The 57,671-nt window shown below is 68.7% G+C and carries 48 protein-coding genes (1 of these 48 running past the window's edge); 22 read left to right on the top strand and 26 right to left on the bottom strand.

Annotated elements, in window-relative coordinates; translation table 11 throughout:
• The 3 genes in view from A5789_RS12535 to A5789_RS12525 are tightly spaced (at most 15 nt apart) and all read right to left on the bottom strand, a layout consistent with a single transcriptional unit that may run on beyond the window.
• Positions 1–599, bottom strand: the 5' portion of a protein-coding gene (locus A5789_RS12535) for a cation:proton antiporter (protein ID WP_030517227.1). 580 nt of this gene lie to the left of the window's left edge; 599 of the gene's 1,179 nt are visible here — the first part of the coding sequence; its start codon is at positions 597–599; the stop codon falls past the left edge of the window.
• Positions 600–603: 4 nt separating this feature from the next.
• A complete protein-coding gene (locus tag A5789_RS12530) occupies positions 604–1,086 on the bottom strand; it encodes a cation:proton antiporter regulatory subunit (protein ID WP_030517228.1) in 483 nt (160 codons plus the stop codon).
• Between the two features lie 15 nt (positions 1,087–1,101).
• A complete protein-coding gene (locus A5789_RS12525; protein ID WP_064905007.1) occupies positions 1,102–1,476 on the bottom strand; it encodes a DUF952 domain-containing protein in 375 nt (124 codons plus the stop codon).
• 433 nt (positions 1,477–1,909) lie between these two features.
• Between A5789_RS12525 and A5789_RS12520 the strand changes: the two genes are divergently transcribed.
• Positions 1,910–2,104 (top strand): hypothetical protein, encoded by a 195-nt coding sequence (locus tag A5789_RS12520; protein WP_030517230.1) that lies wholly within the window; start codon positions 1,910–1,912, stop codon positions 2,102–2,104.
• Positions 2,105–2,185: 81 nt separating this feature from the next.
• On the opposite strand, the gene A5789_RS12515 is transcribed toward A5789_RS12520, so the two are convergent.
• Positions 2,186–2,956, bottom strand: a complete 771-nt coding sequence (locus A5789_RS12515) for a TetR/AcrR family transcriptional regulator (protein ID WP_063019143.1) — start codon at positions 2,954–2,956, stop codon at positions 2,186–2,188.
• 149 nt (positions 2,957–3,105) lie between these two features.
• Between A5789_RS12515 and A5789_RS12510 the strand changes: the two genes are divergently transcribed.
• The gene (locus tag A5789_RS12510) at positions 3,106–4,794 is read left to right on the top strand and encodes a DEAD/DEAH box helicase (protein WP_231953357.1); all 1,689 of its coding nucleotides are present in this window, start codon (positions 3,106–3,108) and stop codon (positions 4,792–4,794) included.
• A 565-nt stretch (positions 4,795–5,359) separates the two neighbouring features.
• Here A5789_RS12510 and A5789_RS12505 read toward each other — a convergent pair.
• Positions 5,360–6,097 carry an SDR family oxidoreductase gene (locus tag A5789_RS12505; RefSeq protein ID WP_063019147.1) on the bottom strand — a complete coding sequence of 246 codons (738 nt, stop codon included), beginning with the start codon at positions 6,095–6,097 and terminating at the stop codon, positions 5,360–5,362.
• Between the two features lie 101 nt (positions 6,098–6,198).
• On the opposite strand from A5789_RS12505, the gene A5789_RS12500 reads away from it, so the two are divergent.
• The gene (locus A5789_RS12500) at positions 6,199–6,813 is read left to right on the top strand and encodes a TetR/AcrR family transcriptional regulator (RefSeq protein WP_063019149.1); all 615 of its coding nucleotides are present in this window, start codon (positions 6,199–6,201) and stop codon (positions 6,811–6,813) included.
• Positions 6,814–6,878: 65 nt separating this feature from the next.
• On the opposite strand, the gene A5789_RS12495 is transcribed toward A5789_RS12500, so the two are convergent.
• Positions 6,879–8,600, bottom strand: a complete 1,722-nt coding sequence (locus A5789_RS12495) for a DEAD/DEAH box helicase (RefSeq protein ID WP_227462841.1) — start codon at positions 8,598–8,600, stop codon at positions 6,879–6,881.
• A 251-nt stretch (positions 8,601–8,851) separates the two neighbouring features.
• Between A5789_RS12495 and A5789_RS12490 the strand changes: the two genes are divergently transcribed.
• Entirely contained in the window at positions 8,852–9,991 is a 1,140-nt protein-coding gene (locus A5789_RS12490) for a YihY/virulence factor BrkB family protein (RefSeq protein ID WP_227462847.1), read from the top strand.
• A 75-nt stretch (positions 9,992–10,066) separates the two neighbouring features.
• Here A5789_RS12490 and A5789_RS12485 read toward each other — a convergent pair whose 3' ends face one another.
• Together A5789_RS12485 and A5789_RS12480 are read right to left on the bottom strand one after the other, a co-directional pair.
• Positions 10,067–11,101, bottom strand: coding sequence for a PHB depolymerase family esterase (locus A5789_RS12485; protein WP_064905012.1), 1,035 nt, complete (start codon positions 11,099–11,101; stop codon positions 10,067–10,069).
• Between the two features lie 122 nt (positions 11,102–11,223).
• Positions 11,224–11,457 (bottom strand): DUF3039 domain-containing protein, encoded by a 234-nt coding sequence (locus tag A5789_RS12480; protein WP_030517239.1) that lies wholly within the window; start codon positions 11,455–11,457, stop codon positions 11,224–11,226.
• A 337-nt stretch (positions 11,458–11,794) separates the two neighbouring features.
• Between A5789_RS12480 and A5789_RS37800 the strand changes: the two genes are divergently transcribed.
• The 3 genes from A5789_RS37800 to A5789_RS12465 all read left to right on the top strand — a co-directional run bounded on the left by A5789_RS37800 (position 11,795) and on the right by A5789_RS12465 (position 14,896).
• A complete protein-coding gene (locus tag A5789_RS37800; protein ID WP_051756799.1) occupies positions 11,795–12,151 on the top strand; it encodes a DUF3099 domain-containing protein in 357 nt (118 codons plus the stop codon).
• A gap of 66 nt (positions 12,152–12,217) precedes the next feature.
• Positions 12,218–13,804, top strand: a complete 1,587-nt coding sequence (locus A5789_RS12470; protein WP_082940669.1) for a methyltransferase — start codon at positions 12,218–12,220, stop codon at positions 13,802–13,804.
• A 123-nt stretch (positions 13,805–13,927) separates the two neighbouring features.
• Positions 13,928–14,896 carry a sigma-70 family RNA polymerase sigma factor gene (locus A5789_RS12465; protein ID WP_030517242.1) on the top strand — a complete coding sequence of 323 codons (969 nt, stop codon included), beginning with the start codon at positions 13,928–13,930 and terminating at the stop codon, positions 14,894–14,896.
• 196 nt (positions 14,897–15,092) lie between these two features.
• Here the strand turns inward: A5789_RS12465 and ppc are convergent, their stop codons facing one another.
• The 3 genes from ppc to A5789_RS12450 all read right to left on the bottom strand — a co-directional run bounded on the left by ppc (position 15,093) and on the right by A5789_RS12450 (position 21,884).
• On the bottom strand, positions 15,093–17,879 hold the full coding sequence (gene ppc / locus A5789_RS12460) for a phosphoenolpyruvate carboxylase (RefSeq protein ID WP_082940668.1): 2,787 nt from the start codon (positions 17,877–17,879) through the stop codon (positions 15,093–15,095).
• Positions 17,880–17,959: 80 nt separating this feature from the next.
• On the bottom strand, positions 17,960–20,659 hold the full coding sequence (locus tag A5789_RS12455; protein ID WP_064905016.1) for a bifunctional GNAT family N-acetyltransferase/acetate--CoA ligase family protein: 2,700 nt from the start codon (positions 20,657–20,659) through the stop codon (positions 17,960–17,962).
• On the bottom strand, positions 20,652–21,884 hold the full coding sequence (locus A5789_RS12450; protein WP_064905018.1) for an acetoin utilization protein AcuC: 1,233 nt from the start codon (positions 21,882–21,884) through the stop codon (positions 20,652–20,654). The genes A5789_RS12455 and A5789_RS12450 overlap by 8 nt, the downstream gene beginning before the upstream one ends.
• A gap of 251 nt (positions 21,885–22,135) precedes the next feature.
• Between A5789_RS12450 and A5789_RS12445 the strand changes: the two genes are divergently transcribed.
• On the top strand, positions 22,136–22,822 hold the full coding sequence (locus tag A5789_RS12445) for a metal-dependent transcriptional regulator (RefSeq protein WP_030517246.1): 687 nt from the start codon (positions 22,136–22,138) through the stop codon (positions 22,820–22,822).
• 3 nt (positions 22,823–22,825) lie between these two features.
• A complete protein-coding gene (gene galE / locus A5789_RS12440) occupies positions 22,826–23,806 on the top strand; it encodes a UDP-glucose 4-epimerase GalE (protein WP_064905020.1) in 981 nt (326 codons plus the stop codon).
• Between the two features lie 35 nt (positions 23,807–23,841).
• Here the strand turns inward: galE and A5789_RS35555 are convergent, their stop codons facing one another.
• Both A5789_RS35555 and A5789_RS12430 read right to left on the bottom strand, forming a co-directional pair.
• Entirely contained in the window at positions 23,842–25,005 is a 1,164-nt protein-coding gene (locus tag A5789_RS35555) for a DUF4192 domain-containing protein (RefSeq protein WP_231956642.1), read from the bottom strand.
• Between the two features lie 1,092 nt (positions 25,006–26,097).
• The gene (locus A5789_RS12430) at positions 26,098–26,811 is read right to left on the bottom strand and encodes a DUF5642 family protein (RefSeq protein ID WP_082940666.1); all 714 of its coding nucleotides are present in this window, start codon (positions 26,809–26,811) and stop codon (positions 26,098–26,100) included.
• Positions 26,812–27,131: 320 nt separating this feature from the next.
• Between A5789_RS12430 and A5789_RS12425 the strand changes: the two genes are divergently transcribed.
• The 4 genes from A5789_RS12425 (at position 27,132) to speD (ending at position 33,238) form a co-directional block, all read left to right on the top strand.
• On the top strand, positions 27,132–28,064 hold the full coding sequence (locus A5789_RS12425) for a proteasome assembly chaperone family protein (protein WP_062962321.1): 933 nt from the start codon (positions 27,132–27,134) through the stop codon (positions 28,062–28,064).
• Positions 28,065–28,154: 90 nt separating this feature from the next.
• Positions 28,155–30,662: an RNA helicase gene (locus tag A5789_RS12420; RefSeq protein ID WP_063016627.1), complete on the top strand. Its 2,508-nt coding sequence runs from the start codon at positions 28,155–28,157 to the stop codon at positions 30,660–30,662.
• A gap of 288 nt (positions 30,663–30,950) precedes the next feature.
• Positions 30,951–32,012: a type III PLP-dependent enzyme gene (locus A5789_RS12415; protein WP_064905022.1), complete on the top strand. Its 1,062-nt coding sequence runs from the start codon at positions 30,951–30,953 to the stop codon at positions 32,010–32,012.
• A gap of 8 nt (positions 32,013–32,020) precedes the next feature.
• Positions 32,021–33,238 carry an adenosylmethionine decarboxylase gene (gene speD, locus A5789_RS12410; RefSeq protein WP_064927243.1) on the top strand — a complete coding sequence of 406 codons (1,218 nt, stop codon included), beginning with the start codon at positions 32,021–32,023 and terminating at the stop codon, positions 33,236–33,238.
• 147 nt (positions 33,239–33,385) lie between these two features.
• On the opposite strand, the gene A5789_RS12405 is transcribed toward speD, so the two are convergent.
• From A5789_RS12405 to A5789_RS12395, 3 genes are all read right to left on the bottom strand, one after another.
• Positions 33,386–33,838, bottom strand: a complete 453-nt coding sequence (locus tag A5789_RS12405; protein WP_063016633.1) for a gamma-glutamylcyclotransferase family protein — start codon at positions 33,836–33,838, stop codon at positions 33,386–33,388.
• 244 nt (positions 33,839–34,082) lie between these two features.
• Positions 34,083–34,877, bottom strand: coding sequence for an MBL fold metallo-hydrolase (locus A5789_RS12400; RefSeq protein WP_064905025.1), 795 nt, complete (start codon positions 34,875–34,877; stop codon positions 34,083–34,085).
• Positions 34,878–34,937: 60 nt separating this feature from the next.
• Complete coding sequence (locus A5789_RS12395) at positions 34,938–35,846, bottom strand: hydrogen peroxide-inducible genes activator (RefSeq protein ID WP_063016634.1); 909 nt, start codon at positions 35,844–35,846, stop codon at positions 34,938–34,940.
• 133 nt (positions 35,847–35,979) lie between these two features.
• Here A5789_RS12395 and A5789_RS12390 point away from each other — a divergent pair, with 133 nt between their 5' ends.
• The 3 genes from A5789_RS12390 to A5789_RS12380 all read left to right on the top strand — a co-directional run bounded on the left by A5789_RS12390 (position 35,980) and on the right by A5789_RS12380 (position 37,916).
• Positions 35,980–36,567 (top strand): peroxiredoxin, encoded by a 588-nt coding sequence (locus tag A5789_RS12390; protein WP_030517257.1) that lies wholly within the window; start codon positions 35,980–35,982, stop codon positions 36,565–36,567.
• Positions 36,568–36,591: 24 nt separating this feature from the next.
• On the top strand, positions 36,592–37,131 hold the full coding sequence (locus A5789_RS12385; RefSeq protein WP_064905027.1) for a carboxymuconolactone decarboxylase family protein: 540 nt from the start codon (positions 36,592–36,594) through the stop codon (positions 37,129–37,131).
• An 89-nt stretch (positions 37,132–37,220) separates the two neighbouring features.
• The gene (locus A5789_RS12380) at positions 37,221–37,916 is read left to right on the top strand and encodes a PhzF family phenazine biosynthesis protein (RefSeq protein ID WP_030517259.1); all 696 of its coding nucleotides are present in this window, start codon (positions 37,221–37,223) and stop codon (positions 37,914–37,916) included.
• Here A5789_RS12380 and A5789_RS12375 read toward each other — a convergent pair whose 3' ends face one another.
• The 4 genes from A5789_RS12375 to A5789_RS36530 all read right to left on the bottom strand — a co-directional run bounded on the left by A5789_RS12375 (position 37,917) and on the right by A5789_RS36530 (position 40,983).
• A complete protein-coding gene (locus A5789_RS12375; protein WP_064922950.1) occupies positions 37,917–38,567 on the bottom strand; it encodes a DUF5134 domain-containing protein in 651 nt (216 codons plus the stop codon). It abuts the gene before it with no gap.
• Positions 38,568–38,691: 124 nt separating this feature from the next.
• Entirely contained in the window at positions 38,692–39,915 is a 1,224-nt protein-coding gene (locus A5789_RS12370) for an aspartate aminotransferase family protein (RefSeq protein ID WP_064905031.1), read from the bottom strand.
• 127 nt (positions 39,916–40,042) lie between these two features.
• Positions 40,043–40,675 carry a Pr6Pr family membrane protein gene (locus A5789_RS12365; protein WP_064905033.1) on the bottom strand — a complete coding sequence of 211 codons (633 nt, stop codon included), beginning with the start codon at positions 40,673–40,675 and terminating at the stop codon, positions 40,043–40,045.
• A gap of 119 nt (positions 40,676–40,794) precedes the next feature.
• Complete coding sequence (locus A5789_RS36530; protein WP_146098756.1) at positions 40,795–40,983, bottom strand: hypothetical protein; 189 nt, start codon at positions 40,981–40,983, stop codon at positions 40,795–40,797.
• Between the two features lie 138 nt (positions 40,984–41,121).
• Between A5789_RS36530 and hrpA the strand changes: the two genes are divergently transcribed.
• Complete coding sequence (gene hrpA, locus A5789_RS12360) at positions 41,122–45,231, top strand: ATP-dependent RNA helicase HrpA (RefSeq protein ID WP_064905035.1); 4,110 nt, start codon at positions 41,122–41,124, stop codon at positions 45,229–45,231.
• A 32-nt stretch (positions 45,232–45,263) separates the two neighbouring features.
• On the opposite strand, the gene nrdR is transcribed toward hrpA, so the two are convergent.
• The 3 genes from nrdR to A5789_RS12345 form a co-directional block, all read right to left on the bottom strand.
• Positions 45,264–45,740 (bottom strand): transcriptional regulator NrdR, encoded by a 477-nt coding sequence (nrdR, locus tag A5789_RS12355; protein ID WP_063016647.1) that lies wholly within the window; start codon positions 45,738–45,740, stop codon positions 45,264–45,266.
• Positions 45,741–45,900: 160 nt separating this feature from the next.
• A complete protein-coding gene (locus A5789_RS12350) occupies positions 45,901–47,154 on the bottom strand; it encodes a hypothetical protein (RefSeq protein WP_064905038.1) in 1,254 nt (417 codons plus the stop codon).
• 137 nt (positions 47,155–47,291) lie between these two features.
• Positions 47,292–47,783 (bottom strand): LysM peptidoglycan-binding domain-containing protein, encoded by a 492-nt coding sequence (locus A5789_RS12345; RefSeq protein WP_064905040.1) that lies wholly within the window; start codon positions 47,781–47,783, stop codon positions 47,292–47,294.
• A 287-nt stretch (positions 47,784–48,070) separates the two neighbouring features.
• Between A5789_RS12345 and lexA the strand changes: the two genes are divergently transcribed.
• Positions 48,071–48,841, top strand: coding sequence for a transcriptional repressor LexA (gene lexA / locus A5789_RS12340; protein WP_030517267.1), 771 nt, complete (start codon positions 48,071–48,073; stop codon positions 48,839–48,841).
• A gap of 71 nt (positions 48,842–48,912) precedes the next feature.
• Here lexA and A5789_RS12335 read toward each other — a convergent pair whose 3' ends face one another.
• Positions 48,913–49,902: a cytochrome c oxidase assembly protein gene (locus tag A5789_RS12335; protein WP_063016674.1), complete on the bottom strand. Its 990-nt coding sequence runs from the start codon at positions 49,900–49,902 to the stop codon at positions 48,913–48,915.
• A 68-nt stretch (positions 49,903–49,970) separates the two neighbouring features.
• Positions 49,971–50,984 carry a cation diffusion facilitator family transporter gene (locus tag A5789_RS12330; RefSeq protein WP_064905041.1) on the bottom strand — a complete coding sequence of 338 codons (1,014 nt, stop codon included), beginning with the start codon at positions 50,982–50,984 and terminating at the stop codon, positions 49,971–49,973.
• A 346-nt stretch (positions 50,985–51,330) separates the two neighbouring features.
• Between A5789_RS12330 and A5789_RS12325 the strand changes: the two genes are divergently transcribed.
• The 3 genes from A5789_RS12325 to A5789_RS12315 all read left to right on the top strand — a co-directional run bounded on the left by A5789_RS12325 (position 51,331) and on the right by A5789_RS12315 (position 53,958).
• Positions 51,331–51,666: an Lsr2 family protein gene (locus A5789_RS12325; RefSeq protein WP_030517270.1), complete on the top strand. Its 336-nt coding sequence runs from the start codon at positions 51,331–51,333 to the stop codon at positions 51,664–51,666.
• Between the two features lie 175 nt (positions 51,667–51,841).
• Positions 51,842–53,140 (top strand): diguanylate cyclase domain-containing protein, encoded by a 1,299-nt coding sequence (locus A5789_RS12320; protein WP_064905043.1) that lies wholly within the window; start codon positions 51,842–51,844, stop codon positions 53,138–53,140.
• Between the two features lie 5 nt (positions 53,141–53,145).
• The gene (locus tag A5789_RS12315; RefSeq protein WP_169812447.1) at positions 53,146–53,958 is read left to right on the top strand and encodes an SAM-dependent methyltransferase; all 813 of its coding nucleotides are present in this window, start codon (positions 53,146–53,148) and stop codon (positions 53,956–53,958) included.
• A 9-nt stretch (positions 53,959–53,967) separates the two neighbouring features.
• Here the strand turns inward: A5789_RS12315 and A5789_RS12310 are convergent, their stop codons facing one another.
• Positions 53,968–54,978, bottom strand: a complete 1,011-nt coding sequence (locus A5789_RS12310; RefSeq protein ID WP_064905045.1) for an alpha/beta hydrolase family protein — start codon at positions 54,976–54,978, stop codon at positions 53,968–53,970.
• Positions 54,979–55,241: 263 nt separating this feature from the next.
• Here A5789_RS12310 and A5789_RS12305 point away from each other — a divergent pair, with 263 nt between their 5' ends.
• The gene (locus A5789_RS12305; protein WP_064905055.1) at positions 55,242–57,326 is read left to right on the top strand and encodes an AMP-binding protein; all 2,085 of its coding nucleotides are present in this window, start codon (positions 55,242–55,244) and stop codon (positions 57,324–57,326) included.
• Positions 57,327–57,671 lie beyond the last annotated feature (345 nt).

The following is a 57,671-nucleotide window of genomic DNA, read 5'->3' as shown; positions in this document are numbered from 1 at the left end:
AGCGCGATAACCAGCACGATCGCGATCACGAGCAAGGCGAGCGCCAACGACCGTAGCCCGGCCAGCCAGCCGACACCGGCCAGGATGGTGGTCAGGATCGGCAGATAGATCGCCATCGCCAGATCCTCGAACACCAGAACCGACAGCACGACCGGCGTCTCCCGGTTACCGAGCCGTCCGAGGTCGTTGAGCACCTTCGCCGCGATGCCGGAGGACGAGATGTAGGTGACGCCGGCCAGGGTGATCGCGCCGGTCGGCCCCCAGCCGAGCAGCAGCGCCACCACCGCGCCGGGCGTGGCGTTCAGCACGATGTCGAGCAGACCCGCGAGCCAGGACTTGCGCATGCCCGAGACCAGTTCCGGCGCGGTGTATTCCAGGCCCAGCAGCAACAGCAGCAGCACGACGCCGATTTCGCCTGCGAGATGGCCGAATTCGGTGGCGGCCTTGACGGTGAGCACACCGCCGTCACCGAAGGCCAGGCCGCCGAGGAGGTAGAGCGGGATCGGGGACATGCCGAAACGCCCTGCGACACGCCCCAGGACACCGAGGGCGAACAGGACCGCTCCGAGCTCGAACAGGGCTAGTGCGGTCGACTCCACCGGCTCACCCGCCGGTCAGAATCTCGAGCGCCTCGTCGAGGCCCTGCGGGGTTCCGACCACGACCAGCAGGTCGCCCGCCACGAGCACGAAGTCCGGACCGGGCGAGGGGTAGATCTGCCCGGCCCGCATCACGGCGACGATCGACGCCTTGGTGCGGGTGCGCATGCGGGTGTCGCCGAGCGCACGCCCCGAATACGGCGATTCGTCACCGATCGGGAGCTGGCGGGTGGTGATGCCCGGCAGATCGCGATGATCGTCCTTGAGCTTCTCCACGAGCTGCGGTGCGCCCAGCAGATTGGCGAGTACGGCCGCCTCGTCGACGGTCAGCGGCACCTGGGCGGCGCAGTCGTCGGGATCGTCGTGCTTGGAGACGATGAGATCGATACCACCGTCACGATGCGCGACAACTCCGATCCGGCGCCCGGACCGCGCCTCGAAGTCCTTACGGACGCCAATTCCGGGCAGCTGTGTCACATCGACGTTCACGAAATCCAGCCTAGATCAAGCACTTCGAGAAGCCGGCCACTGAGCCGGATCCGCGGTGAGTGCCGGAAATGTCCCTTTTTCATCAGGGCCATAGTAACTGGTGCGCACCACCGCCGTGACGGGAAGCGGGCCGTAGAGGTGCGGAAAGCGCATCGAACCCGGGTCGTCGGCCACGCCCGGCTCCCAGCGCAGCGGCGCGCTCAGGCGGGTGACGTCGACCCAGAGCAGCAGCATATCGTCGCACCCGGCGAACAACCGGTTCGCCGGCAGATGCACCTGATGCGGTGCGGACAGATGAAGGAACCCCTCGGCCTCGAGCGAGGGTGCCACCCGTTCGCCGATTCGCTGCGCCTGCTCCCACTCCGCGGGCGTACAGAGATGAACCAGCATGCGCCCGTTGGTGTTTTCGGTATTCGAGGCGGCGGGGGCAACGTTGTCGGCAGTCACGGCTGCACCATACCCAGCGTGGCGCGCGCGACCCGCCGAACGGAACGAAGCGGACGTTTGATTGAGCGGTTGATTGTCGGTGGGCGCGGGTAATCTGCGAGCAGACAACTGGATCGGCCTTTTTCCGAAGTGTTGAACCACAGGTGGTGAACCGAGGTTCCCAAGGATGGTCATGGTGTTCGCCCACAGCGAAATACCTGGTCATGTTAGGGAAAACACATACAAACATCTTCGGGAACAAAGCCCCCGTCCCGAACGTCTGACAGAGTAGTCATCAGCCACTGCTGGGAAGTAGCGGTAGCGAGCCCGCGGAAGGGACCGCGGGCCCCACACCAGGCAAACGGCTTTCTGCGCCGGGAGCCAGGACGGAGGAGTCATGCCAGGAACACTGACAAGCACCCCACTGACTGCGGTCGATCGTTGCGACCGCTGCGGTGCGGCCGCGCGCGTGCGCGCGACACTTCCCGCCGGTGGCGAGTTGCTCTTCTGCCAGCACCACGCGAACGAGCACATGGAGCGCCTGCGCGAACTGGAGGCAGTCATCGATACCGAGTCGGCACCGGCACTGTAAGGCCGGCTCCTCACGTCCCCTGTCAGCCAAGGGCGGCCTCCGGGCCGCCCTTTTTCGTGTCTCGGATCACAGAACCTCCGATCACAGGTGCCGGGATGTCAGCCCGTCCAGCAGGCGGGCCAGTCCGTACTCGAAGGCGCCGTCCGGATCTCCGGGCGCCTGATACTGCTCCCCTACCGCGGCGCCCACCCGCTCCGCGAGCGGAAACGACTGCCCCGTCATGGCCTCGGTGAGCACCGGCCCGTACGCCTCCCACCAGCGCGCATCGCTCATCTCCTCGGCGCCGCGCCGGGCCGCGACCGCCGTGCGAGCATTGCCGGTCGCGAAATCCGACAGCGCGGCAATGGTCCGGTCCATGTCGACATCGGACAGCCCCGCCCCTTCCAGCGCGCTCAACTGCCGTTCGTAACGTCGCATCCGCCCCGGACCCAGATCCAGCCGCCACGGCGGTACCTCCAGTAGCCACGGGTGGGTGAGCAGTTCCGCGCGGACACCGCGAGCAATGGCCGCCAGACGCTCGCGCAGGGGCGCGGCCGGGTCGAGCGGCGTGTCCTCGCCGGCCACCCAGTCGACCATCGCGATGATCAGCGCCTGCTTGTCGGGGACGTAGGTATAGAGACTCATCGGCCCCAGCCCGAGCGCCGTCGCCACCGCTCGGATGGATACCGCGCTGTAACCGTCGCGGTCGGCGATCCGGATCGCGGTGCGAATCACCTCGTCCACCTCGACCGTCTGCTTCGGCCCGCGCATCCCCGGACGGGCCGGAAGTTCGCGGCGCCACAGCAGGGCGATCACCTGCCGCGCCCGGTCGGAGGCGGATTTCTGAGCCACAACACTCCTCGGAAATCTCATTACACTGTACGGGGTTATAATACTCCGTACACTATACGTAGATAAGCGAGGGTCCTCTGCACACGACACACGCCACCTATCTGCCCGACCGCCATGCGTTCGCCCTGTGGCACTGGGGCGCCGCGGCGACCGAAGCTCCGCCGCCCGGTGTGCGCGATACCGTCCGGCTCGCCCTCCCGGATCCCGACGGCACCACGATCGGAGTGAGCGAGGTCACCTGCGCCGTCGTCGACGCCGATCAGCTCGGCGCGGTCGACGTGGCCCGCGCCGGTTCGTCACTGTCGGCCTGGCAGCGCGTCGCACGAGAGGCCGGCGGGCCGGAGCTGTTACCCGCCGCCGCCCACGCCGTACCCAATGCCGCGGCGACCGCGATCGTCTCCGCCGACCGGGCGGTGCGGGCCTACCGCGAGACCGAGGACATCGCGCGGGCGTTGCGCGAACCACTCCGTGCGCGGTTGCGGCCCTATCAGGCGCGCGGGATCTCCTGGCTGCACCGGACGACCGCCGACCACGGCGGCGCGGTGCTCGCCGACGAGATGGGACTGGGAAAGACCGTGCAGGCCATCGGCTTTCTCCTCGGACACGCCGAGTCCGGCCCGCAACTCGTGGTCTGTCCGACCTCGCTGGTCGGCAACTGGATCCACGAGATCACTCGCTTCGCGCCCGGACTGCGCCCACTCGCCTGGCGCGGCGGCGAACTCGGCGAGCCCGGACCCGATGCGGTGCTCGTCACCGGATATCCGACGCTGCGCGGCCACGGACCGGCACTGGCCGATATCGATTGGGCCACCGCGATATTCGACGAGGCGCAAGTGCTGAAGAATCCCCGCACGCAGGTCTCGCGCGCCGCGCGCGCCGTGTCCGCGCGAGCGCGGGTCGCCCTGACCGGCACGCCCGTGGAGAACCATCTCGACGAACTGTGGGCGCTGCTCAATCTGGTCACACCCGCGGCGTTCACCCACAAGGCGCAGTTCCGGCGGCGCTTCGTCCGTCCCATCGAGGAGGGTTCCACCGCGGCCGTGCAGCGGCTGCACGACACCATCGAGCCGATCGTGCTGGCCCGCCGCAAGATTCAGGTGGCCGCGACCTTGCCGCCGAAGATCCACACCGACCTGGTCTGCGATCTGACCGCGGAACAACAGCGTCTCTACGACGAGCTGCTCGGCCGCGCCGAGGCCGACGGATTCGGCGTGGGCGCCGAACGCAACGCGCGCGTATTGGCCGCGCTGACCGCCCTGAAGCAGGTGTGCAACCATCCCGGGCTGGTCACCGGCGATCTCGACGAACTCACCGGCCGCAGCGGAAAGTTCGACGTCTGCTTCGATATCCTCGCCAACAACCTCGAACTGGATTGCCCGACACTGGTTTTCACCCAATACCGGCGCACCGGGGAGTTGCTGGCACGCCACTGCGCCGAGCGATTCGGAGTCGAGGCGCCGATGTTCCACGGCGGTCTGTCGCAGAGCGAGCGCGATGCGATCGTCACCGCTTTCCAGAGCGCCGACGGCCCGCCGATCCTGATATTGAGCCTGCGGGCCGCCGGGACCGGCCTGACCCTGACCCGCGCCGCGGACGTGGTGCACTTCGACCGCTGGTGGAATCCCGCGGTCGAGGCGCAGGCCTCGGACCGCGCGCACCGCATCGGGCAGACCCGCCCGGTCACGATCACCACACTGACCAGCGCCACCACCGTCGAGGAACATATCGCCGGTATGCACGATCGCAAATCAGCGCTGGCCGGACTCGGCGCCGGCGACGGACGTTCGGCGGTCGCCCGGCTGGCCCGGTTGGACGACGACCACTTGCTCGCCGTACTGCGCCGGAAGCGAGGCAATTGACATGCCCGACAACGAATTCGGTTACACGCCGTGGGGTATGGGCTGGGTGCGGCTGGCGGAGCCGATCCGGACGGCACGTCCCGAGCCGCTGCTGCCCCGCGCACGCAGCATCGCCCGCAACGGCGGCGTTCACCTGACAATCGACGGCACCACGGTCTCGGCGCACATCCACCGTGGCGGGCAGGCATCGGTGACGCTGCTGGAGATCGCACCGCTGCCGGCGTCCGTGGTGAGCGCCATGGCCGAGCACATCCCCGCGCAGCTGGTCCAGCTCACCGATGAGGTGCACGCCACCCTCACCGCCGCCGGCTTGGCTCCGATACCGCGGCTCGCTGCGACCGACTGCTCCTGTTCGGCCCGCAACCCACGCTGCCTGCACCTGCTGGCCGGCTGCTACGCCCTCGCCCGAGCCGTGGACGAGAACCCCTGGCTGTCCTTGGATCTGCAGGGCTACCGGTCCGGCGGCGCGGAGGAGACCGGCGCGGCGGACGTCCCGCCCGCGCGGTGGACCTCGCTCGATTCTCTAGACCCCGCAACGTTTTTCACCGGCGCGCACGACAGGATGTCACGCGTTGGTGCCGCCGTCGACGGTGAGGGTCGCACCGGTCAGGCGGGCGCCGGACGGGCCGGCGAGGAATGCGACGACACCCGCCACGTCGTCGGCCTCGCCGAAGCGGCCGAGCGCCGAATGCCGTAGCTGGTTCTCGGCGTGCGACGACGCGGCCGGATTCATATCGGTGTCGGTCGAGCCCGGCTGTACCAGGTTGACCGTGATCCCGCGCGGGCCCAGTTCTCGCGCGAGCGCTCGAGTGAATCCGTTCAGTGCGGATTTGCTGAGGTTGTAGAGCGTCAAACCCTCGAACAACGCGCGTTCGGACAGGTTCGACCCGATGCTGATGATGCGCCCGCCGCGATCCATGTACGCCAGTGCGGTCTGTGCCGCGACGAAAGCGGCCCGGGCGTGGATGTGCAGCGCCTCGTCGATCTCGGCAACGGTGAAATCGGTGAACGGCTTGGCCGGGAAGATGCCCGCGTTGTTGACCAGGATGTCGACGCCACCCAGTTCCGCGGCGGTGCGATGGACCGCCGCGACGACCTGCGCGGCATCGGCACTGTCGGCCTGCACCGCGATCGCGCGCCGCCCGAGACCCCGGATATCGGCGGCTACCGCCTCGGCCGCCTGGGCCGCGCCTCGGTAGGTCAGCGCCACATCCATGCCGTCGGCGGCCAGGCGCCGCGCGATCGCGGCGCCGATGCCCCGGCTTCCTCCGGTCACGAGAGCCACGGTGGTCGACTCGCTCATCTGCACTCCAATTCTGTGTCGATCAATACAGAAATAGACAAGCAGCTCGGCTGACGGTCGTCAAGAGATATATTTAGTGATCGACACAGAAAGAGGATTCGATGGCCGAACGCGGACGACCGCGCGGATTCGATCGCGACATCGCGCTGCGGCGCGCCATGGAAGTGTTCTGGGAACACGGCTACGAAGGCGCCGCGATGAGCGATCTGACGTCCGCGATGGGGATCAATTCCCCCAGTCTGTACGCCGCCTTCGGATGTAAGGAGCAACTGTTCCGCGAAGCCGTCGAACTCTACGGCCGCACCGAAGGCGGATACACCGCCCGCGCGCTCGCGACCGCGCCGACCGCGCGCGCGGCCGTCGAGGCGATGCTGCGCGACAACGCGGCCGCCTACTGCGACCCCGCCACACCGCGCGGATGTCTGGTGGTGGTCGCGGGCAATACGGCGGGCCCGCGCCACGGCGCCGTCCGGGATCTGCTCGCCGAACGCCGTCGCCACACCACCGAAGCGGTGCGGCAGCGCCTCGAGCGCGGCATCCACGACGGGGATCTGCCGGCCGACACCGACATCGACGGTCTCGCCGATTTCTACACCGCCGTGCTGTTCGGACTGTCGGTGCAGGCCGGTGACGGCGTGGACCTGCACCGGCTCGGCCGGACCATCGACCGGGCGCTGCAAGTCTGGCCGGAATCGGCCCCCGCCGAACAGCGCTGAAGCACCCGGTCCGTTTCGGAAAACGCTGCGGGCCAGGACTTTTCGCCACCCCGACGCAGCTGCGACTACATGCGCCGCAGTGCCGCGATGCGCTGGGACAGCTGATCGGCGGTCGCCAGCGCTGTCGGCGGCCCGCCGCATTCGCGCCGCAGCTCGCCGTGGATCACCCCGTGCGGCTTACCGGTGCGGTGATGATGCATGGCGACCAGCGAGTTGAGTTCGCGCCGCAACTCCCCCAGCCGATCGGCGGTCGCGACGCGTTCGGCCGCGGCCGCCGCGGACGGGCCGGCATCGGGCGCCTCGGCCACCGAGACAGCGGCGCTGCGTTCGCGGATCTGGCGGGTCTGGCGGTCGCGCAGCAGCGCGCGCATCTGATCGGCGTCCAGCAGGCCCGGAATGCCGAGGTAGTCGGCCTCCTCGTCGCTACCGGAGAACGTCGCGGTACCGAACGAGTCGCCGTCGTAGATCACCTGATCCAGTTCGGCATCGGCCGCCAGCGCGACGAAGGCGCGTTCCTCCTCGCCCGGTTCGTCCTTCTGCTTGTTGGCGTCGATCAGCAGTTCGTCGTCGAGGGCGTCCTTCTCCCGATGCGGTTTGCCGATGACGTGGTCGCGCTGCACCTCGAGCTGGGCGGCCAGATCGAGCAGCACCGGCACCGACGGCAGGAAGACGCTCGCAGTCTCCCCGGTCCGGCGCGCACGCACGAAACGGCCGATGGCCTGGGCGAAATACAGCGGAGTCGAGGCGCTGGTGGCGTAGACGCCGACGGCCAGGCGCGGCACGTCCACACCTTCGGACACCATGCGCACCGCGACCATCCACGGGTCGGTGGTGTTGCTGAACTCCCCGATGCGCTGGGAGGAGGTGGGGTCGTCGGAAAGGACCACCGCCGGTTTGCTGCCCGAAATATGTTCCAGCAGTTCGGCGTAATCGCGGGCCTTCTCCTGATCGGTCGCGATCACCAGGCCGCCCGCGTCGGGCATGCCGGTGGCGCGCAACTGCCGCAGCCGGGTGTCGGCGGCGGTCAGCACCTTCGACATCCAGTCGCCGGCCGGATCGAGGGCCGTGCGCCAGGCGCGCGCGGTCTGTTCGGCGCTCAGCGGCTCGCCCAGCCGGGCGGAGTACTCCTCCCCCGCGCTGTCGCGCCATTGCGCCTCACCGGAATAGGCGAGGAAGACCACCGGCCGCACGACGCCGTCGGCCAGGGCCTCGGAATAGCCGTAGGTGTAGTCGGCACTCGACCGCGGAAATCCGGATTCGTCCGGTTCGTAGTTGACGAACGGAATCTGCGAATCGTCACTGCGGAAGGGGGTACCGGTCAGCGCCAAGCGGCGGGTGGCGTCGCCGAACGCCTCGGCTACCGCATCACCCCAGCTCTTGGCGTCACCCGCATGGTGGATCTCGTCGAGAATCACCAGCGTCCGGCGATTCTCGGTCCGCACCCGATGCTTGAACGGATGCGAGGCGACCTGGGCGTAGGTGACCACGACGCCGTGGAAATCGCCGGAGGTGCCTCCGGTGCTGTTGGAGAAGTTCGAATCCAGCTGGATGCCGATCCGCGCCGCCGCCGCCGACCACTGGTGCTTGAGATGTTCGGTCGGCGCGACCACGGTGACCTGGTCGACGGTGCGGTCGGTGAGCAGTTCGGTCGCCAGCCGCAGCGCGAACGTGGTCTTACCCGCCCCGGGCGTGGCCACGGCCAGGAAGTCACGTGGTTTGGTCGTCAGATATCTGGTGAGTGCCCTGCGCTGCCATGCTCGTAACGAACCGCCACCACCCGAAGTCACTCGACAGACAGTAGCGACCGGCACCGACACCTAGCCAATTCGACACCACCTCATCCGCCACGAATCCGGCGGCGGCCCGGCTCACCTCGCAGATCACCGCGGGCCTGTGCGGCAGAACACTTACGACACGTTCACCTCCTGTTGCTGCCGTCGGGCCACCGGTGGGCAATGCTGTACTCACGATGTGTTCCGACCGACCGGCCTCGACCTCCGGCGCGGCGCGCTCCTGGCAGCGGCTGCGCGGCCGAGTCATGGCCGTGCTCCGGCGCATCTGGCAGGTGATCGCACGGGTCGCCGACAAGGCGTGGAGCGATTCGATCTTCGCCAAATCGGCCGCCGCCGCGTTCTGGCAGACCCTGTCGCTGGCGCCGCTGCTGCTCGGACTGCTGGGTTGTATCGGTTACGTCGGCGGCCTGTTCGGCCCCGACACCGTCCACATCGTCGAGGGCAAGATCGTCAGCTTCAGCCGCAATCTGTTCAGCGCCAACGTCGTCGACGAGATGATCGCGCCGACCGTGCGCGACGTACTGCAGCGTGGCCGCGGGGCGGTGGTCTCGGTGGGATTCGTGCTGTCGCTGTGGGCGGGGTCCTCGGCCATGGCGACCTTCGTCGATTCCATCGTCGCCGCACACGGGCAGGCCGATGCCCGCCATCCGGTCTGGCAGCGCATCTTCGCGCTCGGGTTGTATCTGCTGTTCCTGGTGGCGGCCGTGTTCGTGCTGCCGCTGGTGGCGTTGGGCCCGACCCTGATCGGCCGCACGCTGCCGCCGGACTGGCGCGAACCCGGATTACGCCTGATCGACACCTTCTACTATCCGGCGGCCGGACTGCTGCTCATCGTCGGCTTGACCACGTTGTACAAGCTGGCCCTGCACCGGTCGCTGCCGTGGCATCGGCTCTTCGGGGGAGCGCTGGTGGCCGGCATCTTCTTCATGGCGGCCAGCGACATCCTGCGCCGCTACCTGACCTACGCGGCGCGCGCCGGCGTCAGTTACGGGGCTCTCGCGACGCCGATCGCCTTCCTGCTCTTCACGTTCTTCCTGGCCTTCGCGGTGATCCTGGGCGCGGAATTCAACGCCACCGTGCAGGAGTTCTGGCCGGCCCGCGCGACCCGGTTCGAACAGTTCAAACAGTGGTGGGCCCGGCGCAAGCACCGGCACGACGGACACCACGACGAGAACGAGACCGTGCGCGGCGACGCCGAGCCACCCGCCGATCTGCCGTGGACGCAGCCCGATGACCCGGGAACCGCGAAGCCGCAACACGCGCAGCATTCGGAAGCCTCGCCGACGACCGGGCAGTCCGACGACCCCGCCGGTGGTTCCGCCCACCGCGCCGACACCCGCCCACCGACCGTCCTCGATCGCGGCCGGATCCGCCCCGCCGGCTAACCGCACCGGAGACGATCGAGCCGTCGACGGATGCCGGCAGCCGGCCCGCTCGCTGGGTGCCGTTCGACGCGTCGCCTACTTCCCGGCGCCGGGCAACGGATGGTCGCGGAAGAAGTCCCAGATGATCCGGTTCGCGCTGATCGCCGTCGTAGTACGGCCGACCAGCGGTTCCGGCGAGATCACCGACGCGGTGCCCGGCCACGTGTGCCCGCCGCCTAGTACCGCGTACAACTGCACGGCCGTCTGCTCCGGGCACGGATAGGTGTAGCGCACGACGTCGGGGGTGACCTGCTGCCGGTCCGGTTGCGTTCCGCATCCTTCGCGCCGCGCCCACGCCGCCGCCTGATCGGGGATGCTCGCCGGTCCGGGTCCATCGACACCGCTCGGCCGCGTATCGCCGCGCTGAGCCGACCCGGTTCCGTCGGCCGAGGGCAGATATTTCGCATTGGGACCGACACCGCCCGTATAGGCGACGATCGGATCCTCGGTGCCGTGGAAGGCGACCATCGGGACGGCCCGAGCCGGATCGCACCACGCGAAGTCCTGCAGTCCGGCCACCGGCGCCACCGCGGCGATGCGATCCGCGAGCTGACATGCCAGCGACGAGGTGGTGAAGGCCCCCATCGACAGCCCGGTCACATAGACGCGGCGTTCGTCCACGCACCGGGTGGCCTCGACGTGGGTCAGCAATTCGGACAGGTAGGCGATATCGGCGCTGTGCTCACCGAAATCCCATCGCGGCACACCGGATTCGTCCAGCTGCGGCGTGACCGTCGCGAATCCGTTCGCCATGCCGAAGGAACCCAGGCCGGTGCCAGCGTACTCGAGTGCGGCCGGTTCCAGATAGCCGTGCAGATCGACGACCAGCGGCAGCGGTGCGGTGGCGGCGGGGACGTCGAGAAGGTAGGTCCCGGATTTCCCGGCCCCCGCGAAACTCTCGTTCGAGGTGCCGGTGGGATGCGGCGCCGAACATCCCGGCGACGGCCGCGCCGCGACGTTCGCAGGTTCGCCGGCCTGGGCGGTGGTCGCGGTCGAGAAGGCGTCAGCCGTCACGAGTGCCGCCACGAGGCAGGAGACGGTGCGCAACCACCGGGACGTCGCGATTTTCATGTAGTGCCCACCTCGCGGAAAACATTGTTCTCGTCAGAGAGAACAATGATCACACAAGCGGGACGGGCGTGGGCGCAGACGGAGGAGACAGCCGCAAGCGGCCGCTCGGTCGCTGCTGCGGCTCAGTCCTTCTTCATCATTTCGTAGATGCGCTTGCAGTCCGGGCAGACCGGCGAGCCGGGCTTGGCCGAGCGCGTCACCGGGAACACTTCGCCGCACAGCGCCACCACATGGGTACCCATGACGGCACTTTCGGCGATCTTGTCCTTCTTCACGTAGTGGAAGAATTTCGGAGTATCGCTGTCGGTCGTCTCGTCGGTGGTCGTATCCGGACGAACCAGGGTGTCGGTGCTCACCCCATCGATTCTGCCATCGCCACGCGAGGGTGGTGAGCGGGTGTCGCCAACCTCATCGAATACCCCGCGGCCCGGCGGTGCTCGCGCGGCCGAAGGCGCGTGTGCATTCGATCATGCGGAGTGGAAGACTCGACGTATGCAGCGTGACGGCGACTCCTCCGACCTACCGCCCGAGTCCCGGACGTCGGGCCCCGGACGGGTCGGTTCGGAGCGCGAGGACGCACGCGCGGCCGAGCCCAGCGGCTCCGCGAACGCCGCCGAGGGCCCGGAGGTTTCGGTGCCGGCGGACGATCCGCGGCCATCGGGCGCGACGTTCGAGCGCCGGCCTCCCGGTTCGATCCCCCGGCCCACCCGCGCCTCGACCGGATATTTCCCCGGGGAGGACAAGCATCCGGTGTTGATCACCGAGGCCGCGCCCTCCCTGGAGCAGCAGCACCGCGCCCGCGTCAAGCGCTACATGATCCTGATGGGCTTCCGCATTCCCTGCCTGGTGCTGGCGGCGGCGGCCTACGGCCTGTGGAGCAACGCGCTGATCTCCCTGGCCATCATCGGCGTCTCCATCCCGCTGCCCTGGATCGCCGTCCTCATCGCGAACGACCGGCCGCCGCGCAGCAAGGACGAGCCCAGCCGCTGGGACGAGCGCCGGGCGGCGAAAGCGCTCGAATCGGGACAGCATCGGTCCATCGACGGCTGAACGACGCGGGCGACCTGCCCGGACCCGGCGAGTACGGCACCTCGTATCAGGTGGCAGAGTTCTCGTGTGCCTGCCGACCGGACCACCGCCTCCCTGCTCACCGCCCTCGCACCCGCGCTGCGCACCGCGCTGACCCGGGTCCGCTACGACGCCGACACCGTGCTCGAGGCCATCGGCGCCGACGCCCACACCGCTCTGGGGCGCTCCGAACCGGTACCGGTGCGCCGGGCCGCGCGCGAGGCCGGTGAACTCGGCACGCTGATCCGGCTGCTGCTGCTCGGTGACGCCCTGCCCGAACGGGAGGTGGCCGCGGCCTTCGCGCCGCTCGACCTCGACCGAGCCGTCGCCGCCGGTCTGCTCGAGCGCGACGGTGACTCGATCCGCGCCGCCCTGGACCTGCGCCCACTTGACCTGGGATCGGGCACCCGCTGGGTACTGTCGGATCTCGACGACTCGATGCGGCGCCGCACACTCAGCGCCGACCACGTCCTGGGCGTGGGACAGGCGTCGCTGTCGCTGCTACGCGCCACACCGACCGAACCCGTCGGATCGGTCCTGGATCTCGGCACCGGCTGCGGTGTGCAGGCGGTGCACGCCGCGGGCTATGCGAAGACGGTGACCGGCACCGACGTCAGCAGCCGGGCGCTGTGGCTGGCCGAGGCGACCGCCGCGCTCAACGACCTGGAGATCGAATTCGCCGAAGGCTCGTGGTTCGAGCCGGTGGCCGGGCGCCGCTTCGATCAGGTGGTGGCCAATCCTCCGTTCGTGGTCGGGCCGGCCCGGATCGAGCACACCTACCGCGATTCGGGGCTGGCCCTGGACGGCGCCAGCGAACTGGTCGTCTCCCAGGCGCCCGGGATGCTGAATCCGGGCGGCACCGCGGCGATGCTCGCCTCCTGGGTGCACGCCGGCGGTGCCGACTGGCGGACCCGGGTGGCGAGCTGGCTGCCCGACCACGGGGTCGACGCCTGGATCGTGCAGCGCGATGTGGCCGATCCGGCGCTGTATGTCGGCACGTGGCTGCGCGATGCCGGCCTCGATCCGCGCGATCCCGAGGCCCAGCAGCGGGCCGAACAGTGGCTGGCCGCCTTCGATGCGGCGAAGGTGGAGGGTATCGGTTTCGGCTTCGTCTATCTGCGCGCGATCGACGGGCCGACCGAAGTGCTCGCCGAGGATCTCACCCATGGTTTCGACGACCCGCTCGGCGCGGAGGCACCGGCCTACTTCCGCCGCTCGGCGTGGCTGCGCACGGTCCTGGCGGACAACGATGTCGCCTGGCGTGCGCGGTTCACCGTCGACGCCGCGACGGCGCTCGAACGCGTCCTGCTGCCGGGCGCCGAGGGCTGGCAGGAGCGCGTGGTCCGGCTGCATCGGGGTGACGGTCCGCGCTGGCAGCACGAGATCGACGACACTCTGGCGGCGCTGCTCGCGGGAATGCGGCCCGGCGGACTGCCGTTGGAAGAACTGGTCGAATTGCTCGCGATCGGCCACACCGGCGACACCGCAACACCGCAATTCCGAGCCGACGCGTTGTCGGCGGTCACCGGACTGGTCCGGCACGGACTGATCACACCGGAAGAACTCGACGCGACCGCAACCGACGCCGGGCGCGCGCCCGCGTCCTCCCCCCTGTTCCCGGAGTTCCCTTCTTAAGAACTTCTCAGACGGAGGATGTGAAAGCCGCAGCTCAGCACGGTTTATCGGCGCCAAGGCGGGGAACTTTCCCAGTGTCGGGTCCGTTGTTCGGAGTGAGACACCACCGACAGGAGGCAAGTCATGACAAGCCCCGCCACCACTGGAGTGCGCGCCATCGATTCGGACCTCGACGCCCAGAGCCCCGCAGCCGACCTGGTACGCGTGTACCTGAACGGGATCGGTAAGACCGCGCTGCTCACGGCCGCCGACGAGGTCGAATTGGCCAAGCGCATCGAGGCGGGCCTCTATGCCCAACACCTGTTGGAGACCGGCAAGCGGCTCTCGGCGACCCGCAAGCGGGATCTGGCGATCCTGGTCCGCGACGGCCAGGCCGCCCGCCAGCATCTGCTGGAGGCCAACCTCCGCCTGGTCGTATCGCTGGCCAAGCGCTACACCGGCCGCGGCATGCCGCTGCTGGACCTGATCCAGGAAGGCAACCTGGGACTGATCCGCGCGATGGAGAAGTTCGACTACGCCAAGGGATTCAAGTTCTCCACCTACGCCACCTGGTGGATCCGTCAGGCCATCACCCGCGGTATGGCCGATCAGAGCCGCACCATCCGCCTCCCCGTGCATCTGGTGGAACAGGTCAACAAGCTCGCCCGGATCAAGCGGGAACTGCATCAGCAGCTCGGCCGCGAGGCCAGTGACGAGGAACTGTCGGCCGAGTCGGGTATTCCGGTGGAGAAGATCGCCGATCTGCTCGACCACAGCCGCGACCCGGTGAGCCTGGACATGCCGGTCGGCAACGACGAGGAAGCCCCGCTGGGCGACTTCATCGAGGATTCGGAGGCGACCTCCGCGGAGAGCGCCGTCATCGCCGGGCTTATGCACCGCGACGTGCGCAGTGTGCTGGCCACCCTGGACGAGCGCGAACAGCAGGTCATCCGGCTGCGCTTCGGCCTCGACGACGGCCAGCCGCGCACTCTCGACCAGATCGGCAAACTGTTCGGTCTCTCGCGTGAGCGCGTGCGCCAGATCGAGCGCGAAGTCATGGCCAAGCTCCGCAAGGGTGAGCGGGCGGACCGCCTGCGCGCCTACGCCAGCTAGGTCACACAGACGCTGGGCCGCCCGGAATCCGGCCCAGCACCATCCCGGTGACCGGATAGCGTGGTCACCTCCGCTGCGCCGGCCGACGCCGGTGTGCCCTTTCCCCCTCCGGGGCACATCCGTCGGCCGGCGTGCTGTATCGATCCGCCCTGACTCTGTGTGCGAATCCCCTTGCGGCCGCGGGCGAATCGGCCGGTTATCCCGAATTGCGCAGGGCGGTGGCCAGGCCGTTCATGGTGAGCAGGATGCCGCGCTCGACCAATTCCGATTCGTCCCCGGCGCGCCTGCGCCGCAGCAGATCTACCTGCATCTGGTTCAGCGGTTCCAGATACGGGAAGCGATTACGAATGGATTCGGCCAGCGCGGGATTGTCCGAGAGCAACTGATCGCTGCCGGTGATCGCCGCGTGCACCTGCACGGTGCGGTCGAACTCGTCGCGGATCATGCCGAAGATGGTGGCGCGCAACGTCGCATCCTCGACCAGTTCCGCGTAGCTGGCGGCGATATCCATATCCGCCTTGGCCATCACCTGCGCCAGATTGGACATCACGGTGCGGAAGAACGGCCACCGCCGATACAGATCGCGCAGGGTATCCCAGCGCTCGGAATCCGTACCGGCCCACTCCTGGATGGCGCTGCCGGTGCCGTACCAGCCCGGCAGCATCACCCGCGACTGGCTCCACGCCATCACCCAGGGAATGGCCCGCAGGTCCGACACCGAATTGGTGGGCTTGCGCGAGGCCGGCCGGCTGCCGAGATTGAGGTCGGCGACCTCCGCGATCGGCGTGGAAGCCCGGAAGTAGTCGACGAAGCCGGGCGTCCGGTGCACCAGCCGCGCGTAGACCTCGCGCGCCGCGTCCGCGAGCTCCTCGAAGACTTCGTAGGCCGCCTCGGCGCCGGACCCCAACCCCTCGACATCCAGCAGTGACGATTCCAGCGTTCCGGCGACCAGCGATTCCAGATTGCGGTGGGCCGAACCGGATTCGGCGTACTTGGTGGAGATCACCTCACCCTGTTCGGTCAGGCGCAGCGAACCACGCACCGCGCCCACCGGCTGGGCGAGGATCGCGTCGTAGCTGCGGCCGCCGCCGCGGCCGACAGTCCCGCCCCGGCCGTGGAACAGCCGCAACCGAATTCCGGTCTTGCGCGCGGTTTCCACCAGATCCAGTTCGGCGCGGTACAACGCCCAGTTCGCCGCCAGATATCCGCCGTCCTTGTTGGAGTCGGAATAGCCGAGCATCACCTCCTGCGCCATCGCGCGGGCGGCGACCAGCCGGCGGTACGCCGGAACCTCCAGTGCCGCGGCCAAAGTCGCCGCACCACCGCGCAGATCGTCGATCGTCTCGAACAGCGGAACCACCCCGACCGGGGAGTGGGGTGGAGTCTGTTCGTCGCCGGGGTCGAGAATTCCCGCCTCTTTCAACAGCAGCGCCGCCTCGAGCATGTCGCTGACCGAGGTGCACATACTGATGATGTAGTTGGGCACGGTATCGGGCCCCAGCGCGTCGATCGCGGCCCGGGCCGCACGAACCACACCCAATTCCTTGGTGGCGAGTTCGCTGAGCCGGGCGTGCGGGCCCAGCAGCGGGCGGCGCGTACTCAATTCCTGTGCCAGCAGCTCGACACGCTCCGGTTCGGAGAGGCTGCCGTAATCCGGGTGCACTCCCGACCACGCCAGCAGTTCGGCCACGACCTGCTCGTGCACCTCCGAGTTCTGGCGCATGTCCAAGCCCTGCAGGTGGAATCCGAACGTCTCCACCGCTCCGCGCAGTGCGGCCAAGCGGTCGTCGGCCAGCAGGCCGTCACCGGATTCGCGCATGGAGGCGTCGATGGTGTTCAGCTCGTCCAGCAGCTGCGCCGGGCCCTCGTACGGAGCGACGCGGGCGAGCTGCTCACCCGGCAGTTCGAGTACCGAGGGGAATTCGGCCGCCGAGCCGAGGGCGCGCTGCGCGGTCGCGGCCACCCGAAGCCGGATGCCGCGGATCGCGCGACGATACGGTTCGTCGGCGCGCTGCGGTGAATCGTCGCCCGCGGCATCGGCCAGCCGGGCCAGCTCCGGGGTGATCGCGACCAGCCGAATCGACTGCGACAGCGACTTCTCCAGCGCGACAAGCTCTTTCAGATAGTGGCCGAAGATCACCGTGGCGGCCCGGCGGGTGGCGCGTTCCACCACCTCGCCCGTCACGTTCGGGTTGCCGTCGCGGTCGCCGCCGATCCAGGAACCGGGCCGCAGGATCGGCCGGGCGAGCAGATCGTATCCGGGCCACCGCGCCCGCAGCGCCTCGCGCACCCCGGCGTTGATGCGCGGAATCACCTCGAGCAGGGTGAGGTCGTAGTAGCGCAATCCGACCTCGATCTCGTCGGAGATCCGCAACCGCGCGAGGCGGATCAGCGCGGTGCGCCACAGGGTGAGGATCTGGCGGCGGATGTCGTGGTCGATCGCCGCGTATTCGGGTTCGTCCTCGCGATAGCGCGCCCGCCGCCGCATCAGTTCGGTGATGCGGGCCTGGACGTCGAAGACGGTACGGCGCCGCGTTTCGGTGGGATGAGCGGTGATCACCGGCGAGACCAGCGCGTCGTCGAGCACCTCCGCGGCGACCGCGCCGTCGACGCGGGCGTGGTCGAGAGCCCGATAGGTCGCGGCCAGGCTGGATTCCTGCGGTGGCTCACCGGCGGCGACGTGGACCGCGCGGCGGCGGTCGCGCTGCAGGTCCTCGGCGAGATTCGCCAGCAGCAGGAAATGGCTGAACGCCCGGATCAGCGGGATCGCCACCCGCAACTCGGTATCGCGCAGCATCTCCGCGACCGCGCTGCGTTCCACTTCCGACCGCCGCACCCTGAAGGCCTCGACCCGCACCCGTTCGACGAGGTCGAACACCTCGGGGCCTTCGTGATCGTGAATGGTCTCGCCCAGGATCGCGCCGAGAAACCGAATATCGTCCCGCAGGGGCGCCGTAGCGCTCTCGATCTGATCTTCGCGCATACGGCCAGTATCGACCATGTCGCCCGACCGGCCGCGGTGGCGCTGGTCACGGCGGTATGGCGGACCGGGCACGCGACGGCTCACACCAGGCGGCGCGGCCCGTTGTCGAAGCGGCTCGGCTCCGGCCCGATCCGCACCCGCGCGTACAGGATCGCGGCGCCCTCCGGTGAGGCCAGCACCGGTTCCACCGACAATTCCCGCACCTCCGGCAGATCGTCGCACAGCGCCGAAATGCGTTGTGCCAGTGCGGCCAACGCCTTCTTGTCCACCGGCTCGCCGATCGTGCGACCCGATCCGGCCTGCCCGTCGAGCAGCGGGGCGGCGCGCGGCGCGTCGATCAGTTCCACCGCCTCGGCCTCGGTCAGCGGCAGCGCCCGGTAGGCGCGGTCGCCGAGCAGGTCGATGATGGTTCCCGAGAGGCCGAATCCGATGACGGATCCGAACGAGGGATCGTCCTGGACCCGCAGCACACACCCCACCCCCTTGGTGGCCATCTTCTGGATGTGGACGACCGCGTTGCCGGTCAGCTCCGCCAGATCGGTATAAGCACGCCGGACCGCGGTGTCGCGCCACAGATCGAGGCGGACACCGGTGAAATCGGGCCGGCTGCGCCACATTTCGCCGGTGGCCTTGGCGGCGACGGGATATCCCAATTCCGCGGCCGCCGCGACCGCGGCCTCGGGGTCGTGGGCTTCCCGGAATTCCACCACGCGAATGCCGTAGCAGGCGAGCAGTTCCGCGGCCTCCAGGTCACCGAGCCACTCCCCGTCGGGACTGCGAGACATCCACTGCTCCACCAGCTCTCGCGCCCGCACGACCTCGAGACCGTCCGGCCGTACCACCAGGGAGGCCGGACGCGTCCGCCACGCCGCGTACCGCCGCACCCGGGCCAGCGCCCGCGCCGCGCGTTCCGGATCCGGGTAGGACGGAATGGAACCGCGGTCGACGATGCCGCCGGCACCGCGCACGGTGAGCAGGTTCGGCATTCCGTGATCGGCGACGAACGTGGTGAGCACGGGTTTGACCGCATCCTGCGCGCCGGCCCGGATCGCCTCGGCGAAGGCGGTGACCGCCGCCGGTACCGGCGGCGCGAAGATGACGATGACGGCGTCGACCTCGGCGGAATCCATCGCACTCGCGACGGCAGTCAGGTAGTCGGCGGGTTCTGCCTGCGGCCCCAGATCGGTCGGCTCCCCCACCTCCAGTCCCTCCCCGCGCGCCGCGTCCACCGCCAACCAGCCCAGAGCCGCGCTGTTGCCGATCACCGCGAGCCGCGGACCGCCGGGCAGCGGCTGATACGCCAGCAGCATGGCGCAGTCGAACAGTTCGGCGATCGCATCGACCTGCACGATTCCGGCCTGAGCGAACAGATCGCGTTCCACCGACCGTTCCAGACCGCTGACCGGCACGTTGGCGGCGTTGCGGCCGCTACTCACCGCCACCACCGACTTGGTGCGGGCCACCCGGCGCGCGATGCGGGAGAACTTGCGCGGATTGCCGAACGTCTCCAGATACAGCAGTACGACGTCGGTGTCGGGATCGGTGTCCCAGTACTGCAGCAGGTCGTTGCCGGAGACATCGGCGCGATTGCCCGCCGAGACGAAGGTCGACAGGCCGAGCTTGCGCGCGGCCGCCTCACCCAGGATGGCCGCACCCAGCGGCCCGGACTGGCAGAAAAATCCGACTCGGCCGCGACCCGGCAGGACCGGCGCCAGCGTGGCGTTCAGCGAGACCGCCGGATCGGTGTTGGCGATACCGAGCGCACTCGGGCCCACCACCCGCATGCCGTGGCCGCGCGCGGCATCGACCAGATCGCGTTCGGCGTGATAGCCGGCCGGCCCGGTTTCGGAGAATCCGGCGGTCAGCACGACCAGGCCTTTGACCCCCTTGGCCATACAGTCGTCGAGGACGGATTTGATCTCCTCGGCCGGTACGGCGACCACCGCCAGATCCAGTTCGTCGGGGATGTCGTGCACGGTCGGGTAGGCGCGCACACCGCGGACGGAGTTCCGGTTCGGATTCACCGGGTACACCGGGCCCTGGAACACGCCGGACAGCAGATTCGCCAGCACCGCCCCGCCGACCCGGCTCGCCGCCGGGGTGGCGCCGATGACCGCGATCGACCGCGGGGCCAGCAGATTGCCGACACTGCGCGCCTCCGAGGCCCGCTCCCGCGAATCCCGCACCGACAGCAGCGCTTCGGTGGGGTCGATGGCGAATTCGAGGTGCAACACCGACCCGTCGCGACTGCGCTGCACCTGGTATCCGGCCTCCCGGAAAACCGTGACCATGGTGTGGTTCTCGGCGAGCACCTCGGCGACGAAGGTCTCGATGTCGTTCTCGGCGGCCGCACCGGCCAGATGCTCGAGCAGAATCGACCCCAGCCCGCGGCCCTGATGCTCGTCGGCGACGACGAACGCCACCTCGGCCGCGCGGGGGCCTTCGCGATCGGTGAGCAGTTCGTAGCGGCCGACCGCGATGATCACCGACCCCAGCTCGACGACCAGCCCCACCCGATTGTGGTAGTCCACGTGGGTGGTGCGGTACAGATCCTTCGGTGTCATCCGCGGATAGGGACCGAAATAACGCAGATAGCGGGTGCGATCGGACAACGCCGCGTGGAAGGCCTGCATCGGCTCCGCATCGGCGGGGGTGATCGGGCGCAGCCGGACCACACCGCCGTCGGCGGCGAGCACGTCGGCGAACCAATGCTGCGGAGGCGGCGGCGGATCGGCGGGAGTGTTCTCGGCGTCCGGTGTGGTGGCGGATGATTCAGTCACGGGGGTCCTCCGGGTCCAGGCCCAGCAATCCGTAGGTCGCGCGGCGGGTGGCGAGCACCGAGGTGTCGATCGCGCGCTGCACGCGGTCGATACGGGCGTCGCCGGTGTCGAGCACACCGCCCGGCCCCTCCCACGGGGTGAACGCGGTGTCGCCACCGTCGCCCATCGTGACCGGCGCCGGCACGGTCGGGGCATAGGCGCGCACCAGCTCACGCCACTCCTCGGGGATGACGGTCTCCGGATCGATCTCCCGATCCAGTGCTATCGCCAGAAGATGGGTCCACGCTCGCGGCACCACCCGGACCACCCCGTAGCCGCCGCCGCCCACGGCCAGCCAGCGCCCTTCGGCATATCGATCCGCGAGTTCACGCATGGCGCGAAACGCCGCGCGCTGGCCGTCGACGGTGAGTTCGAGGTCGGCGAGGGGGTCTTCGCGATGGCTGTCGACTCCGCACTGACTGACCACCAGCTGCGGCCTGAACGCGGCCAGCGCTCCGGGCACCACGGCGTGAAATCCGCGCAGCCACTGCGCATCCCGGGTACCGGGCAGGACGGCCAGGTTGATCGCGGTGCCTTCGGCCGGGCCCGCGCCGATCTCCTCGGGCCAGCCCGTGTTGGGCCACAGCGTCGCCGGATGCTGATGCAGCGAAATCGTCAGCACGCGAGGGTCGTCGTAGAAGGCGCGCTGCACGCCGTCGCCGTGGTGCACGTCGACGTCGACGTAGGCGATGCGGTCGAATCCGTTGTCCAGCAGCCACGAAATGGCCACCGCCACATCGTTGTAGACGCAGAACCCCGATGCCGCGTCGGGCATCGCGTGATGCATACCACCCCCGATGCTCACCGCCCGCCGGGTGCGGCCGGCCGCGATTTCCCGGGCGGCGGCAAGGGTTCCGCCGACGATCACCGAGGCCGCCTCGTGCATATGAGGGAAGACGGGATTGTCCATCGACCCCAGCCCGTGCGGGGGCGCGGCCGGCGGTGTGGTGCCCGGCGGTGCGGGAACGGCGTGACGCACCGCGTCGAGATAGGCGGCGGTGTGGATGCGCAGCAGCTCACCGTCGCCGGCGGGACCGGGCGCGAGGGTTTCGATGCCGTCGAGCAATCCGAGACTGCGCGCGAGTGCCATCGTGAATCGGAGCCGGGCCGGTTTCATCGGGTGCTCCGGGGTCCAGGTGTAGTCCAGGAAGCGGTCGGTCCACACCACGGCGGCGTCGTCTGCCATACCGTCACGCTAGCCCACCGCGGCCCGTCGCCGTGGCGTTGCTCGCACGGCCGGGGACACGGGAAGCAGACCACCCGAGTTGTCGTTGTCATGCAGTAGAAATGCAAGACGACACCGGGCGCGCCTGTCGCCCGCGCGCATCCGGTCGCGCGCGCAGGTATCGGCGGAGTTCGTGCAGGACGTGCGAAATATGCTGAGGCCGATTGCGCAGCCGGGCGTGGGTAGAATTCGTGCCGACGAAGGGGTAACAGGTGAAGGATCTGGTCGACACCACGGAGATGTATCTCCGTACCATCTACGACCTCGAGGAGGAGGGCGTGGTGCCGTTGCGGGCGCGTATCGCCGAGCGCCTCGAGCAGAGCGGCCCGACGGTGAGTCAGACGGTCGCGCGGATGGAGCGCGACGGTCTGCTGATGGTCGCCGGCGACCGGCACCTCGAACTCACCGACAAGGGCCGTGCGATGGCCGTGGCGGTCATGCGCAAGCACCGGCTGGCCGAACGATTGCTGGTCGACGTGATCGGGCTGGACTGGCAGAACGTGCACGCCGAAGCCTGCCGCTGGGAGCACGTGATGAGCGAGGAGGTGGAAATGCGTCTGCTCGAGGTGCTCAACCATCCCACCACCTCCCCGTACGGCAACCCCATCCCCGGCCTGGACGAACTCGGCGTCAACTCCATCCATTCCGGTGAGGAGACGCTGGTCCGGCTCTCCGATCTGCCGCCCGGACAGGTGTCGGCGGTCGTCGTGCGGCGGTTGTCGGAACATATCCAGGCCGATCCGGATGTGATCGGTCAGCTGCGGGAGGCGGGGGTGGTCCCCGACGCCCGCGTGACCGTGGAGACCAAGCCGGGTGTGGTGATCATCTCGGTGCCCGGGCACGTCGGTTTCGAACTGTCCGACGAGATGGCCCACGCGGTCCAGGTCAGGCTGGCCTGACGAATGAAACTCCTGGTAACCGGCGGTGCCGGATATGTCGGCGGAGTATGCGCCCAGGTACTGGTTCAGGACGGCCACGAGGTCGTCGTGGTCGACGATCTGTCCACCGGCAACGCCGAGGGTGTGCCTGCCGGGGCGAAATTCGTCGACGGAGATATCGCGACCACCGGCGTCGAACTGATCGAATCCGAATCCTTCGACGGCGTCCTGCATTTCGCGGCGCAGTCGCTGGTCGGTGAATCGGTACAGCAGCCCGAGAAGTACTGGTACGGCAATGTGGTGAAGACGCTGGCGCTGCTGGAGGCGATCCGCCGCACGCAGACCCCGCGGCTGGTGTTCTCCTCGACCGCGGCGGTCTACGGTGAGCCGGAACAGGTTCCGATTCTCGAGTCCGCCCCGACCCGGCCGACCAATCCCTACGGGGCGTCGAAACTCGCGATCGACCACGCGATCACCTCCTACGCCGTCGCCCACGGTCTGGCCGCGACGAGCCTGCGGTATTTCAACGTCGCCGGCGCCTACGGCGGGCTCGGTGAGAACCGTGTGGTGGAAACCCATCTCATCCCGCTGATCCTGCAAACGGCTCTGGGGCATCGGGATTCGATCTCCGTCTTCGGCACCGACTACCCGACGCCGGACGGCACCGCGGTGCGCGACTACATCCACATTCGTGACCTCGCCCGCGCCCATGTGCTGGCGCTGGCGCAGTCGCGGCCGGGCGAACATCGCATCTTCAACCTCGGCAGCGGTACGGGTTTCTCGGTGCGCGAAGTGATCTCGGCCTGTGAGCGTGTGGTCGGCCGGCCCATTCCGGCGGTGGACGCGCCGCGGCGCGCCGGTGATCCGGCGGTGCTGATCGCCTCGAGCGCGAAGGCGATCGACGAACTCGGCTGGCAGCCCGAACACAACGATCTCGACGAAATCGTCTCCGACGCGTGGGATTTCCTCACCTCGCTCGGCGAACGCGCGCACAGCGCTCGCTGATACGCGCGGTCCCCGCGACCGTGACCGGGCGGGTGTCATCGCGACTCCGCGTCGGTTGGCGGTTCGCCGAGGTCGGCGATGGCCAGGTCGACACCCAGCCCGGCGGCGATATCGCGGCCGCTGACGGCGAGTTTGCGCACATCACCGGGGCGCATGCCGGTGCGTAGCGCCGCATCCAGCAGTCGTGCGATGCGATGCGCCGGATCGGCCTGCAGTGCCGCCTCGAACGCCACACCCGCCAGCGGTCCGTCGCCGCGGGTGTAGGCGCTGTAGCCGAACAGGGTGGCCAGTTCGGCGCGGTCGGGGCCGGTGAGGCCGCGGCAGGCACGGGACCACAGCGCTTCGGCCGCGGCGGCATGGGCACCCAGCGCCACCGCGAACAGGGAATCGCGCACCGCGGTGTCGCGCACGGCGACGGCCAGATCCGCGAGTTCGCGTGGGTCGAGTTCGTCGCCCGATTCGACGGTGCTGATCTGCCACAGCACCATGTCCAGGGCCGCGCGGCTGTAGGAGCGTGGCTCGCCGGCACGCAGTGCGCGCCGGAACCGCAGCCTGGCGGCCTCCGCGGCGCTGCCGATCACCGCGTCGATCTCGACACGCAGCGGCATATCCTCTGCCACCGCGGCCGTGAGCTCGGTGCGCGAGCCGCGGATGGGACGGCCGTCGAGCACCTGGGCGAGCGCGACCGGCGAGGCCGCCGGATCCGCTTGTGTCCCGGCACTGTCCGGATCGAGCACACTCCACCAGTCGGCACCCGGGGTGATCTCGCCCACGGCCCATGCTTCGGCGAGGAGTACGTCCTGGCTCCGCAGCGCGCCGTCGAGCACCCGCACCAAGTCGCGATGCCGGGCCGCGCGCCGCCCGGCCCGCCCCGCCCGCGGTGCCGTAGCACGATCGTCGACGATCAGCGTCACCACACCGACGGCCTGCTCCTGACCACAGAGGGCGGCCAGCTGGCCGGCCAGTCGCACCCAGACCCCGCAGCCCGCTACGTCGAGATCGTGGCGGGCCACCGCTCCGAGATAGACCGCCCCCGGGTACTTCTGCGACCGCAGCAGCAGACAGGCCACCAGCGAGCGCTGCGGTCGAAATCCCAGCAGCGCGGGCACGGCCGCGATGAACTCCGCCGGTTCGTTCATGGTCAGCGCCGTCGCCGTCCACAGCTGTTCGACGCCTTCTGCTCGCGTGTGCTGTTCCATCGCGTCTTGGGCCAGGTTCCCGGACGTCCCACCGTCGCCCCGGCCGGACAAACCCGGTTCGGCCTCACCGTCGTGCCCATCCCCGCCGGGCGGTGTCGAACCCGGTCCGGCGAGAGGCGTGTCCGCCACCCTCCCCGCCGGTTCCGGCGGCGTATCACCCTGTGACGGCAACGGTTTCGCCGTATCACCACCGGCGTCCACCATGTCGTCCGCGTTGTGCACAGCACCGTATTCCTCGTCACCGCTGTCGCTTCCGCAGATATCCGCACGCGGCCGCAACACCTGGTCGGCCTCACACCGCCAACGCCGCTTCGGCTCCCTCGAGTAGCCACAGCCGTCTCCGGCGCCGACGCATTCGCGCACGGCCGCGCATCGGGTGCCGGCACACGCGTCTCGCGGGGCGTCCACACGTGCGCTCCCGCGAACAGTGTTGCAGTGCAACGGAACTGGTGCCGTCTCGGCGGTCGACCCGCCCGTCCTTCCGCCCGTCGTGCGGGTGACTCCGTCCTGCGAGCGATAGATCCGGTGGGCGTGTGGGGCGATGCGCGGTGAGAAAGGCGGCGACGCCGCGTCGCGCTCACTATCGGTAGCGGCTTCGTCCTCCGCGGCCTTCGTGGCCCCCGAGGCGTCCATGACCTTCCGCGCATGACCCGCGGCGGCCGAGGTGCCCTCCGACCCGCCGTGGCCTGCCTTCCGCGCATGACCCGCGGTCGTCGAGCAGCCCTCTCGGCCCGGCACGCCCGCCTGCGCCGTCGACTCGGGCAGCGGCGGGGTGCCGGGTCCGGTCACGACTCGTATCGTGTCCGCCTCCGGCGAGGCCGCGTCGGGATGCGACGCAGTGTTCGAGGGCGAGGGTGTCCGCACGGCATCGGGGCGGTCGGTGCGGGGCCGGCTGGGGTCGGTGTGTGTGGTCATGACATTCACACTGCCCGGGCGTCACCGCCGGCCCGCGTGGCTGAGCTGGGCTTTCATTTCGTCTGGGGAGCCCCTCGAGACCTGGGGATCGCGGCGGCGACACGCGGTGGAACCAGGCGGAGATGTCGGTGCCTGCTGTTACGGTTGCGCCGGGGAGAGCACATCCGCCCGAGGTGTTCAGCGGGTGCGGACCTTGGCGACCGCGGCCGTGAAGACCTGGTCCAGGCCGGTCGTATCCGGTGCGTCGGCACCGAAAGTCATTGCCGTGGTTTCGATTCGGATGTCACCGACCTGCGCGAGCAGTGTGTGCAAGGCCGGATCGGCGGAGCTGCCGGGCGGCGCGCCGGTCACCGTCCGGCCGAAGGCCAGAGAGTCGTCGGCATCGACCGGCGGAGGCGGCAGCAGCCGCGTGGTGATCGTGCGATCGATCGCCGCGTGCCGGGCGTGTACCGTGGCGCAGCGCGAAAGCTGATCCCCCAGACGGGACAACGGCTCGTTCGTACGGCTGAGCACGACGGTGATCGTGGCTCGCGTCCGGTCGTCCGTGCCGACCACGACGGCGATCCGGCCGGGATCGGGCGGATCGGGTGCGCAGTCCGGCGGGTCGATTTGTGCCCCCGGCGGAATCGCGGTGAGGTCCGCGGCCGCGGCCGCGGCGCGATCACCGGAGGCGACGACGGTCGTATAGCCCGTCGGGAATCGGTCCTGGCCGGGCAGCATCGCCGTCAGATCACCGTCGATATGCCGGGTGACCACACTCTGGCGCATCGCGGCCGGATGCCCGGACACCGTGGAACCGCACGCGGCGAGCAGACAACTCAATGCCGCGTACCCGACGGTGCGGCCGAACCCGCGGCGCCTCCGCGAGGCCGGCGGATCCGGGACGCTCACTCCCCCACTATGGCCGATACCGCCGCCCCCGCGGATCTGCCACGCCGACCCCGCGGGAATACGGCCCGCCGATCCGGAGTTGTCTTCTCCGGTAGGGCAGAGCGTGGCCTACCTCCGCCGGGTACGCTCCGCGACCGCTACTCTGCAGGGTTACATCCCCCGGTGGACCGGCGGTTTCCGTCGGATGTCACCACCCGCACGCCGACCGGTACGCGACCCCCGCGCGCGTACCCTGGACGGTGGAGAGGTGGCGAGATCCGGCACCGGGCCACCACTGAAAACGACTGAGGCGGACAGGGCTTGACCAGGGAGTTTGGCAAATGAGCAGTATGTACGAGCTGGAGTTCCCCGCTCCGCAGCTGTCCTCGGCCGACGGCGAGGGTCCGGTGCTGGTGCACGGCCTGGAAGGTTTCACCGACGCGGGTCACGCGGTACGGCTGGCAACGACCCATCTGCGCGAAAGCCTCGAATCGGAGCTCGTCGCCTCGTTCGACGTCGACGAATTGCTCGACTATCGCTCGCGGCGGCCGTTGATGACGTTCAAGACCGACCACTTCTCGGACTACGCCGATCCGGAACTGAACCTGTGGGCGCTGCGCGATACCGCCGGCACCCCCTTCCTGCTGCTGTCGGGCATCGAACCCGACCTGCGCTGGGAAAAGTTCGTGACGGCGGTGCGCCTGCTGGCCGAACAGCTCGGCGTGCGTCGCAGCATCGGCCTGAGCGCGATCCCGATGGCGATTCCGCACACCCGGCCGCTGGGTGTCACCGCACACGCCAGCGACCGCGATCTGATCGGTGAGCATCAGCGCTGGCCCGGAGAACTGCAGGTTCCCGGTAGCGCGTCGTCGCTGCTGGAGTACCGCATGGGACAGCACGGCCACGAGTCCATCGGATTCTCGGTGCACGTCCCGCACTATCTGGCGCAGACCGCGTACCCAGAAGCCGCGCAGACACTGCTGGAGAACGTCGCCGACAACGCCGGGCTGGAACTTCCGCTGGCCGCACTCGGCGAGGCAGCGGCCCGCGTGCGCGAACAGGTCAACGAGCACATCGCCGGAAATGCCGAGGTGGAGACGGTGGTACAGGCGCTCGAGCGCCAGTACGACAGCTTCGTCACCGCCCAAGAGCGCCGCTCCAGCCTGCTCGCCGGCGAGGCCGACCTTCCGACGGGCGAGGAACTGGGCGCGGAGTTCGAGCGCTTCCTCGCCGAGCAGACCGAATTCGGCGACGGCGACGACCCCCGGGACTGACCCACACCACATCGCCCGGCGCGCACGGTTCACCGCCGTGCCGCCGGGCGATGCGGTACCCGCGGCGGTTCGTCGGTAACGTGGACGCACGTGCAGCTGTCCGAACTGGTTCCCGACCGTGCCGTGCCCGACGTGGATGCCGACTGGCTGTACGAAACCTTCGCCGAATGGACTTCCGCCCAGGGGCTGACGCTGTATCCGGCGCAGGAAGAGGCGCTGCTCGAGCTGATGACCGGCGCGAACGTCATCCTCGCCACCCCCACCGGCTCCGGCAAATCGATGGTCGCCGTCGGCGCCCACTTCGCCGCGCTGAACCGCGGTGAGCGCAGCTACTACACCGCGCCGATCAAAGCGCTGGTCAGCGAGAAGTTCTTCGCGCTGTGCGAGGTGTTCGGCGCCGACAAGGTCGGCATGGTCACCGGCGACGCCGCGGTGAATCCGACCGCCCCCATCATCTGCGCCACCGCCGAAATCCTCGCCAATCTCGCGCTGCGGGAAGGCGCGGACGCCGATATCGGCCAGGTGGTGATGGACGAATTCCATTTCTACGCAGATCCCGATCGCGGCTGGGCCTGGCAAGTGCCGCTGCTGGAACTGCCGCGCGCCCAATTCCTGCTGATGTCGGCCACTTTGGGTGAGGTGGACCATTTCGCCCGGGATCTGGAACGCCGCACCGGCCGCTCCACCGCCGTCGTCACCGGCTCCGAGCGCCCGGTGCCGCTGCTGTTCTCCTATGTCCGCACTCCCATCACGGAGACCCTGGAAGATCTGGTGACCACCAGCCAGGCCCCGGTCTACGTCGTGCACTTCACCCAGGCCGCCGCACTCGAGCGCGCTCAGGCGCTGACGAGTGTGAATTTCGCGTCCAAGGCGGAAAAGGACGCAATCGCCCAGGCGCTGGGCGGATTCCGGTTCGCGACCGGATTCGGCAAGACACTGTCGCGGCTGATCCGCCACGGCATCGGCGTGCACCACGCCGGGATGTTGCCGAAGTATCGGCGGCTGGTGGAACGGCTGGCCCAGGACGGGCTGCTGAAGGTCGTCTGCGGTACCGACACCCTCGGTGTGGGCATCAACGTGCCGATCCGCACGGTGCTGCTCACCGGATTGACGAAATTCGACGGGGTGCGCACGCGGCGATTGAAGGCGCGCGAATTCCATCAGATCGCGGGCCGGGCCGGGCGCGCCGGGTACGACACCGTCGGCACGGTGGTGGTGCAGGCACCCGAGCACGAGGTGGAGAACGCCAGGCTGGTCGCCAAGGCCGGCGACGATCCGAAGAAGCTGCGCAAAATCCAGCGGCGTAAACCTCCGGAGGGTTTCGTGTCCTGGTCGGAGGACACCTTCGACCGGCTCGTCACCGCGCAGCCGGAACCGATGGTGTCTCGCTTCCGTGTCACCAATTCGATGCTGCTCAACGTCATCGCCCGGCCGGGCAACTGTTTCGACGCGATGCGCCATCTGCTCGAGGACAATCACGAACCACGGCCTGCGCAGCGCAAACACATCCTGAAAGCGATCCGGCTCTACCGTGCGCTGCGCGATGCGGGCGTGGTCCAGCAACTCGACGAACCCGACGCCACCGGTCGTCGGGCGCGGCTCACCGTCGATCTGCAGCGCGACTTCGCGCTCGACCAGCCGCTGTCGCCGTTCGCGCTGGCAGCGCTGGAGCTGCTTGACAACTCCGCTCCCAGCTACACACTGGATGTGGTGTCGATCATCGAATCCACACTGGAGGATCCGCGCCAGTTGCTGCTCGCCCAGCAGCACCGGGCGCGGGGTGCGGCGATCGCCGAAATGAAGGCCGACGGCATCGAGTACGACGAACGCATGGAGCTGATCGAGGAGATCACCTGGCCGAAACCGCTGGCCGAGTTGATCGAACCGGCCTTCGAAACCTATCGCGCCGGCCATCCGTGGGTCTCGGAATTCAGCCCCTCCCCCAAATCCGTGGTGCGCGAAATGATCGAGCGCTCACTGACTTTCGCCGAACTGGTCTCCCAGTACGAGCTGGCGCGCTCGGAGGGCCTGGTGCTGCGCTACCTCGCCGACGCCTATCGCGCGCTGCGCCGGACCGTCCCCGAATCCGCGCGCACCGAGGAACTCGAGGACATCACCGAATGGCTCGGTGAGCTTGTCCGCCAAGTCGATTCGAGTCTGCTCGACGAATGGGAGCAACTCACCAATCCGGGCGCCGAGACCGACGACGATCAACTCGCCTTCGGCGCCGACACCGTGCGGCCGATCACCGCGAACGAACGTGCGTTCCGGGTCATGGTGCGCAACAGCATGTTTCGCCGGGTCGAGCTGGCCGGCCGGCAGCGCTGGGACGAACTCGCCGAATTCGACGACGGTCCGGACTGGGCGAACGATCTGGCCGCGTACTTCGACGAGTACGGCGCGATCGGCACCGGCCCGGACGCCCGCGGCCCGGCGCTGTTCGCCGTGGAGACCGAACCGGGTTTCTGGCGGGTGCGCCAGGTGCTCGACGACCCCGCCGGTGATCACGGCTGGGCGCTCGAGGCCGTCGTGGATCTGGCCGAATCCGATGCCGCCGGCGAGGTGGTCTTCGACGCGATGACGGTGCGTGCGGGATGAGCACGATCGTTCTCGGCCTCCGTCGCGATCCGGCCACGACGCTCGTACGCCGCCGAAAACCCGGTGCCGACGCGCTGATCTGATCCGGCCGCCGTCCCCCGGTGCGGGCCGCGCTGACCCGAGCGTGATCAAGCCGACCCTCGTTCCGGTTCGTTTCCCGTGCCCCCGCGCTGATACTCTCTCGCTCGCTGCCTGCAGCGGGAGGCTGCCCAGAAGAAAGAGAGTTCCCTTAGATTGACCGGTACAAACGCGCCCGAGTCGCCCTGTCTCGTCATCGACCTCGATCGGGTGCGCGGCAACTTCCACGCTTTCCGTGCGGCCTTCCCGTCGGCACGAATTCGCTTCGCTGTCAAAGCATCTCCGATGCCGGAGATCATCCGGCTGCTCGATTCCGAGGGCGCCGAATTCGACGTCGCCAGCATCGGCGAGATCGAGATGTGTGTGGCGCTGGGGGTCGACCCGGCAGTGCTCTGCTACGGCAATCCGATCAAGAAGGCCGCCCACATCGCCGCCGCCTACGCCGCGGGGGTGCGCCGGTTCGCCTTCGACACCGAGGACGACCTGGAGCGGATCGCCGAACTCGCGCCGGGCTCGGAGGTGGAGTGCCGGTTCCTCGCCTCCGCGCCGCAGTCGCAGACCCCGTTCGGCACCAAATTCGGCTGCGCGCCCGGTGAGGCGGTGCGGCTGCTGGTGCGCGCCGGCGACCTGGGCCTGCGGGTGGCAGGCCCCTATTTCCACGTGGGGTCCCAGCAACTGGATCCGGTGGCGTGGCAGATCGGCATCGAGCAGGCCGCTGCCATCACGGAGGCGCTGGCGGTCAAGGACATCCCGGTGACGTCGGTGAATATCGGTGGGGGCCTGCCGATTTCGTACGCCGACCCGGCGCCGGAGCTGTCCGAACTGAGTGCCGTGATCGCCGAGTCGGCGACGCGGCACCTTCCCGAGCACACCGACCTGGTGGTGGAACCCGGCCGTGCCCTGGTGGGCAATGCCGGCGTGGTCCACGCCGAGGTCGTGAACGTGCGCATCGCGCCGGACGGGCGGCGCTGGGTGTATCTCGACATCGGCCGCTACAACGGTATGGCCGAGACCGAGAACGAGTACATCGCCTACCGGATCGACACCGACCGCGACGGCGACCCCGTCGACGAGGCGGTGATCGCGGGCCCGACCTGCGACGGAGACGATGTACTGTATCAACGCACGCGAGTCCTTCTGCCGACCACGCTGCGAGCCGGTGATCCCGTTCGGATCCTCGATACCGGCGCTTATACGGCGAGCTATTCGTCGGTGTCCTTCAACGGTTTTCCGCCTTTGACTGTGCATGTCATCGGCGCTGAGCGAGAGTGAGTTTGCCCATGACGGCAGAATTCACCGGCTGGCACGTGCTGGCCGAGTTCGGTGGTGTCGACGTAGCCCTCTGCGACGATCTCGAACGACTCGAAACAGCGCTTCGACAATCGTTGCTCGCCGCGGGAGTGACGATCTGCGAGGTGGTGCACAAGAAGTTCGAGCCCCACGGCGTGACGGTGCTGGCGCTGCTGTCGGAATCGCACGCGTCGATCCACACCTATCCGGAATCCGGCGACATCTTCGTCGACGTGTTCACATGCGGCAGCATCGGCGCCGGCGCCACCAAGGCGGTCGAGTTGCTGCAGGAAGCGCTGCAGCCGGAATCGGTGCATATGGAGGTCGTGCAGCGCGGGCATCACGCGCGCCGGGTGCACGAGCCGGTCGGCGACGGCCTGACCCGTGTCTGGGATCTGTCGGAGGTGATCGTGGATGCGCGAACTCCGTTCCAGCACATGGTGATCGCGCGCACGGCGCAGGGCGTGTCGCTGTTCTCCGACGACGACCGGCAGTCCACCGAGTTCTCCCAGCTGACCTATCACGAGGCGATGCTGGTCCCGGCCTACGCGCTGGCGGCCAAGCTCGACAACGTGCTCATCATCGGTTCCGGGGAGGGCGTGGCCAGCCAGATGTCGGTGGCCGCGGGCGCGACCCGCGTCGACCATGTCGATATCGACCGGATGGAGGTCGAGCTGTGCGCCCGGCATCTGCCCTACGGATACACTCCCGCCGATCTGGAGGCCGCGGTCCGCGGTGACGGCGCGATCCGGATGCACTACGCCGACGGCCGGGACTTCCTGGCCGAGGCCGAAGCCGCCGGTGTGCGCTACGACGTGATCGTCATCGACCTCCCCGACGAGCGGGTCGAGGACGCCCAGAACAACCGCCTCTACGAGGAGGAATTCCTCACCCGATGTAAGGCGCAGCTGGCCGAGGGCGGCGTTCTGGCCGCTCAGGCCGGTTGCCCGACCATGTGGCGCAACGAGACGCTGAAGCGTTCGTGGCAGCGGTTCACCGATCTGTTCGCCACCGTGGTGCCCTACGGCAGCGACGAGCACGAGTGGACGTTCCTGTTCGGTGTCGCCGAGCGCATCGACGACCCGGTCGCGGCGATGTGCGAGAAGCTGCCGAAGCTGCCCTACCACGCGGAGACGGTCGACGAACGCGCGCTGGTGCGCGGCGCCATCGAACCGTACGCACTGCGGGAGATCGCCGCTCGGGCATGATACGGCCGGCGATCGTGGATCGGCTTGCCTGACAATCGAATACGAAAAGGACCGCCCGGGACGACCGTCCCGGGCGGTCCTTTTCGACAGCCGTCGTCACGAACCTGCCGCACACCTGCCTCACGGTCTGTGGCCGTCCACCGACGCTCAGGCGCGCTCCTGCCGCCACTGGGCCGTGCGCTCGACGTAGCGGTCGAGGTGGTGGGAGACGAACACTTCGGGCAGCCAGTCGTTGCCCGTGACCGCCGACGACCAGACGAAGGTCCGCACGGGTTGCTCGTAACCGATCAGCTCGATCGGGCGCAGATCGTATTCCGGATCCTCGAAGGCTTCGATGGTCCGCCAGTCGGCCGCGGTCAGCCCGCGCAGGACCAGCCCGCCCGCCATTCGCCCGGGTTCGGCCACCAGCCCCGGGTAGAGCCGCTGCGGCAGGGCCGCGACCCGCCAGCCCCGCGCGACCGCGACATCCATCTCGGGCGTGCGGCCCAGCAGCACATCGAGCACGGGACCGAATTGCAGGGTGCCGTAGGCGAACAGGTCCGGGCCGGGATCGTCGGGACGCGCGCGGCGTTGCGGCGCGGGCTTCTTCGCCGCGGTCACCGGATCACCCCTCCGGCATCTCCGGCGCCCTCCGCGCACCTATCCGTCGTTACGTCGAACCATCCGTTCCTACTCGCACACCCGTATCGCATCCCTCCACTGTGCCGAATGGGCGAGCGGCGCATCACACCGGGTAAACGTGACCTACATCACAGGTTACGTCGTCGCTGGTCACGGGTTGCCGAGAAGTCGCCAGACCGGGAAACCCTCCTTCCGCGGGATGCGCGCGGTAGCCTTCGCGGCGCTATCCGACGGGCCGCACGGAATTCCCGGTGACCCGGGCGAACAGATCACGGTCGTGGGAGTTGACGATGGTGATCGCATTGCCGTGGGCGCGGCCCAGTTCCACCAGTCGCCGCCGGTTCTCCAGATAAGCCCCGCGCACGATCGAGCCCAGTTCGAACGACCACCAGAACAGCGGTGTCTTCGGCCCGGCCGGGTCGATCTCGCTCGCGACGTAGAACGCGTCACCGGCGTGCAGCAGCCAGCCCGACCCCGTGTCGACGGCGACCCCGACGTGGCCGCGCGTGTGGCCGGGCAGCGGGACGACCAGGATTTCCGGCGGCACGCCCGGCAGATCGCGCACCGCGCGGAAACCGAACCACTCGTCGGTGCCGTCGAGTTCGTTGACCATCCAGCGCGGCCCGTGCGACCACTGCGCCGCCCGGTAGCGCAGTCGCTCCGACAGCGTCCGCCCCGCGGTCGCCGCGCGGAATTCGGGCCCGTGCACGTGAATTGTCGCCTCGGGGAAATCCGCCAGTCCGGCGGAGTGGTCGAGGTCGAGGTGCGTGAGGATGATGTGGCGCACATCGGCGGGGTCGTAGCCCAGCGCCTGGATCTGCCGGATTGCGGTGTGGTGCTCGGCGGGCCGGATGCCGAGCAGAAAGCGGCCGGGGCCGACGAAGCGGCCGGGATCGCGCACACAGTCGAGCCCGAATCCGGTATCCACCAGCACCAACCCGGTCCTGGTCTCGATGAGCAGGCAGTGGTCCACCATGCCCATGGCCATGGTGCCGCAGTTGAGGTGATGAATCCGCACGCGACGAGCGTTCCAGACGCCCACCGGCCGGTCAATCGGGATGGGAGACCATGGAATTTCTCATATCGGGCGTTGTGCCCGAATGATTTCCGCCAGCTGTTCGTAGTCCTCCACGCGTGCGGTCGAACCCCGGAAGACCAGGCCGATGGTGCGCCCCGGCGCGGGCGCGGCGAACCGAGCGATATCCAATGTGCCACGGGAGGTTTCGGCCGCCACGGCCATCTCGGGAATCAGCGTCACCCCGAGCCCTCCGCCCACGCACTGCACCACCGTCGTCAGCGAGGCCGCGCGAGTATCGCCGACCGGCCCCGGGCGCACGTCCTGCGACCGGCACAGATCCAGCGTCTGGTCACGCAGGCAGTGCCCCTCGTCGAGCAACAGCAGCGGCAACTCGTCCAGGGCCGCGGGCTCGATGTCGCTCCGCCCGGCCAATTCGTGGCCGAGGGGCGTGACCAGGACGAATTCCTCGGTGTAGAGCGGGATTTCGACCATACCGGTGGCCTCGGACGGCAGTGCCATCATCGCGACGTCGAGGACGCCGCTGCGCAATCCGTCGAGCAGCCGGGCGGTCTGATCCTCGATGACATGCGGCACCAGAGCCGGCAACCGGCGGCGCAGTTCCGGCAGCAACGCGGGCAGCACATAGGGCGCGACGGTGGGGATGATGCCCATGCGCAGGGTGCCGCCGAGACCGTCGCCGGCCGCGGTGGCGACGAAGCGGTCGGCGGCCTCGAGCGTCGCCATCGCCTGCGGCAGCAACCTTTTGCCCGCGGCGGTCACCAGCACCCGGCGGGTGCTGCGCTCGATCAGCTGCAGGCCCAAACCGTTTTCCAGTGATGCCAGTGCCTGCGATAACGTGGGTTGGCTCACATTCAGATGAGCCGCGGCGGTCCCGAAGTGGCGGTATTCCGCAATCGCCACGAACGCACGCAGCTGTGACAGGGTGGGCTGATAAGTCTGATCAGTCACGCCTATCAGTATAGTGCAACTGATCACCTTTACCTTTTATTGGTTTTTGTGCATGATCGACAGCGAAAGCTTCGACGGTGTCCCGCACCAGGGCGACCCGTCACCCGTGCCCCACTACGACGAAGGAGACAACATGGCTCTGCTGACCATCGGCGACCAGTTCCCCGCCTACAACCTGACGGCGGTCATCGGCGGTGACCTGTCGAAGGTGAACGCGCAGCAGCCCGACGACTACTTCACCCAGGTCTCCAGTGACGACTACGCCGGCAAGTGGCGCATCGTCTTCTTCTGGCCGAAGGACTTCACCTTCGTGTGCCCGACCGAAATCGCCGCCTTCGGCAAGCTGAACGAGGAGTTCGCCGACCGCGACGCCCAGGTCCTGGGTGTGTCGGTCGACAACGAGTTCGTGCACTTCCAGTGGCGCGCCCAGCACGAGGATCTCAAGACCCTCCCCTTCCCGATGCTGAGCGACCTCAAGCGTGAGCTCGTCACCGCGACCGGCGTGCTCAACGCCGACGGTGTCGCCGACCGCGCGACCTTCATCGTGGACCCGAACAACGAGGTCCAGTTCGTCTCCGTGACCGCCGGTTCGGTCGGCCGCAACGTCGACGAGGTGCTGCGCGTGCTCGACGCGCTGCAGTCCGACGAGCTGTGCGCCTGCAACTGGAAGAAGGGCGACCCGACCATCGACGCGGGTGAGCTGCTGTCCGCGAGCGTCTGATCACCGAAAAGGAAGTTCCTGCCCGTGTCTGTTGAAAACCTGAAGAATTCGCTTCCCGAATACGCCAAGGACCTCAAGCTCAACCTGTCGTCCATCGCACGGTCGACCGTGCTGAACGAACAGCAGCTGTGGGGCACCCTGCTCGCCGCGGCGGCCGCCACCCGGTCGGCCACCACCCTGCGCGAGATCGGCGAGGAGGCCGCCGACACCCTGTCCGCGGAGGCCTACAACGCGGCACTGGGCGCCGCCTCGATCATGGGTATGAACAACGTGTTCTACCGGGGCCGGGCGTTTTTGGAGGGTCGTTACGACGATCTGCGCGCCGGGCTGCGCATGCAGATCATCGGCAATCCGGGCGTCGAGAAGGCCGATTTCGAGCTGTGGTCGTTCGCAGTGTCGTCGATCAACGGCTGCCAGCACTGCCTGGAGGCCCACGAGCACACCCTGCGTGAGGCCGGTGTCTCGCGCGAGGTGATCTTCGAGGCGCTGCGCGCCGCCGCGATCGTGGCGGGCGTCGGCCAAGCCGTGCAGGCCAGCGAGACGCTGGCCGCCGCGACGGTCTGAGGCACCGTCGAGACGCATTCCACCGGATGCCCCGCCCCGTCCATCGGGGCGGGGCATCGCGCGTGTTGCTCCGGGTACGCTGGGGCAGCATGAGCCAATGGGAAAGCGACGGCACACAGGTCGAGGTGGTTCGGGTCTTCACCGACGTCACCGGCCGGCTCGGTAACCCACTGGGCATCGTGCGCGCGGGGGCCGTGGCCGCGATCGATCACCAGTTGCTGGCGGCGCGAATCGGCCACAGTGAGACGGTGGTCGTCGACGATCCGGTGGCCGGGCGCGCCCGGATGCGCATCTACACCCCCGCACGGGAGCTGCCGTTCGCGGGACATCCGACGGTCGGCGCGGCATGGTGGCTGGCCGATCAGGGGCATCCCGTGAAGATCATCGACGTGCCCGCCGGTCCCGTCGAAATCCAGATGCTCGACGACGGCCTGGTCTGGATTCGCGCCCGCGCCGAATGGGCGCCCGAATTCACCTTCGACGAATTCTCCGACGCCGCCTTCCTAGACACGGTCGACCCGCGCCACTTCACCGACGGCCAGCATTACGTGTGGGCTTGGACGAACGAGGCGCGCGGCGCCGTGCACGCGCGAATGTTCGCTCCCGCCTTGGGAATCGCCGAGGACGAGGCGACGGGCGCGGCCGCGATCGCACTCACCGCGAAATTGCGCCGCAGCCTGATCATCACCCAGGGCGCGGGTTCACAGCTGTTCACCGAATGGGATTCCGACGGCTGGGTGCGTCTGGGCGGACGTGTCGTGGCCGATCACCCCATACTCCTCTGATCAGGCGACGGCGGCGATCAACATATAGGCGGTCCCGAGATCCATCACGACGTGCGGAACGGCGCCGAGGGCGCCCGGTGTGCCGGACGGATGCGAAATACTGTGCCGCAGTGCGGTTCTCGTACGCGGGAACAGCAGCAGTAGGCCGTCGAGCGCGAACAGCGCGGCCACGATCGAGACGGGTACGACCGGCGGGCCATCCGCACCGCTCATATCCGGGTGCCCCATACCGTGATGATGTCCGGCCATCACCCACAGCATCGCCGCGGCCGCGACCAGGTGGTAGACCACCGCCGGGAGCCGGAATTCGGCGCCGTCGCCGCCGGATGCCGTGCGCCAGTGCGCGATTCGCACGATCGACAGGCCCGCGTACACGACGATCATGGCGATGAGCACCCCGCGGATCGCATCGGGCGCGGCAGCCACCGGGAACAGCAGCATCGCGAGCATGACCAGGCACATCACGAGATGGGCCGCATCGGATTCGTGCGCGTCGACCTCGCTCGGCCCGGTTCCCGGCCGCTGTCCACTCGCGTGTCCCGGCGTCACCGGTACCGCCACATGCCGTACCAGAACGATGCCCGCCGCGGCGACGAACGCCGTGACGACGCCCCAGCGCAACACCTCGTGCTCGGTCACGAAAGACCCCACACCCCACCACCTTCCGCCGCGGCGCGTTCGCCTTCGCATCCATGCTCGCACGGCGCGACGATGGGCACCGCCCATCCGGCGGCCCGGAGGCACCGAAGAGGCAGCCGTGGGGCAGACCGTGCGCTCAGCCCAGCGCGCGACCGATCGCCGCCGCGAGCTCGCCGATCTGCTCGTCGGTCATGACGAACGCCGGCGAGATCTGCAACGCGCCCTGGCCGGCGGACCGGGTGGAAACGCCTTCGGCGCGTAGCGCTTTCACCATGGCCGGCCCCTCGGACGGATCGGCGAGCTGCACCCCGGCCACCGCGCCCAGCCCACTGCGAACCTCCGCCACGCGCGGATGTCCGGCCAGCGGCGCGAGGTGGTCGTGCAGCAGCGATTCGATGTTCTTGCTGGCGTCGAGCAGATGCTCGCGTTCGATGATGTCGAGATTGGCCATCGCCGCGGCGGCCGATCCGGCGTGGCCGCCGTAGGTGTAGCCGTGCCGGAACCACACTCCGCCACCGAAGAACGGTTCGGCCACTCGCGGTGCCACGAAGACCGCGCCCATCGGCAGATAGCCGGACGTCAGGCCCTTCGCGGTGGTCATCAGGTCCGGTTCGAGCCCGAAACGAGTGGAGGCGAACCACGATCCGCCGATCCGCCCGAAGCCGGTGACGACCTCGTCGGCGACGAACAGGATGTCGTTGTCGCGGCAGAGGCGGCGAACCTCGGAGAGATAACCCTCCGGTGGCAGATACACCCCGCCCGCCCCGATGATCGGCTCGCAGAAGAACGCCGCGATCCGATCGGCACCCACCTCGTCGATCAGCGCCCGCAGCGCCTGCGCCTGATCGAATTCCACCGTGCGGGTATCGGCCATCAGATCGCCGTATCCCTCGTGATTGCCCTCGATGCCGGCCAGCGCCGTTCCGGCGACGTGCATTCCGTGATAGGCCAGCCGGCGGCCGACGAGCAGCGTCTTGTCCGGACGGCCCTGCTCGCGCCAGAACCGGCGGGCGAGTTTGGCGGCGGTGTCAACCGAATCGGATCCACCGGAGGTGAACATGATCTTGCTGCCGGGCACCGGCGCCAGCTCCGACAACCGCTCGGCCAGCCGCTGCGTCACCGGCGCGGTCAGATCGCCGAAGTTCGAATAGTGTGCGAGCGTCGACAATTGCGCCGCGACCGCGTCGGCGATCTCGCGGCGGCCGTGACCGACATTGGTGAACCACAGCCCCGCCGTCGCATCGAGATACCGTCGCCCGGCCTCGTCCCAGATGTAGGCGCCCTCACCGCGGGCGACCACGAAGGCGCCGTCGCGCTCCACCGCGCCCATATCCGCGAATCCGTGCCACAGCGCACCCATGCTCGGCTCCTCTGCCCGTCGTCCGGTGGCGATGGGCATACCCGATCGCCCGCGCCGCCAGACTACCCGCGCTACGCCCGACGAGGCCGGGTCGTCCGGCCCGCGCAATCGACCGGCAACCGCAGGGTCAGACCGGAACGGGGGCCTCGCGACGGTTGTGCAACGACCCCAGCCGCGCCACCGCGATCGCCAGCAGCGCGATCACCGCAGCCAGCATCACCACCCCGATCAGCAGCGAGACATACCCCTGCACTCGGGGGTCCAGGAACGGATACGGATACCAGTCCACGATCTCGCCGCGGACCAGGCTGTAGGCGCAGAAGGCGAGCGGGTAGATCAGCCACCCGCCGATCAGCGCCGCCGAGACCCGCAGCCGCGCCGGCACCAGAATCCAGTCGGCGACCAGCACGATCGGCAGCACCCGATGCAATGTGTCGTTGATCCACTTGTCGGTGAGCATCACATCGATGTTCGCCAGCAGCACCGCGTAGATCACCCCGGTGATCAGCAGATACAGCGTGGCCGCGCCGCGCACCACCTGCCAGCGCCGCGCCGCCGGATCCAGCAGTCCCCCGATCAGCAGAACCAGCACACCGGCGATATTGGATTCGATGGTGAAGTAGCTCACGTAGTTGCCGATCGAGAATCCGGGCGATCCCCACGCACGGAGCGGAATCCACAGCAGCGCAACAATTCCCAGCACACCGAACGCGATCCGCAGGATCCGGATCCACATCGGCGTTCCCGCACGGGCGATCATCGTACGATCCTCGCATACCGGTCGGCCCGCCAGGCGATTTCACCACCGGCGCCCCGGCCACCGGCAGACGACGAACCCTGCCGCCGGCGTAATCCGGCGGCACGGAAGGTCTTCCGGGTCTAGGCGGATCCGACCGGCGACGTACGCTGCCTCGTCGCGGGCTCGGCTGCCACCGGCCGGCGCAGCGTGTTCGACGCGGTCGTCGCGACCGCGCGCACCCCGTCGCGGACCAGAGCGGCGATGCCCAGCAGCACCGACACCACGCGCAGTCCACGGACCCACATCGGCGTTCCGGAACCAGCAGTCATGATCCGATGGTGACACAACCGGCCCCCGCCGGGTACCAAGATCATCCGATAGCAACGATTCGGTTATCTTCATCGTCCGGCGCCTCGACCAGCGCGGGAACGGGCCGGACGGCCGGTTTCGCTACGCTGGTCGATGCAATGACCTCGACTGCCACCACCCGCGAGCTGCGCGCTCGCCTGGCCGACCTCTCTCTCCGCGACGAACACCGGCTGCGTCGACGGCTGGACAAGGCACACGGCAACGACGGCGAGATCGAGCGGCTGGAGCGTGAGATCGCCGCCGCGCAGGCTCGCATCGACACCCGCCGCGGCGCGGTCCCGGCGATTCGCTATCCCGAACAACTGCCGGTCTCGGCCCATCGCGACGATATCGCCGCGGCGATCGCCGCCCATCAGGTCGTCGTGATCGCGGGTGAGACGGGGTCGGGTAAGACCACGCAGATCCCGAAGATCTGCCTCGAACTCGGGCGCGGGATCCGCGGCACCATCGGCCACACCCAGCCGCGGCGGCTCGCGGCCCGCACGGTGGCCGAACGCATTGCCTCCGAACTCGATACCGAGCTCGGCGACGTGGTCGGCTACACCGTGCGCTTCACCGATCAGGCCTCCGATCGCACCCTGATCAAACTGATGACCGACGGCATCCTGCTGGCCGAAATTCAGCGCGACCGGCTGCTGCGTCGCTACGACACGATCATCATCGACGAGGCGCACGAGCGCAGCCTCAATATCGACTTCCTGCTCGGCTATCTGAAGTCGCTGTTGCCGAAGCGTCCGGATCTCAAGGTGATCATCACCTCGGCGACCATCGACCCGGAACTGTTCGCCCGTCATTTCGCCGATGCCGACTCCGGGGAGCCCGCGCCGATCGTCGAGGTCCCGGGGCGGTCCTATCCGGTCGAAATCCGGTATCGCCCGCTGGCTCCGGACATGGCCGGCACCGACGACGAGGACGACTTCGAGGAGGAGCCGGCGCCGCGTCGCGCCCGGCAGAGCGGACGCGGCAGCGCCGAGGACGCTCGCGACCAGACCGATGCCATCGGCGACGCGGTCCGCGAACTGCTCGCCGGGGGCGACGGCGACGTGCTGGTATTCCTGTCCGGTGAGCGCGAGATCCGCGATACCGCCGACACGCTGCGCGATCTGAAACTGCCGCGCACCGAGATCGTTCCGCTGTACGCACGCTTGTCGGCGGCCGAACAGCATCGAGTCTTCCAGCCGCACACCGGCCGTCGTGTGGTGCTGGCCACCAACGTCGCCGAGACCTCGCTCACGGTGCCGGGTATCCGCTACGTGGTGGATCCGGGCACCGCGCGCATCTCCCGCTATTCGATGCGCACCAAGGTGCAGCGCCTGCCGATCGAGCCGATCTCCCAGGCCTCCGCACGGCAGCGTTCCGGGCGCTGCGGACGCGTGGCCGACGGCATCTGCATCCGGCTCTACTCCGAGGAGGACTTCGAGGCGCGCCCCGCGTTCACCGAACCGGAGATTCTGCGCACGAACCTGGCCGCGGTCATTCTGCAGATGACCGCACTGGGGCTCGGCGACATCGAGAGCTTTCCATTCGTCGAGGCCCCGGACCGGCGGGCGATCCGCGACGGTATCGCGCTGCTAGTGGAACTCGGCGCTCTCGGGCGCCCTGCCGAGGCGCCCGTGCCGGCTCGCGGTGCGCGCCGTCGCCGCGGACGCGGCAGCGAAGGCGCCACCGGGGGCCATGTGCGCGCGCCGGAGGGCGGCGACGAGCTGGCACTCACCGCGGTGGGACGGCAGATGGCCCAACTTCCGGTCGATCCACGGATGGCGCGCATGCTCGTCGCCGCCGAGGCGAACGGATGCCTGTCCGAGGTGCTGGTCATCGTCGCGGCGCTGTCGATCCAGGACGTGCGGGAACGGCCGGCCGAATTCCAGCAGGCCGCCGACACCAAACACGCCCGCTTCACCGTCGAGGGCTCGGATTTCCTCGCCTATCTGCGTTTATGGGACTATCTGCGCGGACAGCGGAAGTCGTTGTCGTCCAATCAGTTCCGGCGACTGTGCCGCGACGAGTTCCTGCACTACCTGCGCATCCGGGAATGGCAGGATCTGCAAGGGCAGCTGCGCACCATCACGAAAAGCCTCGGCTGGTCGGCCGCGGAATCGATCGCGCCGCAACAGAATCCGGAAGCCCTGCCGTGGGACGGGGACTCGATCCATCGCGCGCTGCTGGCGGGCATGCTGTCGCATATCGGGGTGCGCGAGGCCGAATCGCGGGAGTTCCTCGGTGCGCGCGGCGCGAAGTTCATGATCTTCCCCGGTTCGGCGCTGGCGAAGAAGCCGCCGCGCTGGGTGATGGCGGCCGAACTGGTGGAAACCTCGCGACTGTGGGGCCGGATGGCCGCACGGATCGAGCCCGAATGGGCCGAACGGCTCGCCGGCGATCTGGTCAGACGCAACTACTCCGAACCGCACTGGTCATCCCGGCGCGGCGCGGCGATGGCCTACGAGCGGGTCACCCTCTACGGCATTCCGCTGGTCACCCAGCGCCGCGTCGACTTCGGCCGCATCGATGCCCAGCTGTCGCGGGAGCTGTTCATCCGGCACGCACTGGTCCAGGGCGAATGGCAGACCCGGCACCGGTTCTTCCACCGCAACCGCGAACTGCTCGACGATGTGGCCGATCTGGAGCATCGGGCACGGCGGCGCGACATCCTCGTCGACGACCAGGTGCTGTTCGATTTCTACGAGCAGCGCATTCCCGCCGACGTGGTGTCGGTGCGGCATTTCGACAGCTGGTGGCGCAAGGCCGAGCGCGAGGATCCGCATCTGCTGGACTTCTCGACCGCCACCGTGGTCAATGCGCAAGCGGCCCAGCTGGATCCGGCCGCCTACCCGGACAGCTGGCGGCAGGGCGAGCTGACTTTCCCGCTCACCTACCAGTTCGAGCCAGGACAGGCCGACGACGGCGTGACCGTGCACATCCCGGTCGCCCAGCTCGCCCACGTTCGTGCCGTGGGCTTCGACTGGCTGGTTCCCGGCATGCGCGAGGAACTCGCCGCCGCACTGATCAAGACCCTGCCGAAACAGCTGCGCCGCAGTGTCGTTCCCGCGCCGGACTTCGCGAAGGCCGCGTTGGCGCGGCTGACTCCGCGCGCGGAACCATTGCGCAGCGGACTGGCCCGCGAATTGTCGGCACTGGCGTCGACCTCGATCGCACCGGCCGACCTCGACCCCGCCGCGCTGCCCGATCATCTGCGGATGACGTTCGCCGTCGCCGGTCCCGACGGCGCGCACCTCGCCCGTGGCAAGAGCCTCGCTACCTTGAAAACTCAGCTCTCCCAGCAGATTTCACAGTCAGTGGCGAAGGCGACGAGTGCTGCCGAGAAGGCGCCGGCGACGGTGTGGACGGCGCAGACGCTGGGCACCGTGCCGCAGACCGTTCGGCGTGAGGTCGGCGGCCAGACCATCACCGGCTATCCCGCGCTGGTCCGCGAGGGCGACGGGGTGGCGGTGCGAGTGTTGTCCTCACCGGCGGCACAGCGTGCCGCGATGCGCACCGGAACCCGCGCGCTGCTGCTGCGCGAGATGCCGGCCGCGCAACGCTCGGTCACCTCGGGGCTGTCGGCCGCCGATCGCCTCGCGTTGAGCCAGAACCCGTACGGATCGCTGGAGGCACTGCTCGACGACTGCCGCGCCTGCGCCGCCGACGAACTGATCGCCGCACACGGTGGCCCGGTGCGCAGCCCGGAGCAGTTCACTCGGCTCGTCGAGCAGGTTCGACCGCAGTTCGCCGGTGCGGTCGCGCGCATCCTCGCGCTGGTGGTTCCGGTGCTGGCGGCCGCGCACCGGGTGCGCACCGCCCTGGCCGACACCACCGATCGCGATATCGCCGACGATGTCGCCGGGCAGCTCGACGACCTGGTCTTCGCCGGTTTCGTCAGCGAATTCGGCAGTGCCCGGCTGCGCGAGATCCCGCGGTATCTGCACGCCGCCGAGGCACGACTGCTCGCGTTGCCGGCCTCGGCCGACCGCGATCGCCTCGGCGCGGCCGAACTGGATCGGGTGCACACCGCCTACGCGCGGTTGCTCGACCGCCTCCCGGAGGCGCGTCGCACGGCCGCCGACGTCACCGAGATCTGGTGGATGATCGAGGAACTGCGGGTGAGCCTGTTCGCCCAGCAGCTGGGCACACCGTATCCGGTGTCCGCCAAACGAATCGTCAAGGCCATCGACGGCATCGGCGCGGCGCCCGCCGGCGCGCGATCCCGCTGACCACCGGTCCCGCTGATCACCCGGCGCGTTGATCAGTCGGCGCCGGCGCTCACCGATCGTTCGGCGCGATGGCGGCGCAGGTCGGCGATCTCGCGTTCGAAATCGTCGGCGGAGCTGAAGGACCGGTAGACCGACGCGAAACGCAGATAGGCGACCTCGTCGAGATCGCGCAACGGCCCGAGGATGGCCAGACCGACTTCGTGGCTCGGCACCTCCGGAGAGCCCTTCGCCCGCACCGCATCCTCGACCTGCTGGGCGAGCAGGTTCAGGGCATCGTCGTCGACCTCGCGCCCCTGGCAGGCGCGGCGGACACCACGGATCACCTTCTCGCGGCTGAACGGTTCGGTGACACCGCTGCGTTTGACCACCGAGAGGATCGCGGTCTCGACCGTGGTGAAGCGGCGACCGCACTGCGGACACGCGCGGCGGCGCCTGATCGCGCTGCCTTCCTCGGCCTCACGCGAGTCGACCACCCGCGAATCCGGGTGCCGACAGTACGGGCAATGCATCCGGGATCCTTCGTCGATGCCTACGTCGGTTCGCGACGAGCTGCCTGCCCTCGACCTTGTTCCGCCGATACAGCCGCACTCACCACGTATGTCCTGAGCGTCTTTCAGGATACCCGGACGGTGTTCGGCACGGCCCATGCGGACCCGCGACCGGGGCCGCTCACGCCGTCAGTTGCCACTGGCTCGTCAGGTCGGTGAGCAGATCCGGCAGGCGATTCAGCAATCGTCCGGCGGCGAGATCACCGGCGAACGGCACCGACAGCACCTGGCGGGCCAGACCCGGAGTGGCCTGCATCCGCTCGTAGCACGGCACCAGGTCGCCGGTGATGTAAGTCCAGCGCGGGTCGCGGTCGGCCCAGTTGAAGTCGGGCAACGGGGTGCGCAGCGTCATCGTGCGACCGTCGACCTCCGCCGAGACGGTGGTCGGTGCGAACACACCGGGTGCGCGCACGCCGGGTACCGCCGGCTTTGCCGCCACGGTGCTGACGTAGGTCATCACCCGGCCCATCGCGCCCCGCCCCTGCGATGTCACATCCCATTGATCGGCGATGATCTGATTCTGTTCGCGATCGGTCATCCGCATCAGCGCGTCGTTGTATCCGGTGACCGTGCCGGTGGCGAGCGAGCGCCAGGCCTGGACGGCATTGTCGTCGAGCACGCCGGCGGCGTACATCTCCTCGATCGCGGGCAACCCTCCCGCGACATAGGCCTCGTGCATCGGCACCTGGTCGAGGAAGATGTGCTTCTGCATGATCATCAGCCGGGTCTGGAACCATGCCAGATCCTCGGCGGTGAGCCGGGGCCCCTCGCTCGCCAGGAGCCGGATGTCGGCGGGTAGCGCCGCGACGAGCTGCGGCGGTGTGGCTCGCAGCAGATCCGCGACCGCGCCGCCGAGCTGATGAATACCCGGCACGCTGAGAATTGTTGCCACGTCGCTCATGTCGAAGAAGCCGGAGGCGAACGAGCCGCCCGCCAGTCCGGCCAGTCCGGTCCAGTAGAACTCGGGGTGGGCGGTCGTCAGCCGCAGGTAGTTCACGTAGACCTGGGTGAAGGTGCGCGAATTGGCGGCAACTCCCCGGATCGGATCCCACGCGGCCACGTCGATATCGGCACCGGCGGTCGCCACCGTGAGCCAATACTGATGCAGCAGTGCCGCATACCGCGACGGTGCGACTCCGTCGGCGCGGGCCTGGTCCAGCGCCGCGCGCAGCGTCGAAATGTCCAGCGGCAGCTCGGGATTCAGGCCACCGGCGCTCTCCCCCGCCCCGTTCACCACGGGAATGTCCAGATATGCGGTGTATCCCGCCTCCGCGTGTACCGCCGGCGCCGCGGCACCGGCGATGACGAAACAGATGAGCAGTGCGGCCGCGTGTGCGAACAGTCGCGGCAGCGCCCGCTGGAGGGTGTGCGCCATGATGCCTCGTCCTCGAAATTTGTTGGCGGCGAATGTAGCCCCGATCACATTCCGAGCAGAGTAGCAACAGGTTTCAGTTCTGGATCAATAAATCCGGCCACGGGGATTCGCAGTCATCCAGGCCTCCGACCACGGCCTTATCGCGATGCCGGAACCACGAGAGTGCGTCCGGCGGCCACCTCGGCGCCGCGTAATCCGTTCAACTCCACGATGCGGGCCACCGTGTCGCGCACCGGATCTCCCGGCGCCACCCGCTGCGCGAGGTCGGCCAGCGACTCACCGGGCTGCACCTGGACGGTCTGTGTGGACGCCGGGCCACCCGCGTCGCGCAGCTGCGCCACCCCCATCAATCCACAGACCGCTGCCGCGGTGAGCAGGGCGGTCGCCGCGAGGGTCGCGAGTCCGATTCGGGCTTGTTCCACCCGCTGGAGCGGATGGGGCCCGCGGGCCGGCGCGGCGGCCGGCACCCGGTCGTAGCCCGCCACGGCGTCCGGGCGATACGGGCCGCGGGGACGCCGCAGGTCGGCCCGGCCGTGGCGCCGGACCGGCCGCACGGTGCGGACGGGGGCACCGCCGGCCGAACCGGTCCGGGTGCCGATCGTGCTGAATTCATCGACCGCGGTACGCATCTGACGACCTCCATGAATGCTGTGACGAGTGCTGGGCTGATGGATCACAGGGATATGAGAGTGGTGGCGTATTCGCTCATCTGTTCGACGAACTGATGTTCGAATTCTTACCACGCCGGACCGACAAAGTCACCAGCCACGCCGACATGCGTCGAACAGATGTTTGAAACCTGGCCGCGGGCGGACTACATTCGAAACACGCGATCCGGCGGCGCCGGCAGAACCCGGCGCCGGCAGAACCCGGCAGACACACGCCCCGGCAGACAGACGAATGGAGGACGGCGAGCGTGAGCGAACGTACGGTGGTCGGACACGAGGAGGCGGCCGGAAGCGGCACGGTCTCCCCCGACGGCGCCCCGGCGCCGGCCGGTGACACCGAAACCCCCGGCAACGGAGCGGATCTCACCGTCCGCCAGCGCAAGGTACTCGAGGTCATCCGGACCTCGGTGAACGAACGCGGCTATCCCCCGAGCATCCGCGAGATCGGCGATGCGGTCGGACTCACCTCCACCTCCTCGGTCGCGCATCAGCTCCGGGCACTCGAGCGCAAGGGGTATCTGCGCCGCGATCCCAACCGTCCCCGTGCGGTCGACGTCCGCGGCCTGGACGAGACCGCCGTGCGCGCGGCCGGTGCCGCGCCGGTGCTGCGCGCGGTGGCGACCGAAACCTCCGACGCGACCCCGGCGCCCACCTATGTGCCGGTGCTGGGCCGCATCGCCGCCGGTGGGCCGATCCTCGCGGAACAGGCCGTCGAGGACGTGTTCCCGCTGCCGCGCGAACTGGTCGGCGAGGGTTCGCTGTTCCTGCTGAAGGTCGTCGGCGAATCGATGGTCGACGCGGCGATCTGCGACGGCGACTGGGTGGTCGTCCGCCAGCAGAATGTCGCCGACAACGGCGATATCGTCGCGGCGATGATCGAGGGCGAGGCGACGGTCAAGACGTTCAAACGCACCGGCGACCAGGTCTGGCTGATTCCGCACAACCCGCTGTTCGATCCGATCGACGGTAACGACGCCCAGATCCTGGGCAAGGTCGTCACGGTGATCCGCAAGATCTGAGTGCGCGAGATCCGGGTGCGACAGCCCGGCCGGCGGCAGGAAGCGGTGGCCGTCCGGACGGGCGCATTCCGTCAGCGCCGGAAGCGGTCGCGCAGCACGGGATCATTTTCCCACCACAGGCCGCTCTGGACCGGTGCCTCCGCGCTCGCCGTCGCCGCGGCGGGCGCGGGCGAGGTCCGCCCGTCCGCGTCGGCCGGTGGCGCCGAAAGCTCTTCGGCCGCATCGAGTTCGGCGTCCATTTTCGCGGCGTTGCGTCGTTCGTCGGCCGCCCACGATCGCATCAGCGTCAGCAGGTAGGGCAGGCCGAGCACGTCGCCGAGCACCCAGATGATGCCCGCGCCGATGATCTGATCCATGCGTAGATCGGGGCCCCACGTCCGGCCCACCTCGGTGTAGTAGTCCACCGCGACCAGCGGCCCGAACCACAGCACCAACCCCAGCACCCCGTCTGCCAGCGACTCGAAAACCGTGATCAACAACGAGAGGGCCTGCGAATAGCGGTGCGGCACCGGATCGGTCTGCAGCCGCGAATAGAAGTACAGGAAGCCGACGGCCACCAGCAGCATTCGGGTGAGCGCATCGACCACGCCGTGCCGCAGGACGGCTTCGTACCACGGGGTCAGGATCAGCAGCCAGGGAGTGGCCAGGATGGCGATCGAGGAGACCAGCGGATAGGTCACCACCCGCGCCGGCGCCGAAGCCAGCACGCGTTCCATCCTCGCTCGTCCGGCCGCGCCCAGCGAATCCCGCACCACGGTCAACGGCCGCCCGGTCGCCAGGCCGAAGGGAACCACGTAGAGCAGCAGCAGGATCTGCAGTGCGCGCATCCAGAAGAGGGTCCCGGAGTACACGCCGATCACGCTGATGCCGGTCAGCAACCACACTCCGAGGCCGACCGCGCCGAACGCCCAGCTGCGTCCCGCCGACTCCGTGCTACCGCGCCGATCGGCGCGCCGGCGAGCCAGGCCGTAGCCGAGCCCCAACGCGGCGGTCACCACGATGGTCGAGGTGTCCCAGCGCCATTCCTCGATGACGGACTGCACGGTCAGCGGCGTGTCGATCCATCCCACGGCAGCCAGTATCCACCCGGCGTCCCGCGGTGTTTGCGCCGGTCCGGCGGAGTGTCCGGTTAGTTCCGATTACCGGATTCGTGGGCGTGCGCGACACCCTGCGACCGGTGCGCGGGGCCGTGCGACTCAGCGCAGTGGCCACTCGAACCGGCCCCGAGTTCGATCAGTTCGGGCTGTGCGTGATCCACCTGCAGCGTGGCGTGCTCGATGTGATGGTCGGCGGCCAGCCACTGCGCCAGATCCTGACGCACCGCATGACAGTCGCGGCCGGGCTCGACCAGCACGTGCGCCGAGAGCGCCGGAGACCCCGAGGTGATTTCCCAGATGTGCAGGTCGTGCACCTCGACCACCCCGTCACGGGCGGCCATGCCCACACCCACCGCAGCCGGGTCGATATCGGCCGGGGCGGCCTCGAGGAATATCCGGCTCGACGCGCGGACCAGGCCGACGCCCGCCTTGACCATCAGCGCGACCACCACCAGCGTCGCTATCGCGTCGGCGCGTTCGAATCCGGTGACCATGATGATCACTCCGGCCACCGCGGTCGCGAGGAAGGCGTAGAGATCGGTGAGGATGTGCTGGAACGCGCCCTCGACATTCAGGCTGCTGCGATTGGCCCGGGAAATCATCCAGGTGGCGGCGAGATTCACGACCACACCCACGAGCGCTGTGGCGAGGACGAGCTCCCCGGTGACCGACGGCGGCTGGATCAGGCGGCGGATCGCCTCGTAGAACAGCCCGGCCGACAACACCAGCAGCGTCAGGCCGTTGGCTTGCGCGGACAGGATTTCGACGCGCTTCCAGCCGAAGGTCATCCGCCCGGCCGGTGGTCGCGCCGCGAGACGAATTGCCCACAGCGCCAACGCGATCGAAGCGGCGTCGGTGAGCATGTGCGCGGCATCCGACAGCAGGGCCAGTGATCCGGCCACCACACCGACGACCACCTCGCCGAGGAGGAAGACCACGATGACCGCGAGCGCCCCGGCGAGCCAGCGCCGATCGCTGTCGGGAGTGGCGTGCGCATGACTGTGCGCATGCCCGTGGCCCGAGCCGTGTGTATGTCCGGCGCCCATGCCCGAAACTCCTCTCCGTCGCTTCGTTCGTCATCATATGCATACATCGCTATGTGTGCAATATCCCCTGCTCCGCGCGCCGCGAGGCCCGGCAGCCGGGTACCCGCGCACCGCTCCCTTTATCCGAACCGCGCGATCCGAACTCCCGAGTAGTGTCCGAAGACCGCGAGCATTCCGATAACTTTTGCCGTGCCCGCACTAAATGCGTCCCGCCGATTCTTTTCGCATTCCGGGAACATTCACGATCGAAAACGCCCGAATAGCACCGGATTCACTACGGCCGGTCGCACTACGGTACGGTATACACAATCCCAGTTGCTCCGTGTCAGTGCGAAAGGGCTCGATCATGGCCAAGAAAGTCACCGTCACACTCATCGATGATTACGACGGGAAGTCCAAAGCGGATGAGACCGTGCAGTTCTCGATCGACGGTGTGGCGTATGAAATCGACCTGTCGACATTGAATGCCGGGAAGCTGCGCGGGGCACTCGAACCCTGGACGGAAAAGGCCCGCAAGGTCGGCCGCTTGAAGTCCGGCGGCGGCACCCGCACGAAGTCCGCGGCCGACCGCGAGCAGACGGTGGCGATCCGGGAATGGGCCAAGAAACACGGCTATAACGTCTCCGCGCGCGGCCGCATTTCCTCCGAGGTTGTCGCCGCCTATCACAAAGCGAGCAAGTAGCCGGCATCCGATCTTTCCACCGAGATCGCACACCGTACATACCGAGCGGGCCCGCAGCATCACGCCACAGCCGTGATCTTGCGGGCCCGCTCGGCGCGGTAATCTGGTTCTCTGGTTCGGCGCCGCGCCGTACTCACAAGTCGCTGGGAGTAGTTCCGAGGCGGGGTTGGTGTGCATGACAGGGGAAACCGGGGTCGGTGAACTGGCTCGGCGATGGCGTATCGCGATCGCCGACACCGGTTTCGTTCCCATGTCCATGCGCGAGCTCGAGCACCTGCTGCTGGGGTTGCTCCAGCAGCTCGTCACCATCGTGCGGGCGGAACCGTTCGACGCGGCGCCCGCGGCCGCGATCGGCGCCGCGCTGGTGCGCGCCAACCTCACCGATCCGCAGGTCATGCCCCGCTCCGCCCGCGCGCTGACGCCGCTGGCCACCACCGCCTTCCCCCCGGGCGATCGGGTGCTCGCCGTACTGGGTGAGATGGCCCGCGGATATACCGAGGAGTTACTCGCCACCCGGGCACGGCATCAGGAAATGTTGCACTCGGCGATGGCCGATGCCCGCAATGCCGCCGAGGCGCGATTCCGGGTGGTATTCGACAATGCCGCCATCGCCATCGGCATCGGTGACGCCGAAGGCCGGGTGGTCGACGTGAATCCGGCCATGGCCGCGATGCTGGGCGTGAGCCGCGAGTATCTGCTCGAACGCGGGGTCACCGATCTGATCCATCCGGACGATCGAGTGGAATTGCGGCGCCGCGTGCTGGGCGAACTTTTGCACGCCGGCTCGGGCACGGTCCGGATGGAATTGCGCTATCCCCGGCCCGAAGGTGTCGACGGGTGGGCCACCTGGGCGATCACCCTGGTGCCGGCGACCGGCGGGCGCGCGGCCTATCTGCTGGTGGTCGGCGAAGACACCACACAGCGGCGGGAATTGCAGGCCGAATTACATCGCCAGGCCCGCCTGGATCCGCTCACCGGCCTGCCCAATCGGCGGCAACTGGTGGAAGTGCTCTCGGCCATCATCACCGACGCCGAGACCGAGGACTGCATCGGCTTGTGTTTCATCGACCTCGACGGATTCAAATCGGTCAACGACACCTACGGCCACGGGGTGGGCGATCGCCTGCTGGTCGCCGTCGCGGACCGGCTCTCGGCGGCCGTCCCGGCGATCCTGCTGGCCCGGGTGGGCGGCGACGAATTCGTCGGGCTGGTGCGGCCGACCTGCGATACCGAGCACATCGCCACGGTCGCGCAGCGCCTGCTCGACGCGCTGGCCGAACCCATCCCCGTCGACAACCACGACCTGATGATCTCGGCCTGTATCGGCGCGATCGTCACCCCCGTCACCGGCACCGACGCCGAGCGGCTGCTCGATGCCGCCGACGCCGGGCTCTATCGCGCGAAGGCCAGCGGACGCAACCGCTGGGTCCTTCATGCGACCGATGTCGCCGCCCGGGTGCGCGGCCTAGGATGAGCTGCGTGCAACCTCTGTTACCCGACTGGGCGGCCGACGACATCGACCCCAGGATTCCCAGCCCGGCGCGAGTTTACGACTATCTGCTCGGAGGATTCGCCAATTTCGAGGTGGATCGGGCGGTCGCCGCGCAAATGATCGAGGTCATTCCCGAAGTCCCGCGCACGGCCCGCGCCAACCGCGCGTTTTTGCAGCGTGCGGTGGGTTTTCTCGCCGAGGCGGGTATCGACCAATTCCTCGATCTGGGCTCCGGAATTCCGACCGCGGGCAACGTGCACGAGATCGCGCAGCGCGTCGTGCCGGGCGCGCGAGTGGTCTATGTCGATATCGATCCGGTCGCGGTGACCATGAGCCGCAAGCTGCTGGCCGACAATCCGAACGCCACCGCGGTGCACGGCGATTTCACCGATATCGATGGGGTACTGGAGCATCCGCAGGTCCGGGAGCTGCTGGATTTCGACCGGCCGGTCGCCGTCCTGCTCGTATCGATGCTGCATTTCGTCGCCGACGACGCGCTGGCCGCGACGGTATTCGAACGACTGCGCGACACCATCGCCTCCGGAAGTTATCTGGCGCTGTCGCATCTGACCAGCGAGGGACCGCCCGAGCAGATGGACCGCATGCTCGCGGTGACCGAACGCGTCACCGGCCGGGGCGATCGGCTGCGCACCCGCGCCGAGATCATGGAACTGCTCGGCGATCTGGTCCTGGTCGAACCCGGCCTGGAATATCTGGCCCGGTGGCGACCGGATCCGGACGAGCCCCTGCCGGAGGTCCGGCCCCTCGACGGCTATGCGGGTGTGGCCCGCAAGCCCTGATCCGGGCTGCTAATCGGCGAGCGCCCGTGCGATCATCGGCCACGCCTCGTGCAGGGACCGCTCCCAGTACGGCCAGTCGTGCAGCCCGCCCGGCGTGTAGCGGTAGGTGGCGGGAATTCCGAGAGCCTCGGTAGCGTCCTGCAGCCGCCGGGTGCACTGCGCGACCACCGATTCCAGCGCACCGCCTCCGGCGGGATCGGCGACAGCCGGGCCGTTCGTCGCACCGCCGGGGCGCGGCACCCCCGCGGTCACGAAAAGCTCTGTCCCCCGGAGCTTTTCCAGATTCGCCGCGGTGCTGGGATCGGCGTCGTTCCAGCCGGGCGAACCGTCCGGGCCCCACATGTTCCACGGATTTCCGCCGCCGGAGGCCACCACCGCCTGCACGAAGCGCCGGCCCGGATCGGTTCCGGTCTGGGCGCATCCGCTGAACGACCCCACCGCGGCGTACAGTCCGGGAGCAGCCTGCGCCAGCGCGAGCACCGAGGTCGCCGACATCGACACCCCCGCAATCGCATTGCGGCCCGAGGTGTGCAGCGCGGCGTCGACGAGCGGCGGAAGTTCCCGCGTCAGGAAGGTCGTCCATTCGTTGCGGCCCAGCACCGGATCGTCGGCGAGCCAATCGGTGTAGTACGTGTAGCGGCCGTCGAGGATGTTCACCACGGTGACGTCCTTGTCGGCGGTGAAAGCGTCGATGTCGGTGCGGGTTTCCCACGAGGTTTCGATGCCGCCGGTCCCGATGCCGTCCTCCGCGCCGTCGAGCAGATACAGCACCGGAGCCGGCCGCGAGGTGTCGGCCGGGCGCAGTACCCGCATGCTGATCGTGCGGTCCATGGCCGCCGAGTACACGACGAGCGTGGCGTGGCGGGCGTCGATATCGATGATCCGGTCGATCCGGGATCCGTCCGCGGACGCCGATCCGTCGGTCGCCGCGGCGACGCCGCTCGACAGCGCCACCACGGCCGCCAGTGCCAGGCACAGCACCGCCGGGCGCCGGTACCGTGACCCGAATCGCCTGCTCATCCAGCTCACACATCCTTTTCCGGCGGGGTCCGGCACCGTTGTGACGCGGGACAGCCGCTGGCTCAACGATCGGAGCGGCGGACGACGTTCCGTTCCGGACTGCGACGCACATCACGCATCGCAGGATCGGCGGCCAACTCACAACCGTGCCCCCGGGCCCTCCGGGAATTGTCACAAGGCATCTTCTGCGCGAAATCAATCCCGGTTACAAAGGAGTTCCCGCCGGTGTGCTCGAAGAACCGGCCCGCGAGAAGTGTAAGAAGTTGGCTACCGAGGTTTTCGACACCGCCGTCGAGCTGCCGGTCGAGCGCAGCGCCGTCTGGGAGCTGCTCATCGACCCGCAGCTGTATCCGCGCATCTTCACCGGGATCGGCGCCTGTGAACGGCTCGAGGCCGTCGCCGGCGCGCCGCTGTGGCAGCTGCGCATCGGAACCGCCGACACCGAGATCCGGACGCTGTCGCTGACGGTGCGGGTGGGCCCGCGCGGGGAGGCCTTCGAGTTGTACTGCGCGGCGACCGGAAGTTTCGCCTCCGTGCGGCTGCGCGATATCGAGGGCGGCACCCGGGCCGTGATCACCTGTTTCGCCGCCGGCCGGATACATCCGGTCGCCGCGCGCGCCTCGACCGCCGGCGCGCTGGCCTGGCTCGACGCCGGACTGCGGCGGCTGCGCCAACTGGTCACGGCCGCACCGACTTCGGTCGTGATCAACCGCGAGAACTCTCCGCTGCGGCGCGCGGACGTGGCTCGCCACATCCTCGGAACGGGCGTGGTGCACACGGCGCGGCCGGATCGCAGTGTCGGGCAGCTGCGCGGACTCGCCCGGTGGGGTTTCAATCTCGCCGGCGGCTACGCGGCCGCGGCCGCGCATTCCCCCCACCGCATCGCCGTCATCGACGATCGGCGCAGTCGCACCTTCGCCGACATCGACCGGCGCAGCACCGCACTGGCGGGCGGCATGGCCGGCCTGGGCCTGCGCACCGGCGACGCGATCGGCCTGCTGGCTCGCAATCACGCCGGCATGGTCGAAACCATGGTCGCGGCAGGCAAACTCGGTGTGGACACGATCCTGCTCAACGCGGGCCTGTCGGCCCGGCGGATCGAGGAAATCGTGCAGCGGCACCGGCTGGCGCACGTCTTCGTCGACGCCGAGCTGGAAGAACTGATCCACTACCTGCATTCCGACATCGTGCGCATCGCCACCGACGACGGCGCACCCGGGCGCACCACCATCGAGGATCTGATCACCGAGGGCGACAACGGTTTCGACAAACCCGCACGGCCGGGCCGGTTGATCGTGCTGACCTCCGGGACCAGCGGCACCCCGAAGGGTGCGCGCCGCCCGCACGCCAAGGGCTTCGCCACGGTGGCGGCGCTGCTGTCGCGCATTCCGCTGCGCATGAACGACACCATGCTCATCCCGGCACCGCTGTTCCACACCTGGGGGCTGGCCGCCCTGCAATTGAGTACGGCGCTGCGCGCCACCGTCGTGCTGCCGGAGCAGTTCGATGCCCGCGACACCCTGCGCCGGATAGCCGAAAACCGGGTCGGCACGGTGATTCTGGTGCCGACCATGGTGCAGCGGATCCTGGACCTGCCGACCCATGTGCGGGCCCGCTACGACACCTCCAGCCTGCGGATCGCGGCGAGTTGCGGGGCGCCGCTGGCCGGTGCCACCGTGCTGCGGTTCGCCGACAACTACGGCGATGTGCTCTACAACATCTACGGCTCCACCGAGGTGTCATGGGCGACCATCGCCACGCCCGAGGATCTGCGGGCCGCGCCGACCACCGCCGGGCTGCCACCGCTCGGCACCAAAATCGCTGTGCTGGGCCCGGATCGCACGCCCGTGCCGGTCGGCGCGACCGGACGCATCTACGTGGGCAATCACATGCTGTTCGACGGATACGTCAATTCGGCGCCGCCGGACGAGACCGACGGCATGCTCGACACCGGCGATCTGGGGTATCTGGACGCCGACGGACGGCTGTTCATCGCCGGCCGCGACGACGAGATGATCATCTCGGGCGGTGAGAACGTCTTCCCACGGCCGGTGGAGGAGGCGCTGTCACATCTGCCGCAGATCGCCGATGTGGCCGTGGTCGGGGTGCCGGACCATGAATTCGGGCAGCGGCTGGCCGCGTTCATCGTCAAGCGCGAGGGTTCGGGCCTGGACCCGGACATGATCCGCACCTACGTCCGCAACCGGCTGAGCAGGTTCTCGGTGCCGCGCGATGTCACCTTCCTGTCGGCACTGCCGCGCGGTGAGACCGGCAAGGTGCTCAAGCGGCTGCTGATCGGCGGGAGCGCCGACCTGACCGGTCCGTTCCAACCGGCGGCCGAGTTGTGACCGTTCACCAGGGCGCACCCGGGTGACATCCTCATTTGTCACGAGGATGAGCGAAATACATCCATCGGAGTCTCGTTACGGTTACGTTATAAAGGCAGCGCAGTAAACGGGCGGGGAAGGAAGTTTTCGCCAATGTCTGTTGCCACGCCGGGTTCTGCCGCCTCGCCAGGGTCTACCGCGTCCCGGGGGCCCGTCGCCGCACCGGGCGCTTCCGGCGAGGCCACGGCCGGCTCGACGCGCCCCAGTTTGACCATGTCCGGTCAATTGCTGTCGTCGCCGTTGAAGGATGTGTGGTCGCTGTCGCGGCACATGGTCGGCCACTTCGTCGAAAACGTCGCCCCCTGC

Origin of the sequence: Nocardia sp. 852002-51101_SCH5132738 (assembly GCF_001665695.1) — a bacterium.
Lineage (GTDB): Bacteria > Actinomycetota > Actinomycetes > Mycobacteriales > Mycobacteriaceae > Nocardia > Nocardia nova.
The sequence above is the reverse complement of the archived record's forward strand: the minus strand, read 5'-3'. Positions and strand labels throughout refer to the sequence as shown.

Excerpts from the sequence above, each read along its gene's own strand:
- A5789_RS12525 (WP_064905007.1), bottom strand. The coding sequence starts at position 1,476 with ATGCTGGTTCATCTCTGTACGCCCGCGGAGTGGGAGCAGGCGCAGCGA.
- A5789_RS12520 (WP_030517230.1), top strand. The coding sequence starts at position 1,910 with ATGCCAGGAACACTGACAAGCACCCCACTGACTGCGGTCGATCGTTGC.
- A5789_RS12515 (WP_063019143.1), bottom strand. The coding sequence starts at position 2,956 with ATGAGATTTCCGAGGAGTGTTGTGGCTCAGAAATCCGCCTCCGACCGG.
- A5789_RS12505 (WP_063019147.1), bottom strand. The coding sequence starts at position 6,097 with ATGAGCGAGTCGACCACCGTGGCTCTCGTGACCGGAGGAAGCCGGGGC.
- A5789_RS12500 (WP_063019149.1), top strand. The coding sequence starts at position 6,199 with ATGGCCGAACGCGGACGACCGCGCGGATTCGATCGCGACATCGCGCTG.
- A5789_RS12490 (WP_227462847.1), top strand. The coding sequence starts at position 8,852 with ATGGCCGTGCTCCGGCGCATCTGGCAGGTGATCGCACGGGTCGCCGAC.
- A5789_RS12485 (WP_064905012.1), bottom strand. The coding sequence starts at position 11,101 with ATGAAAATCGCGACGTCCCGGTGGTTGCGCACCGTCTCCTGCCTCGTG.
- A5789_RS12465 (WP_030517242.1), top strand. The coding sequence starts at position 13,928 with ATGACAAGCCCCGCCACCACTGGAGTGCGCGCCATCGATTCGGACCTC.
- ppc (WP_082940668.1), bottom strand. The coding sequence starts at position 17,879 with ATGCGCGAAGATCAGATCGAGAGCGCTACGGCGCCCCTGCGGGACGAT.
- A5789_RS12450 (WP_064905018.1), bottom strand. The coding sequence starts at position 21,884 with ATGGCAGACGACGCCGCCGTGGTGTGGACCGACCGCTTCCTGGACTAC.
- galE (WP_064905020.1), top strand. The coding sequence starts at position 22,826 with ATGAAACTCCTGGTAACCGGCGGTGCCGGATATGTCGGCGGAGTATGC.
- A5789_RS35555 (WP_231956642.1), bottom strand. The coding sequence starts at position 25,005 with ATGGAACAGCACACGCGAGCAGAAGGCGTCGAACAGCTGTGGACGGCG.
- A5789_RS12425 (WP_062962321.1), top strand. The coding sequence starts at position 27,132 with ATGAGCAGTATGTACGAGCTGGAGTTCCCCGCTCCGCAGCTGTCCTCG.
- speD (WP_064927243.1), top strand. The coding sequence starts at position 32,021 with ATGACGGCAGAATTCACCGGCTGGCACGTGCTGGCCGAGTTCGGTGGT.
- A5789_RS12390 (WP_030517257.1), top strand. The coding sequence starts at position 35,980 with ATGGCTCTGCTGACCATCGGCGACCAGTTCCCCGCCTACAACCTGACG.
- A5789_RS12380 (WP_030517259.1), top strand. The coding sequence starts at position 37,221 with ATGAGCCAATGGGAAAGCGACGGCACACAGGTCGAGGTGGTTCGGGTC.
- A5789_RS12370 (WP_064905031.1), bottom strand. The coding sequence starts at position 39,915 with ATGGGTGCGCTGTGGCACGGATTCGCGGATATGGGCGCGGTGGAGCGC.
- A5789_RS12365 (WP_064905033.1), bottom strand. The coding sequence starts at position 40,675 with ATGATCGCCCGTGCGGGAACGCCGATGTGGATCCGGATCCTGCGGATC.
- A5789_RS36530 (WP_146098756.1), bottom strand. The coding sequence starts at position 40,983 with ATGACTGCTGGTTCCGGAACGCCGATGTGGGTCCGTGGACTGCGCGTG.
- hrpA (WP_064905035.1), top strand. The coding sequence starts at position 41,122 with ATGACCTCGACTGCCACCACCCGCGAGCTGCGCGCTCGCCTGGCCGAC.
- nrdR (WP_063016647.1), bottom strand. The coding sequence starts at position 45,740 with ATGCATTGCCCGTACTGTCGGCACCCGGATTCGCGGGTGGTCGACTCG.
- A5789_RS12350 (WP_064905038.1), bottom strand. The coding sequence starts at position 47,154 with ATGGCGCACACCCTCCAGCGGGCGCTGCCGCGACTGTTCGCACACGCG.
- A5789_RS12345 (WP_064905040.1), bottom strand. The coding sequence starts at position 47,783 with ATGCGTACCGCGGTCGATGAATTCAGCACGATCGGCACCCGGACCGGT.
- A5789_RS12330 (WP_064905041.1), bottom strand. The coding sequence starts at position 50,984 with ATGGGCGCCGGACATACACACGGCTCGGGCCACGGGCATGCGCACAGT.
- A5789_RS12325 (WP_030517270.1), top strand. The coding sequence starts at position 51,331 with ATGGCCAAGAAAGTCACCGTCACACTCATCGATGATTACGACGGGAAG.
- A5789_RS12320 (WP_064905043.1), top strand. The coding sequence starts at position 51,842 with ATGACAGGGGAAACCGGGGTCGGTGAACTGGCTCGGCGATGGCGTATC.
- A5789_RS12310 (WP_064905045.1), bottom strand. The coding sequence starts at position 54,978 with ATGAGCAGGCGATTCGGGTCACGGTACCGGCGCCCGGCGGTGCTGTGC.